The 57,671-nt window shown below is 73.8% G+C and carries 40 protein-coding genes (1 of these 40 running past the window's edge); 30 read left to right on the top strand and 10 right to left on the bottom strand.

Annotated features, from left to right (window positions below; genetic code table 11):
* Window positions 1–2,550 carry the 3' portion of an AAA family ATPase gene (locus ACZ7L0_RS41890; RefSeq protein WP_471247852.1) on the top strand. Its footprint begins 150 nt before the window's first position, so the window shows 2,550 of its 2,700 coding nt (coding positions 151–2,700); its start codon lies beyond the left edge, outside the window; the stop codon is at window positions 2,548–2,550.
* Between the two features lie 77 nt (window positions 2,551–2,627).
* On the opposite strand, the gene ACZ7L0_RS41885 is transcribed toward ACZ7L0_RS41890, so the two are convergent.
* Complete coding sequence (locus ACZ7L0_RS41885) at window positions 2,628–5,357, bottom strand: AfsR/SARP family transcriptional regulator (protein ID WP_471247851.1); 2,730 nt, start codon at window positions 5,355–5,357, stop codon at window positions 2,628–2,630.
* 291 nt (window positions 5,358–5,648) lie between these two features.
* Between ACZ7L0_RS41885 and ACZ7L0_RS41880 the strand changes: the two genes are divergently transcribed.
* The 7 genes from ACZ7L0_RS41880 to ACZ7L0_RS41850 all read left to right on the top strand — a co-directional run bounded on the left by ACZ7L0_RS41880 (window position 5,649) and on the right by ACZ7L0_RS41850 (window position 16,488).
* A complete protein-coding gene (locus ACZ7L0_RS41880) occupies window positions 5,649–7,472 on the top strand; it encodes a fatty acyl-AMP ligase (RefSeq protein ID WP_471247850.1) in 1,824 nt (607 codons plus the stop codon).
* Window positions 7,469–9,253, top strand: a complete 1,785-nt coding sequence (locus ACZ7L0_RS41875; RefSeq protein ID WP_471247849.1) for an acyl-CoA dehydrogenase family protein — start codon at window positions 7,469–7,471, stop codon at window positions 9,251–9,253. Before ACZ7L0_RS41880 ends, ACZ7L0_RS41875 begins: the two co-directional genes overlap by 4 nt.
* Before the next feature lie 159 nt (window positions 9,254–9,412).
* Entirely contained in the window at window positions 9,413–12,331 is a 2,919-nt protein-coding gene (locus tag ACZ7L0_RS41870; protein ID WP_471247848.1) for a type I polyketide synthase, read from the top strand.
* A complete protein-coding gene (locus ACZ7L0_RS41865; protein ID WP_471247847.1) occupies window positions 12,328–13,395 on the top strand; it encodes a 3-oxoacyl-ACP synthase III family protein in 1,068 nt (355 codons plus the stop codon). Before ACZ7L0_RS41870 ends, ACZ7L0_RS41865 begins: the two co-directional genes overlap by 4 nt.
* A complete protein-coding gene (locus ACZ7L0_RS41860; protein ID WP_471247846.1) occupies window positions 13,392–15,374 on the top strand; it encodes an HAD-IIIC family phosphatase in 1,983 nt (660 codons plus the stop codon). The genes ACZ7L0_RS41865 and ACZ7L0_RS41860 overlap by 4 nt, the downstream gene beginning before the upstream one ends.
* Window positions 15,371–15,634, top strand: coding sequence for a phosphopantetheine-binding protein (locus tag ACZ7L0_RS41855; protein WP_471247845.1), 264 nt, complete (start codon window positions 15,371–15,373; stop codon window positions 15,632–15,634). Before ACZ7L0_RS41860 ends, ACZ7L0_RS41855 begins: the two co-directional genes overlap by 4 nt.
* Complete coding sequence (locus ACZ7L0_RS41850) at window positions 15,631–16,488, top strand: 4'-phosphopantetheinyl transferase family protein (protein ID WP_471247862.1); 858 nt, start codon at window positions 15,631–15,633, stop codon at window positions 16,486–16,488. The genes ACZ7L0_RS41855 and ACZ7L0_RS41850 overlap by 4 nt, the downstream gene beginning before the upstream one ends.
* A 38-nt stretch (window positions 16,489–16,526) precedes the next feature.
* Here ACZ7L0_RS41850 and ACZ7L0_RS41845 read toward each other — a convergent pair whose 3' ends face one another.
* The 3 genes from ACZ7L0_RS41845 to ACZ7L0_RS41835 form a co-directional block, all read right to left on the bottom strand.
* A complete protein-coding gene (locus tag ACZ7L0_RS41845) occupies window positions 16,527–17,516 on the bottom strand; it encodes an AfsA-related hotdog domain-containing protein (protein ID WP_471247844.1) in 990 nt (329 codons plus the stop codon).
* Window positions 17,517–17,691: 175 nt separating this feature from the next.
* The gene (locus ACZ7L0_RS41840) at window positions 17,692–18,693 is read right to left on the bottom strand and encodes a hypothetical protein (protein ID WP_471247843.1); all 1,002 of its coding nucleotides are present in this window, start codon (window positions 18,691–18,693) and stop codon (window positions 17,692–17,694) included.
* 664 nt (window positions 18,694–19,357) lie between these two features.
* On the bottom strand, window positions 19,358–21,598 hold the full coding sequence (locus ACZ7L0_RS41835) for a helix-turn-helix transcriptional regulator (RefSeq protein ID WP_471247842.1): 2,241 nt from the start codon (window positions 21,596–21,598) through the stop codon (window positions 19,358–19,360).
* 367 nt (window positions 21,599–21,965) lie between these two features.
* Between ACZ7L0_RS41835 and ACZ7L0_RS41830 the strand changes: the two genes are divergently transcribed.
* Complete coding sequence (locus ACZ7L0_RS41830) at window positions 21,966–23,417, top strand: MFS transporter (RefSeq protein ID WP_471247841.1); 1,452 nt, start codon at window positions 21,966–21,968, stop codon at window positions 23,415–23,417.
* Between the two features lie 117 nt (window positions 23,418–23,534).
* Here ACZ7L0_RS41830 and ACZ7L0_RS41825 read toward each other — a convergent pair whose 3' ends face one another.
* Window positions 23,535–24,542: an AIR synthase-related protein gene (locus ACZ7L0_RS41825; protein ID WP_471247840.1), complete on the bottom strand. Its 1,008-nt coding sequence runs from the start codon at window positions 24,540–24,542 to the stop codon at window positions 23,535–23,537.
* Window positions 24,543–24,675: 133 nt separating this feature from the next.
* Between ACZ7L0_RS41825 and ACZ7L0_RS41820 the strand changes: the two genes are divergently transcribed.
* Window positions 24,676–24,882, top strand: coding sequence for a hypothetical protein (locus ACZ7L0_RS41820; RefSeq protein WP_471247839.1), 207 nt, complete (start codon window positions 24,676–24,678; stop codon window positions 24,880–24,882).
* 48 nt (window positions 24,883–24,930) lie between these two features.
* On the opposite strand, the gene ACZ7L0_RS41815 is transcribed toward ACZ7L0_RS41820, so the two are convergent.
* On the bottom strand, window positions 24,931–25,893 hold the full coding sequence (locus tag ACZ7L0_RS41815) for an AfsA-related hotdog domain-containing protein (protein WP_471247838.1): 963 nt from the start codon (window positions 25,891–25,893) through the stop codon (window positions 24,931–24,933).
* Between the two features lie 330 nt (window positions 25,894–26,223).
* On the opposite strand from ACZ7L0_RS41815, the gene ACZ7L0_RS41810 reads away from it, so the two are divergent.
* The 15 genes from ACZ7L0_RS41810 to ACZ7L0_RS41740 all read left to right on the top strand — a co-directional run bounded on the left by ACZ7L0_RS41810 (window position 26,224) and on the right by ACZ7L0_RS41740 (window position 45,763).
* The gene (locus ACZ7L0_RS41810; protein WP_471247837.1) at window positions 26,224–27,180 is read left to right on the top strand and encodes a 4-(cytidine 5'-diphospho)-2-C-methyl-D-erythritol kinase; all 957 of its coding nucleotides are present in this window, start codon (window positions 26,224–26,226) and stop codon (window positions 27,178–27,180) included.
* Window positions 27,177–28,373, top strand: a complete 1,197-nt coding sequence (locus ACZ7L0_RS41805; protein ID WP_471247836.1) for a DegT/DnrJ/EryC1/StrS family aminotransferase — start codon at window positions 27,177–27,179, stop codon at window positions 28,371–28,373. Before ACZ7L0_RS41810 ends, ACZ7L0_RS41805 begins: the two co-directional genes overlap by 4 nt.
* A complete protein-coding gene (locus ACZ7L0_RS41800) occupies window positions 28,370–29,488 on the top strand; it encodes a DegT/DnrJ/EryC1/StrS family aminotransferase (protein ID WP_471247835.1) in 1,119 nt (372 codons plus the stop codon). The genes ACZ7L0_RS41805 and ACZ7L0_RS41800 overlap by 4 nt, the downstream gene beginning before the upstream one ends.
* A 21-nt stretch (window positions 29,489–29,509) precedes the next feature.
* On the top strand, window positions 29,510–30,328 hold the full coding sequence (locus ACZ7L0_RS41795; protein WP_471247834.1) for a class I SAM-dependent methyltransferase: 819 nt from the start codon (window positions 29,510–29,512) through the stop codon (window positions 30,326–30,328).
* Window positions 30,329–30,409: 81 nt separating this feature from the next.
* Entirely contained in the window at window positions 30,410–31,348 is a 939-nt protein-coding gene (locus ACZ7L0_RS41790; protein ID WP_471247833.1) for a UbiA family prenyltransferase, read from the top strand.
* Window positions 31,349–31,375: 27 nt separating this feature from the next.
* Complete coding sequence (locus ACZ7L0_RS41785) at window positions 31,376–32,992, top strand: class I adenylate-forming enzyme family protein (RefSeq protein ID WP_471247832.1); 1,617 nt, start codon at window positions 31,376–31,378, stop codon at window positions 32,990–32,992.
* 48 nt (window positions 32,993–33,040) lie between these two features.
* A complete protein-coding gene (locus ACZ7L0_RS41780) occupies window positions 33,041–34,309 on the top strand; it encodes a nucleotide sugar dehydrogenase (RefSeq protein WP_471247831.1) in 1,269 nt (422 codons plus the stop codon).
* Entirely contained in the window at window positions 34,306–35,265 is a 960-nt protein-coding gene (locus ACZ7L0_RS41775) for an NAD-dependent epimerase/dehydratase family protein (RefSeq protein WP_471247830.1), read from the top strand. The genes ACZ7L0_RS41780 and ACZ7L0_RS41775 overlap by 4 nt, the downstream gene beginning before the upstream one ends.
* Window positions 35,266–35,441: 176 nt before the next feature.
* Window positions 35,442–37,040, top strand: coding sequence for an FAD-dependent oxidoreductase (locus ACZ7L0_RS41770; RefSeq protein ID WP_471247829.1), 1,599 nt, complete (start codon window positions 35,442–35,444; stop codon window positions 37,038–37,040).
* Window positions 37,037–38,038, top strand: coding sequence for an alpha/beta hydrolase (locus tag ACZ7L0_RS41765; RefSeq protein ID WP_471247828.1), 1,002 nt, complete (start codon window positions 37,037–37,039; stop codon window positions 38,036–38,038). Before ACZ7L0_RS41770 ends, ACZ7L0_RS41765 begins: the two co-directional genes overlap by 4 nt.
* Before the next feature lie 36 nt (window positions 38,039–38,074).
* Window positions 38,075–40,315 (top strand): MMPL family transporter, encoded by a 2,241-nt coding sequence (locus tag ACZ7L0_RS41760; RefSeq protein WP_471247827.1) that lies wholly within the window; start codon window positions 38,075–38,077, stop codon window positions 40,313–40,315.
* A 144-nt stretch (window positions 40,316–40,459) separates the two neighbouring features.
* Window positions 40,460–42,067, top strand: coding sequence for a class I adenylate-forming enzyme family protein (locus ACZ7L0_RS41755; RefSeq protein ID WP_471247826.1), 1,608 nt, complete (start codon window positions 40,460–40,462; stop codon window positions 42,065–42,067).
* Between the two features lie 43 nt (window positions 42,068–42,110).
* A complete protein-coding gene (locus tag ACZ7L0_RS41750; RefSeq protein ID WP_471247825.1) occupies window positions 42,111–42,992 on the top strand; it encodes a bifunctional transcriptional activator/DNA repair enzyme AdaA in 882 nt (293 codons plus the stop codon).
* 193 nt (window positions 42,993–43,185) lie between these two features.
* Window positions 43,186–44,877 carry an FAD-binding oxidoreductase gene (locus tag ACZ7L0_RS41745; protein WP_471247824.1) on the top strand — a complete coding sequence of 564 codons (1,692 nt, stop codon included), beginning with the start codon at window positions 43,186–43,188 and terminating at the stop codon, window positions 44,875–44,877.
* A gap of 85 nt (window positions 44,878–44,962) precedes the next feature.
* Window positions 44,963–45,763 (top strand): nuclear transport factor 2 family protein, encoded by an 801-nt coding sequence (locus tag ACZ7L0_RS41740; RefSeq protein WP_471247823.1) that lies wholly within the window; start codon window positions 44,963–44,965, stop codon window positions 45,761–45,763.
* A gap of 85 nt (window positions 45,764–45,848) precedes the next feature.
* Here ACZ7L0_RS41740 and ACZ7L0_RS41735 read toward each other — a convergent pair whose 3' ends face one another.
* Together ACZ7L0_RS41735 and ACZ7L0_RS41730 are read right to left on the bottom strand one after the other, a co-directional pair.
* Window positions 45,849–46,592: a nuclear transport factor 2 family protein gene (locus tag ACZ7L0_RS41735; RefSeq protein WP_471247822.1), complete on the bottom strand. Its 744-nt coding sequence runs from the start codon at window positions 46,590–46,592 to the stop codon at window positions 45,849–45,851.
* A gap of 48 nt (window positions 46,593–46,640) precedes the next feature.
* Window positions 46,641–47,888 (bottom strand): cytochrome P450, encoded by a 1,248-nt coding sequence (locus tag ACZ7L0_RS41730; RefSeq protein ID WP_471247821.1) that lies wholly within the window; start codon window positions 47,886–47,888, stop codon window positions 46,641–46,643.
* 282 nt (window positions 47,889–48,170) lie between these two features.
* Between ACZ7L0_RS41730 and ACZ7L0_RS41725 the strand changes: the two genes are divergently transcribed.
* Window positions 48,171–48,800 (top strand): TetR-like C-terminal domain-containing protein, encoded by a 630-nt coding sequence (locus ACZ7L0_RS41725; RefSeq protein ID WP_471247820.1) that lies wholly within the window; start codon window positions 48,171–48,173, stop codon window positions 48,798–48,800.
* A complete protein-coding gene (gene qcrB, locus ACZ7L0_RS41720) occupies window positions 48,797–50,518 on the top strand; it encodes a cytochrome bc1 complex cytochrome b subunit (protein WP_471247819.1) in 1,722 nt (573 codons plus the stop codon). Before ACZ7L0_RS41725 ends, qcrB begins: the two co-directional genes overlap by 4 nt.
* 62 nt (window positions 50,519–50,580) lie before the next feature.
* Here the strand turns inward: qcrB and ACZ7L0_RS41715 are convergent, their stop codons facing one another.
* Window positions 50,581–52,035 carry a nitrosuccinate lyase gene (locus tag ACZ7L0_RS41715; protein WP_471247818.1) on the bottom strand — a complete coding sequence of 485 codons (1,455 nt, stop codon included), beginning with the start codon at window positions 52,033–52,035 and terminating at the stop codon, window positions 50,581–50,583.
* Entirely contained in the window at window positions 52,035–54,002 is a 1,968-nt protein-coding gene (locus tag ACZ7L0_RS41710) for an FAD/NAD(P)-binding protein (RefSeq protein WP_471247817.1), read from the bottom strand. The genes ACZ7L0_RS41715 and ACZ7L0_RS41710 overlap by 1 nt, the downstream gene beginning before the upstream one ends.
* 498 nt (window positions 54,003–54,500) lie before the next feature.
* Between ACZ7L0_RS41710 and metK the strand changes: the two genes are divergently transcribed.
* The 3 genes from metK to ACZ7L0_RS41695 form a co-directional block, all read left to right on the top strand.
* Complete coding sequence (gene metK / locus ACZ7L0_RS41705) at window positions 54,501–55,709, top strand: methionine adenosyltransferase (RefSeq protein WP_471247816.1); 1,209 nt, start codon at window positions 54,501–54,503, stop codon at window positions 55,707–55,709.
* Window positions 55,710–55,744: 35 nt separating this feature from the next.
* Window positions 55,745–56,740, top strand: coding sequence for a carbohydrate kinase family protein (locus ACZ7L0_RS41700; protein WP_471247815.1), 996 nt, complete (start codon window positions 55,745–55,747; stop codon window positions 56,738–56,740).
* A partial coding sequence (locus ACZ7L0_RS41695) for a homocysteine S-methyltransferase family protein (protein WP_471247814.1) occupies window positions 56,737–57,671 on the top strand: 935 nt, incomplete at its 3' end. The genes ACZ7L0_RS41700 and ACZ7L0_RS41695, both read left to right, overlap by 4 nt.

Raw genomic sequence — 57,671 nt, 5'->3', positions numbered from 1 at the left:
GAGCGCGGGGCGCTGGTGCTGCGCACCACGGCCGGGACGTACACACCGGCCGAGGCGCCCCACGGTGTGCTGCGCCGGCTGCTCGGCTCGCTGCCGCGGCCGGAGAGGCCCGAGGGACTGTCCGCGGCCACCGACCCGGCCGGGTTCACCGCCGGGTTCACCGACACCCTGCGGCTGCTGGCCGGGCGGGCACCCGTGGTGGTGTGCGTGGACGGCCTGGAGGACACCGACGCCGCCTCCCTCGGTCTGCTGCTGCACCTGTGCCGGGAGACGCGGCACCTGCCGGTACTGCTGGCGCTCACCCACACCCTCGGCGCCCCGCTGCCCGGCGGCCAGGAGACGAGCACCGAACTGCTGCGCCACGAGGGCTTCACCCGGGTCCGGGTGCGCCGCCTCGACCCGCGCGGCACCGCCGCCCTCCTGGCCCGCCGCACCGGCGCCCCGCCCGACGCGGCGCGCGCGACCGCCCTCCACCGGGCCGGCGGAGGCAACCCGCTGCTGCTCAAGGCCCTCTTGACGGAACAGGCGGGGCAGACGGGGCAGACGGACCAGACAGAACAGCCAGGGCAGGGGCCGTTCGCGCAGGCCGTCGTCGCCTGCCTGCTGCGCAGCGGGCTGCCCGCCCGCCAGCTGGCCGCGGCCCTGGCGGTGCTCGGCGACGACGCCACCGTGGAGCGCGCCGCCGGGGTCACCGGCGCCACCGTGGCCGAGACCGGCCACGCCTTCGACGTACTGGACGCCATGGGCCTGCTGGACGGGCGACGGATACGGCACCCCGCGATCGCCGACGCAGCGCTGGAGTCGGCCGGCGCCGCCGAGCGCGCCGCCCTGCGGGTCCGGGCCGCCCGCGTGCTGTACGACGGCGGGGCGCGGGCCGGTGCCGCGGCCCGACACCTGCTGCTCGCCCGCGCGGACCATGCGCCGGCCCCCGAGGCACTGGCCGCGGTGGCGGCGGGTGAGCGGACCTGGGCGGTGCCGCTGCTGCGGGAGGCGGCCCGGCAGGCGCTGTGCGACGACGACACCGGATACGCCGTCGACTGCCTGGCGCTCGCCCACGACTGGTGCCCGGAGGGGCCGCAGCGGTGGGAGGTGGCGCTGCGGCTCGCCGCCGTGGTCCGCCGCACCGATCTCGCGGCGGCCGAGCGGTACCTGGCGGGCCCGCTGCGCGGCCTGCGCCGCGGAGCGCTCGGCTACGGGGAATGCGGGCTGCTCGCCCGGCTGCTGATCTTCCACGGCCGGGTGGCGGAGGCCGCGGAGGCACTGGACGCGGCCGAGCGGCAGCGGGCCACCGGCGCCGTGGGCGAGGACCCGCTGCGCGGGCTGCTGCAGCCGGCGCCGGACGAGGCACCGCCCGACGCGCTGCCGCGGGCCGCGGCCGTCCTGTGGCCGTGCCTCGCCGACGAGGCCGCCCTCGACCGGCTGCTCAAAGGCACCCCGCTGACCCATGGCACCTTCGACACCGTCGTACAGGCGGTGCGCGCGCTGGTGCACGCCGACCGCCTGGAGCGGGCCGTGACGTGGTGCCAGAAACTCCAGGCCGAGGCCGACGCCGACCACTCGCCCGGCTGGTACGCCACCTTCGGGCTGCTGCACGCCCAAGCGCTGCTGCGGCTCGGGGACCTGCCCGGGGCGCGGCGTGCGGCGGCCTCGGCGATCTCGGCGGTGGAGGGCCGCGGCGGGCTGCTGCTGTTCGCGCTCGTCGCCGCCGAGGTCACCGCGCTCGCCGCGATGGGCCGGTGCACGCAGGCCGCGCGGCGCCTGGAACTGCCGGTGCCGCAGGAGCTGTTCCACAGCGCCCACGTCCTGGACCACCTGCGGGCCCGCGGCCGGTACTACCTGGCCACCGAGCAGGGCGAGGCCGCGCTCGCGGAGTTCCTGGACGCGGGGCGGCTGGCCGCGGGCTGGGCCCTGGACCGGCCCGGGGTGCTGCCGTGGCGCACCGACGCGGCGGAGGCACTGGTCCGGCTGGGCCGGCACCGGCCCGCCGAGCGCCTCGTCGCCGAGCAACTGGCGCTGCCCCAGGCGCGCGGCCCCCGGGTACGCGGTGTCGCCCTGCGGCTGCGCGCGGCCATCGCGCCGCCCGCCGAGCGCCCCGGCCTGCTCTCCCGCGCCGCCGCCGAACTCCGGCGCAGCGGCGACCGGTTGGAGCACGCCCTCGCGCTCGCCGACCTCGGGCGGGCGCTGCAGCTGGCCGGGCAGGGCGCCAGGGCCGGGACCCACATACGCAGGGCCTGGGAGCTGGCGGCCGACTGCGGGGCCAGGGCGCTGTGCGAGCGGATCCTGCCGGGCCGCGCCGACCGGCCCGGCGGCAGGCGCCCCACGGCCCCGGCCGCCGGACACGAGGACCTGCTCACGGAGGCGGAACGGAAGGTCGCCGCGCTCGCCGCGCTGGGGCACACCAACCGCGAGATCGCGGCCCGGCTCAACGTCACGATGAGCACCGTCGAACAGCACCTGACCCGGGCCTACCGCAGACTCGGCATCACCCGCCGCCACGAACTCCCCCTGAGCCTGACCCACGACACACCGTCCCCCGCCGCCACGGCGTAAGGGCGCGGCCACACCGGACGCCGGGGCGGGCTTCCGCCTGCTGGGGGTGCCGTTCCGTCGCGACACACCGCCCCCCGCTACGGCGTGAGGGCGCGGACGCGCCAGACGCCGGGGCGGACTTCCGCCCACCGGGGAGCCGTTGTGTCGCCGCCCAGGCGGTCCAGCCAGCGTCGCGCGTACGCTTCCAGGCGTCGGTCGCCCAGTGCCCCGGCGAGTGTCAGGCACTGCTGGAAGTGGGCGCGGGCCGCGTCGCCGCCCTCGGACTCCAGCGCGTGCAGGCCGAGCACCCGGCGGGCCTCGAAGCAGCCGCGGGTGTCGTTGTCCGCCTCGGTGAGCGTGGGGGTCACCAACCGGGCCGCGGTCGCGCCCGCGCCGCGCTCCAGATGCACGTCGGCGAGGCAGGCGAGGACCCGGCCCCGCTCGGCGGCGGCGGTGTCCGCGGCATCCAGGGCCCGCCGGTACCACTGCCAGGCCTCCTCGGTGCGGTGGCGCTGCCAGGCCAGGTCGCCCAGCGACCGCAGCAGCCGTGCCCGGGCCGCCCGGTCGCCGAGGTGCCCGGCCGCGTCGAGGGCGAGGGTGTGCGTGTGCTCCCAGTCCGCCCAGGCGGCCAGCGCCTCAAGGAAGCCGGTCATGGCCTCGGCCAGGCGCACGGTCTGCGCCCACAGGCCCATGTCGTGGGCCCGGCCGACCAGGGCGGTCAGGTCCCGCTGCCGCCGGGCGAACCAGTCCAGCGGGTGCAGTCCGTCCATGCGGGCGGCGTGCCGCGCGGTCTCGGCGCGGTCGGCGGCGGCGGCAGTGAGCCGGGCCAGCGCCGCGCGTACCCACACCGGGTCCTCCTCCTCCAGCGCCTCGGCGACCGTCAGCCGCAGCAGCGGCGGGAAGAGGTGGCCGCCTCCGGCCGGGTCCGGGGTCAGCAGACCCGCCTCGACCAGCGAGCGCACGGTGCGCTCGGCGGCCTCGGGACGCACGCCGAGCGCGGCTGCCGCGGCCCCGGTGCCGAACGGCCCGGCGGGCAGCAGGCTCAGCAGCCGGGCGGCGCGGCGCTCCGCCTCGGGCATCGCGTCGTACACCGCGCGCAGCCGCCCCGCGTACTCGTGGTCGAGGGCGCGCAGCGCGGCCAGCCTGCCGTCCTCCCCGCGCAGCCGGGCCACGAGCGCGGCGGGGGAGCGGTGCGGATGGGCCGCCAGATGGCCGGCGACCGCGCGCAGCGCCCCGGGCGTCCGCCCGCACAGGACGGCCAGCCGGTCCCAGGCGTCCACGGCCCGGCCGTCGCCCTCCTCGCCGTCCGGGCCGTCCATGGCGTCCCAAGTCCCCGCCGCGGACGTGCCGCCCGCGTCGTACTCGTCGTCGCCCGTGTCACCGTACGGCTCGCCCCCGTGGGCCGGATCCTCGTCACCGGAGCCGAGCGGGCGGCCGGACGCCGTCCTGAGCAGGTCCCGCGCGTCGGGCGCGGACAGGTCCTCCAGGGGCAGGATCCGGCCGCCGAGCCCGGGCAGCGGGGGACGGCTCGTGACCAGGGCGCCGCAGCCGGGGGCCAGCGGCAGCAACGGGCGCAGCTGGGCCGCGGCCACGGCGTCGTCGAGGACGAGCAGCAGCCGGCGGCCCTCGGTCAGCCGCTGCACCGCCGTGCGCAGCGCCCCACCGGTGGGCGGCACCGGGTCGGCGCCGCCGAGGCCGCCCAGTACCGCCCGCAGGGCCCCGGTCGGGGACAGGGGGCGGCCCGCCTCGTCGCGCATGCGCACCAGGACGCGCCCGTCGGGAAACGCCTCGCCGACCCCTCGGGCGGCGGCCACCGCGAGTGCCGTCTTGCCCTGGCCGGCCGGGCCGGTCACCTGCACGCAGTCACCGCCGGGCAGGTCGCGCAGCCAGCCGGTGAGCCGCTCCAGCTCCCGGTGACGGCCCGTGAACAGCGGATCCGGGGCGGGCAGGTCGTCCAGGATCCGGGGCGTACGGACCACGGGCGCGGCGACGGCCAGCGCGCGCGGCCGTTCGCCGTCGCCCTCGCCGGAGCCGGCGCGTGGCCGCCGCCGGGCGGCGGGGCGCAGCAGCGCCGGGTCGCCGGTGAGGATACGGCTGTGCAGCTCCTGCAGACGGCGGCCGGGTTCGATGGCCAGCTCGTCGACGAGGGTGCGGCGCAGCTTGCCGAAGGTGCGCAGCGCGTCGGCCTGCCGGCCGGCGCGGTACAGCGCCACCATGAGATGGGCGTGGAACTCCTCGTTCAGCGGCAGTTCGGTGGTGAGCGCCGTGAGTTCGCCGAGCAGCTCCCGGTGCCGCCCCAGGTGGAGTTCGGCCCGTACGCGCTGTTCCAGTGCGGCGAGACGCACCTCGCCGAGGCGGACGGCCATGCTGTGCAACAGGCCGCCGTGCGGGATGTCCGACAGCAGCGGGCCGCGCCACAGCGCCAGTGCCCGGCGCTGGAGGTCGGCGGCGGCCTTGTGGTCGCCCCGCTCCAGCGCCTCGCGGCCCTGGCGGTGCAGGTCCTCGAAGACGGCCAGGTCCAGCTGGGCGGGGACCACCCGCAGCAGATAGCCGGGGGAGCGGGTGTGCAGCGCCTCCCGGCCCGACTCCGGGTGCGCCTCACCCAGCAGCTTGCGCAGCTGCGATATGTAGACCTGCAGCGTGGTCATCGCGGTGCGCGGCGGTTCCTCGCCCCACAGCTCGTCGATGAGCCCGTCGACGGAGACCACCTCGTTGGCGCGGACCAGCAGGGTCGCCAGCACCACCCGCACCTTGGCGGCCCGTGGTGTCACCGACCGGGCGTCACCCGCCGTCGTCACCTCCAGCGGTCCCAGCACCCTGAATCGCATACGGCCCCCCGCCTCTCGCCTCGGCGCAGCACACCCCGCTGCCCGGAGCGCACACGCCCCCGGCCGGCGGGCGTACAGCGGACCCACCGTAGCTCCGGCGCACACCCCAGCTGCGGACACCCGCACCCCTGTTCCGGGCCGGCCACCGCACAGGGGTGGAGCCACCGGGAGGGTGGCATTGGTCCCGCAAGGTTCTCTTTAGGCAGCCCGGAAACGATGCGGCAGCGCGGGTGCGGGTGCGCCGTCGGGTGCGGCCCGCCCGCCGTCCCGAGTACGGCAGAGGGGGCCGATGTGAAGTCGTATTCCACGTTCACCCAGTGCGTCGTCGAGCGGGCCGAGTCGCTCGCCGACCAGGACGCGCACCTCTTCCTGCCCGACGGCCCCTCCGAGGAGGCCCCGGCCGAGCGCCTGACGTACGGCGAGCTGGACCGCGCGGCCCGGACGCTGGCGGTGCGGCTCACCGAACTGGGCGCGCGGGGACGGCCGGTGCTGCTGCTGTACCCGCCCGGCCAGGAGTTCCTGAAGGCGTTCACCGGCTGCCTCTACGCCGGTGCGGTGGCCGTGCCCGCACCGCTGCCCCGGGACCGGCGGGAGCGGCTGCGCCGGGCCACCGGGATCATCCGCGACACCGGGGCGGTCGCGGTGCTCACCGACTCCGCCGACGCGCCGGAGGTGTCGCGGTGGCTCGCCATGGCCGGTCGCAGCGACACGGCGTGCCTGGCCACCGACTCCGACGAGGGCGCGGACCCCGGCGAGTGGACCATGCCGCCGCTCGGCCCCGACGACCTGGCCTTCCTCCAGTACACCTCGGGCTCGACCACGCAGCCGCGCGGCGCGATGGTCTCCCACGGGAACCTGCTCGCCAACCAGGAGGCGTTCCGCCGCGTCCTGCGCTCCACCTCCCGGGACCGCTTCGTCAGCTGGCTGCCGCACTACCACGACCTGGGCCTGATCGGGCATCTGCTGCACCCGCTGTGGCTGGGCGCGGTGGCCGTGCAGATGCCGGCCAGGACCTTCATCAAACGGCCCGTGCGCTGGCTGCGGGCCATCGACGCCCACGGCGGAACCGTCGCCTGCGGCCCCGACTTCAGCTACGACCTGTGCGTGCGCCGCGTCACGGACGAGCAGATCGCCTCGCTGGACCTGTCGCGCTGGCGCGTCGCCCTCAACGGGGCCGAACCGGTGCGGGCGCAGACGCTGGACGCGTTCGCCGCGCGGTTCGCCCCGGCCGGGCTGCGCGCGGAAGCGGTCTTCCCGGCGTACGGGCTGGCCGAGGCCACCTTGTGCGTCAGCGGCGGCGAACCCGGCCGCCCGTACCTGCGGCGGACCGTGGACGCGGCCGGCCTGGAACAGGACGAGCTGCGCGACCCGCGCCCGGGCAGTGCGACGCGCACCCTGGTCGGCTGCGGCACCGCCGACGAGTACGAGGTGCGCATCGTCGGCCAGGACCTGCGCGAGCGGCCCGAGGGCGGGGTCGGTGAGATCTGGTTGCGCGGCGCGAGCGTCGCGCGGGGCTACTGGCGCCGGCCGGGGGAGAGCGCGGACGTCTTCCAGGCCCGCCTGCCCGACGGCGACGGCCCCTACCTGCGCACCGGCGACCTGGGCGCCGTCCAGGACGGCCAGCTGTTCGTCACCGGACGGCTGAAGGAGGCCATCATCCTCAACGGCCGCAACCTCTACCCGCAGGACGTGGAGTGGGCCGTCCGGGAGCTGTCCAGCACACTCGGCTCGGTGCACGGCGCCGTGTTCACCGTGCACGCCCAGCGGGAACAGCTGGTCGTCGTGCACGAGGTGCGCGCCCCGCACGCCGACGGGGAGCGGCTGCGCGCCCTGGCCCGCCGCATCCAGACCCTCATCGGGCAGGAGTTCGAGGTCCCGGCGGGCAACGTGGTGCTGGTACGGCCCGGCACGCTGCGCCGCACCACCAGCGGCAAGGTGCAGCGCACCCTGATGCGCCGGCTGTTCCTCAGCGGCGAACTGACCGGCCTGTACGAGGTGCTCGACCCGGCGGTGCGTACCCTGATCCGCCCCCACCAGGCACGCCTGGGTGACGAACTGCTCGGCGGCCGGGGCCGCCCGGCGGCGGCCGACGCCCGGGAGGAGGCGTTGCGGTGAACGCCCCCGGTGCCTCCGCCCCGCCCCGGCCCGCGGACCCGTACGACGGTGCCGGGGCGCCGAAGGCCCCCGTGCCCGAGCGCGTCCGGCGGATCGAGACACTGCTGGGGGACCCGGCGCTGGAGGACAACCCGGCCGGCTACCGCTCGCTGCTCACCGCGGACCGGGCCGCCACCGTGTGCGCCGAGGCCGAGGCGGTGCTCGACTCCTTCGGGCTGAACGCGGAGTTCGTACCGACCGCGCTCGGAGGCCGCTTCGACTCGCCCGAGACACTGCTGCGCGTGATGCGCGCGGTCTTCCGCCGCGACGTCGGCCTCGGCATGGGCTACGGCATGACGACCTTCATGGCCGCCAACTACCTCTGGATGCGCGGCGACCCGGCCCAGCAGCACCGGCTGGCCCGCCAACTGCTGGGCGGCTCCAAGGCGTCCATCGCCCAGCACGAGACCGCGCACACCAACGACTTCGTCCGCAGCCAGGTGCGTGCCGTGCCCCGGCCCGGCGGAGGCCTTTCCGTCACCGGCGCCAAGCCCGTCATCAACAACCTCCAGCGGGCCGACGCCCTGGTACTGGTGCTGCGTACCGCCGAGGGCCGGGGCAGCGACTGCCTGTCGGTGCTAGCCATGGACCCGCGCGAGCTGCCCTCCGGCCGGTTCGAGATCACCCGCCGCCCGAGCGCCGACTCCGTCGGCCTGCGCGGCTACTTCTGCGCCGGGGCCCGCTTCACCGACTGCCCCGTGCCCGAGTCGGCGCTGCTCGGCCCGCCGGGCAGCGGGGTGAGCACCTCGCTGCTCTCCTTCCAGATGAGCCGCACCCTGATGGCGGGGCTGGTGGTCGCGGCCGTCGACACCGGTCTGCGTACCGCCCTCCTGGCCGGCCAGGGCCGGCGGCCCGGCACCGGCGGCGCCAGCCCCGTGGAGCCGCACAACGCCGCCGCCACCCTCACCGGCGCGTTCGTCAACCTGCTGCTGTACGACAGCCTGGCGGTGGTGGCGACCCGGGCCCTGCACCTGCGGCCCGCCGAGACCAGCCTGTACTCGGCGGCGATCAAGTCGCTGCTGCCGAAGGTGCTGCGCGACACGCTGTACGACCTGGCCACCGTGCTCGGCTCCCAGATCTACACCCGGCACGGGACCGTCGGCGTCTTCCAGAAGCACCTGCGGGACGTACCGATCATCAGCCTCGGGCACGCCGGCACCGTCGCCTGCCAGGCCACCATCATCCCCCAGCTTCAGCGGCTGGCCCGTACCTCGTGGCTGCGCACCCAGGAGGCGCCCGCGGCCCTCTTCAGGCCGGGCGACCCGCTGCCCCCGTTCGCCTACGACCGGCTCGCGCTCGCCGGCGGCCACGACAGCCTGAGCGCCTCGCTGCCGGCCACCGCCGCCTCGCTGCCCGGCCGGGGACCGGTGGAACGCACCCTGCGGACGCTCGCCGAGCGGATGGTCGACGAACTGCGCGACCTGCGCGAGCGGGTGCTCGCCCTGGATCCGCTCGACCGGCACAGCGTCAACCCCGCGTGGTTCGCGCTCACCGACCGCTATGTGCTGGTGCTGGCCGCCGCGGCGGTGCTCGGGGTGTGGCGGCACAGCGACCGGCTGCGCGACCCCTTCCTCGCCGACCCGGCGTGGGCGGCGGCGGCCCTGCACCGCATCGCCGGCCGGCTGGGCGTGCGCGACGTCGAACTGCCCCCCGAATGCCTGGCCCGGGTCCACCAGGAAGTGCTCGCCCGCTTCGGCGACCGGCGCGGCTTCGACCTGTACGACATGCCGCTGCCCGGCTGAGCGGCCGGGCAGCCGCCACGAGACACCGACGCACCACGGAGCAAGGAGTTCACGGATGGACCGGGCAACGCCGCCGCGCACCACGGCACCCACCGCCCCGCCACCCGGCCCGGGCAGCACCCCGGCCGACGAGCGGACGCACGGCGCGCGGCGGCGGCCGTGACCGGCGTGGCGGTGGTGGGGCTCGACTGCGCCTTCCCCGCGGCCGACGGAGTCGACGCCTACTGGGAGCTGCTGATGCGCGGGGGCGACGCGATCGGGCCGCTGCCCCGGCAGCGCTGGCTGGGCCCCGGCTTCGACGGCTCGGTGCAGGGCGGATTCCTCACCGACATCGACGTCTTCGACCACGCCTTCTTCTCCGTGTCGCCCAGCGAGGCGGGGTCCATGGACCCCCAGCAGCGGCTGCTGCTGCACAGCGCGTGGCGCGCCCTGGAGGACTCCGGACGCGCCCCCGGCTCACTGGCCGGCAGCGACACCGGTGTGTTCGTCGGCACGATGAGCAGCGAGTGGGCACAGCTCCACCTCGGCGCCCACGCCCGGCCGACGCCCCAGGTGGGATCGGGCAGCGCCACCGGGATGACCGCGAACCGGATCTCGTACCACCTCGATCTGCGCGGCCCGAGCATGGTGGTGGACACCGCCTGCTCCTCCTCCCTGGTCGCCGTCCACCTGGCCGTCAACTCCCTGCTGTCCGGTGAGTGCGACACCGCGTTGGCCGCCGGCGTGAACATCGTGCTCACCCCGGCGCTCGGCACGGTCTACCGGCAGATGGGCCTCGCCTCGCCGGACAGCCGGTGCAAGCCGTTCAGCGCGGACGCCGACGGCATCGTGCGCAGCGACGGCGTCGGCGTCACCGTGCTGCGGCGCCTGGAGGACGCCCTCGCCGACGGGCAGCGCGTCTACGCCGTCATCCGGGGCACCGCCGTCAACCAGGACGGCCGCTCCAACGGGGTGACGGCACCGAGCCGCTGGTCGCAGCGGGCGGTGGTGAGCGCCGCCTGCCGCCGGGCCGGGGTCACCCCCGACCAGGTGCGCTTCATCGAGGCGCACGGCACCGGCACCGTACTGGGCGACATCATCGAGTGCGCCGCACTCGGCGAGGTGCACTCCGTACCGCGGGCACAGCCGTGCGCCATCGGCTCGGTCAAGGGCAACCTCGGCCACACCGAGGGCGCTTCGGGCATCGCCGGCCTGATCAAGGCGGTGCTCGCGCTGCACCACCGGATCGTGCCCGCCAGCCGCTTCGCCCACCGCGAGAATCCGACCCTGCGCCTGGCCGAGCGCGGACTGCGGCTGCTGAAGGCGCCCCTGCGGCTGCCCGCCGGGCCGACCGTGGCCGCGGTCAGCAGTTTCGGCATGGGCGGCACCAACGCGCACGCCGTCCTCAGCGACGCCCCGCGCCCGCGCCGCACCGCCCGCCGCGCCCGCGACGACTGGGGCGGCGGAGTGTTCACCGTCTCCGCCGACACCCCGCAGGCGCTGCGCCGCAACCTCGCCGTCCAGGCCGAAGCCGTCGCCCGGCGCCCGCGCGGGAACGCCGCCGCGCTGTGCTTCAGCAGCAACCGGGTCAAGACCGGGCTGCCGTACCGGGCCGCGTTCACCGTGCGCGACACCGCCGAACTCGCCGACGCGCTGCGCACGGCGGCGGGTGACGAGGGCCTCGAGGCGCAGAGCGCCGAGCGCACCTGGCGCCCGTCGACGGTCGGCTTCCTGTTCTGCGGGCAGGGCGCGCAGGAACCGGGCATGACCGCGCAGCTGTACCGGACCTCACCGGCCTACCGCCGTCATCTGGACGCCGCCGACGAAGCCCTCGCGCCGCACCTGGACGGCTCGGTGGTACGGCTGCTGCTGACCGCCGACGAGCGGGTGCACCGCACCGGCTGGACCCAGCCCGCCCTGTTCGCCGTCCAGTACGCGCTGCTGCGCACCCTCGAGGAACTCGGCGTACGGCCCGACGCGGTACTCGGGCACAGCGTCGGCGAGTTCGCCGCCGCCGTCGCCGCCGGCGCCCTGGACCTCCCGGACGCCGCCCGCCTGGTCGCGCTGCGCGCCCGCCGGATGGACGCACTGCCCGACGGCGGCGGGATGCTGGCCGTGCGCGCCGCCGCGCCCGAGGTCGCCGCCCTGCTGGAGCGGGTGCCCGAAGCGGTGGTCGCCGCGGTCAACGGGCCCGCCGACACCGTGGTGGCCGGACCCGCCGCGGCGCTGGACGAGATCACCGCCCTGCTGCGCGAACGGCGCCTGGACGGCCGGCGCCTGAACGTCTCGCACGCCTTCCACTCCCCGCTGATCACGCCGGCGCTCGCCGGCTTCGCCGAGGCCGCCGCAGGCCTGCCCGGCCGCGCGCCGCGCATCCCCTTCGCCTCCACCCGCTACGGCAGGCTGATGGGCGAGGAACCGCTGGACGCCGCGTACTTCGCCGGACAGGCCGCCGAACCGGTGCGGTTCACCGACGCGCTGGCCGCGCTCGTCACCGACCTGGCGCCCACCGCCCTGGTCGAACTCGGGCCCCGGCCGCAGCTTCTGCCGCTCGCGGCCCGGTCGGGGGCGGCCGAGGGCGTCGCGCTGGTCCATCCGGCACCGGGTCCCGCCGCCACCGTACGGGACCTGGCCGAGGCCCTCGCCGAGCTGTACCGGTCGGGAGCCGACCCCCACTGGGAGGCGCTGTACCCGCCCGCGCACCGGGGGCACGAGCGGCTGGCCCCGTACGCCTTCTCCACCGAAACCCGCTGCCGGCGACAGCCGCCGGTGGCGCACCCCGCCGCCCCGCACGGCCTCGACGGGGACGGCGGCCCGGCACCCGGCGCGGGCGCAGCCGGCGACCCGGTGCTCGCCGCCGTCATCGACGCGGTCGTCGAGGTGGGGGAGTACTCGGCGGAACGCGTGCACAGCGCCACCCGCTTCCACGAGGACCTCGGTTTCGACTCGGTGATGATCATGATGCTGAAGGACCGGATCGAGCGCCGGCTGCCGCAGGCCCGCGGCACCACGGTGCGGCAACTCCTGCCCGAACTGCGCTCGGTGGGCACCCTGGCCGCGTTCCTGGGCGAGTGGATCAGCACGGGGGCGCCGGCATGAGCGGCACGCTGTACATCGCGGGCACCGGCGCCGCCCTGCCCGGGCCCCCGGTCGGCAACGACCGGCTCGGTTCGGTCTTCGGCATCAGCGAGGAGTGGATCGACCTGTTCGTCGGCACCCGCAGCCGGCACTTCGCCTGGGACACCGCCACCGGCGAGAGCACCCACACGCTCGCCGACCTGTGCGCCGAGGCCGCCGCGCAGGCCCTGGCCGCGGTCGGCCTCGACCCCCAGGACCTGGACTTCCTGGTGCTCGCCACCGCCACCCCGGACACCCTCCTGCCGGCCACGGTCAACGAGGTCGCCGACCGGCTCGGCGTCGACCACCTGCCGACCTACCAGCTCCAGTCCGGCTGCGCGGGCTCCGTACAGGCCCTCGACGTGGCCCGTGCCCTGCTCGACGACACCCGCCGCACCGGACTGGTGCTCGCCGGGGACGTCACCGCCCGGTTCCTCGACCCCAGGCGCCGCGCCGCCGCCCTGCCCACCGAGGAGCTCGTCAACTACGTGCTGTTCGGCGACGGGGCCGCCGCGGCCGTGGTGGCGGACGAACCGCTCGGCGAAGCCGTCGCGGTGCGCGGCCTGATCCACCGCTTCACCGGGCTGGGCCGTCCGCCGGGCCAGCTCGTCGACTGGGACGGCACCGCCCGCCGCGGTGGCAACCGGCGGATGCTGAGCGAGGACTACAAGGCGATCGAGGATCACGTACCGGCCATGGCCGCGGAGATCCTGTGGGAGCTGTTCGACAGCACCGGCTGGCGGAGCGAGGACGTGCGGTACCTGCTGCCGCCGCAGCTGTCGGGGCGGATGACCGCCCGCATCACCGAACATCTGGGCGTGCCCGACCTGCAGGAGGTCTCCTGCGTCGCCGACACCGGCAACACCGGCAACGCGCTGCCGCTGCTGCAGATCGACCGGCTGCTGCCCCGGTTCGGCCACGGCGAACGGGCCGTGTCCGTGGTCGTGGAATCCAGCAAGTGGATCAAGGCCGGGCTCGCCCTGGAGAAGGCCCCGCCGCCCGACGCGGCGGGCGACACGGCTTCGGAAGGAAGGCACGCAGCATGACAACCCCGCTTCGGCAGCTCGACCGGCCGCCCCTGGAGCGGCTGCGGACCCTGCGCGACGGCGGACGGCTGGCAGCCGAGTGGCCCGCGGTGGCTGCGCTGCTGGCCGAGCTCACCGACACGCCGGACCCGGACCCGGCGCACGCCCTGGCCGACCTGCTGGCCTGCGGACGGGTCCTCGCCGGCGTCGATCCCGCCGAGGTGCACGCCCGCCACCCGGACGCCGAACCGGTCACCGTCGCGGTCACCGGGCATTCCACCACCGGCCAGCTCGCCGACCCGCTCACCGCCGAACTCGCCCGGCACCGCCTGCCGGTGCGCCTGGTCACCGGCGAGCACGGCGCATGGCTGCGCGACCTGACCGACCCCGGCTCCGAACTCGCCCTGGTCCGGCCCGAGGTGGTGCTGTGTCTGCTGGACGCGGGCGCCGTCTTCGACGAACTGGCCGTGCCCTGGGGGGTGCCGGACGCCGAGGCGGCGCTGGCCCGGCTCGGCGACCGGCTCACCGCCGTCGCCGACGCGCACACCCGGCACGGGAACGGCACCCTCGTCCTGAACACGCTGCCGCTGCTGCGCACGCACACCCACCAGCTCGTCGCCGAGGAGCACCGCATGCTGCTGTCGGCGGCGTGGCGGGAGTTCAACGCGCGGCTGCTGCGGCTCGCCGCGGACCGTCCCGCCGTCACCGTCGTCGACCTCGACCCGCTGATCGCCGAGACCGGCCCGGCCGGTGACGCCCGGCTGACCCACTACGCCCGCGCCCCCTTCGGCGACGCCCTGCTCGCCGCGTACGCCCGCGAGGTGGGCCACCTCGTGCGCACCCGCCGCGGCCTGACGCGCAAATGCCTGGTCCTCGACCTGGACGGCACGCTGTGGGCGGGAGTGCTCGGCGACGACGGTCCCGAGGGCCTCGACGTGACCGGCTCCCCGTACGCCGCGCTGCAGACGCTGGCGCGGCAGCTGGCCGCCCAGGGCGTACTGCTCGCCGTCAGCAGCGCCAACGAGCTCGCGCCCGTGGTGAAGGTGCTGCGCGACCACCCCGGCCTGCGGCTGCGCCGCGAGGACTTCGCCGGCCTGAAGGCGGACTGGCGGCCCAAGGACACCCATCTGACGGAGCTGGCCGAGGAGATCGGCATCGGCGTCGACGCTCTCGTCTTCGCCGACGACAGCCCCGCCCAGCGGGCCCTGGTGCGCACCCGCCTGCCCGGCGTGGCCGTGGTGCCACTGGACGGCGAGGCCGCGCTGCACGTCGAACGGCTGCTGCGGGACGGCTGGTTCACCACACCCCGGCTGACCGCCGCCGACCTGGAGCGCAGCGAGCAGTACCGGCGCGCCACCGCCCGGCACACCCTGCGGCGCACCAGCGGCTCGTACGAGGAGTATCTGCGCGACCTGGGCCTGGAGGTGACCGTCGCCCCGCCGGGGCCGGGCGACGCCGCCCGCATCGCCCAGCTCACCTGCCGCACCAACCAGTTCAACCTGGGGGGACTGCGGCTGACCGAGCAGCAGGTCTCCCGGTGGGCCGCCGACGCCGACGGGCTCGTGCTCGCGGTGCGCGTCGCCGACCGGTTCGGCGACAGCGGGCTGGTGGGTGCGCTGCTGGGCCGGTGCCGTGCCGACGGGCTGCACCTGGACACCTTCGTCCTGAGCTGCCGGGTGGTGGCCCGGGGCGTCGAACAGGGCGTCGTCGCCGCGGTGCTCGCGCGGGCGGCGCGCGCCGGGCTGCCCGCCGTGCACGCCCGCTACCGGGCCACCGCCAAGAACGCCCGCGCCCGCGCCTTCTACCCGGCACTCGGGTTCGGCTACGCGGACGCGGACGTCGACGCGGGCGCGGACGGGGACGCCGGGCCGGAGACGGAGCGGTACACACGCGAGCTGACCGGCCTGCCCGCCGTCCCCGGCCACCTCGCGCTGCGGCTGTCCCTCCCGGAATCGGCCCTGCGCGTGCCCTCGGCGTCGGACTCCAGGAGCGGACGATGAGCCCCGTCGGCACCCGGCCGGCCCTCGCGGACCTGGTCCGGCTGCTGTCGGAGGACCTCGGCGTGGCGCTGACCGAGCGGGACGTGGACACCGACCTGGACACCCTGCCGGGCTGGGACTCGGTGCTGCTGCTGCGGCTGGTCCTGCTGCTGGAGGAGGGCACCGGGCGCCGACTGCCGGTGCCCGCGCTCCTTCAGGCACGCACCGTGCGCGAGGTGCACGCGCTGGTCGCCGGCGACGGGACCGGCGGGCCGTGGTGACCGCGCCCCCGGCCGCCGGCTGCGGCCAGCTCGGCGAGCCGGTCCCGGTCACCGCGACGACCGGCGCCGGCTGGGCGCGGGTCCGCGCCGACGTGCGCCGGCACGGCAGCGCCCTGGTCCACGGCCGCCTGGCCGACTGGCGCCCGCAGGCCGATGACGGGCCGGCGCTGCGGGCCGTGCTGGGCCGTGACTGGCCGCGCTACCTCTCCCTCGCCCGCACCGACGTGCGCGCCCGCTACGCCGCCTCCCGGCGCCTGCTCAAGCACACGGCCGCCGCCGTGCTGCGGGTGGACGCCGCCGACCTGGAACTGGCCTACGGGCCCACCGGGCGCCCCTCGCTGCGCGGCTGCGACCAGATCGACATCAGCCTCAGCCACACCGACGACCTGCTGCTGGTCGGGCTGACCACCCGCGGGCTGATCGGCGTGGACGCCGAACGCGCGGCCCGGCAGCTGTACCGCCACGGTCTTGACCGGCACATCTGCACCCCGCAGGAGCGCCGGGACCTCGCACGACTGCCGGAGGAGGAACGCAACCCGAGTCTGGTGCGGCTGTGGACGCTGAAGGAGGCCTACAGCAAGGCGATCGGGCAGGGCATGGCGTTCCGGTTCACCGAGTTCGGCTTCGGGCCCGACGGCAGACCGGTGCGGGTCAACCGGCCGGACGGCACGCCGGGCGCGGGCGCCGAGTGGTTCTTCCGCACCTACACCGTCGAGGTGGCCGGCGTCGCGTTCGTCATGAGCGCCGCCGTCCACGACGCCGGCCTCGGCCGCACCGTGGACACCGAGATCACCACGATGCTGGACGAGGAGACCGCCACGGCCATCGCGGAGGCACTCGCGGCGCAACCCTGACGGGGCATCGCCGTGCGTACGATCCGTCGGGTGGCCGGTCACAGGTCCTCGACCACGGTGACCACCGCCTCCAGCACGGCCCGGCCCGCCTGGGACAGGGTCAGGGTGACCGGTGTGACGCGGCGGCCCGCGGCGTCGCGGCCGCACAGTCCGGCCACCGCCGCGCACCGCAGCGCCACGTCCGGCTCCGCGTAGCCGCGGAAGTGCACCTTGAGCGAACCGAGCGTGCAGCGGTCGACGGCCAGCCGGTGCAGCCGTCCGGCGGCGAGCAGCGCCGTCTGGCGCAGCGCCTCCAGCTGGACGAGGGCCGAGAGGTGGCCCCCCGCCGCCGGGCCGGGCAGCGGCCAGGCCTCCGGGACGCGCACGCCGGCCGACAGCCGGCCGTGGGCGATGTCCACGGGGCCGTGCAGCAGGACGGTGTCCGCCCGGCCGCGGCCCACCTCGGCGGGGTCGACCGGCTGATGCCCGGTGGGCTGCGCACCGGCCGCCGCGGCCAGCGTCGTGGCGCGGCTGTGCTCGCGGTGGCCGCGGTGCACCACCGGGGGCAGGAACACCACGTCGGCGCTGCCCGCCCCGCACGGCTCGTCACCGAAGCACAGCCGGGTACGGAACCGCAGCAGGCGCGGCACCCCCTCGATGACCCTGTCGGGCCGCACCCGCAGATGCGTCGTCAGCAGCGCGGGACGCCCGTCGGTGCGCCAGGCGGCCACGTCCCGGGCGGCGACGGCGAAGCGGTAGAAGACGGCGGTGCGGTGGCCGGGCACCCCGAAGTGGCTCTGCCCGACGAACTCGCTGGTCTCGCGCACCATCTCGGCGGCCGCCTGAAGGTCGTGGAAGCGGTGCGGGCCGTCGCTCAGCAACGGGTGGGTGGCCGGCAGCTCCCCGGTCAGGACGAACTCCTGAGCCTGGTCCGAAGCCGCGTCGGCGAGCCCGAACGGCTCCCAGGAACGCTGCCGGTGGACCAGCCTGCGCGTGCCGCCGCCCACCGTCCAGGCGTCGGCCGGCGCGGCCTCAGCCCTGCCGCCCACGCGGTCACCACCCTCCCGTCACCGGCCGCCGCGGCCCGGCGAAAGCGCCGTCCGTGCCGGGCCGCGGCATATGCCGCTCTCCCAGGGTGGCGACGCCCCCGCTCCACCGCCAGCGCCCCACGACGACAGCAAGCTGTCTGGCAACAACTCCCGCCGGCCCCCCGCCCGGCAGGAGTCAGTTCTGGGTGAGGCGTTGTGGCGGCGGGAGGGAGACGACCCCGTCGAGCATCCCGGACAGGGCGACGTTCACACCGGCCTGGAAACGGCTGCTGGAGTCCAGCTCCTCCATGATCTCGGAGATGTGGCGGCGGCAGGTGCGCACCGACATGCCCAGGCGGCGGGCCACCATCTCGTCCTTGTAGCCCTGGGCCATCAGTCCGATGATCGACCGCTTCACGTCGTTGACGACGTCGGTGGTCTCCTCGGCGTCCGGCTCGAACCGGGCGCCCTGGGCCCACAGATGGTCGTAGAGCTTGCACAGGAACGCCACCAGGGTGGGTTCGCGCACCACGATGGCGCCGGGCTGGCGCCCCACCACGCCCTGCTCGGGCAGGAAGACTATCTCCCGGTCGTAGATGATCATGCGATCGATCAACTGGCCGGTGGTGCGCACCTCGGCGCCGGCCGTGCACACGTCGCGCACATAGGCGGCGGTCGCGAGATCGCCGCGGACGGTGTGCTGGTACAGGTGCTGGACCCGCACTCCGCGTCCGAGCCGCTCCAGGGTGCGGCTGCGGGCGCCCTCCAGCAGGTAGCCCGGGCGGGGGCCGCCGGGCTGGATGGTGAGCACCTCGCTGCGGCAGCGCTTGCCGTAGTCGTCCAGGAGCGCCTCGACGACACCGAGGTCGCTGATGACGTCGAAGGCCTCCATACGGTTGCGGCGCCGGCGGCTCTCGAAATAGGAGGGCAGCAGCGCGAGCAGGCCGTTGCGGGTCCGCGAGACCCGCTGCTGCAGCTCGCGGATCTGCTCCTCCGCGGGACCGACCAGGTCCGCCGCCGCGGCGTCGGGGCTGACCGGCACCAGCACGTCCGGGTCGCCGGGCATGGGGCGCAGCAGGTGCAGGTCCACCAGCTTCTGCCCGATGCGGCCGACCTCCTCGGACGAGATGCCGAGGGCCTCGGCGATCTGCTCCCGGGTGAACCGGCCGGCGTGGACGGCCTCCCGGTACGCAGCCACGTCCCTCTCCTCCAGCTCGTCGAAACTGAGGTCAGAAAGGGATTTATCGGACATCCTGTGGCCACCCCCGGCAGAAAGAGAATTAGTTGCCATGCAACTTTACGTCACCGGTTTGCCCTTGGGGCCGGGTTCCATGGCTCGGCAGACTGTGGGCGCGGCGAAAGCCCGCACACACATCATCTGGGGGATTGGGATGCGAATTTCAGGCATGCGAAAGGCGGTTGTTGCGGTGGCCCTCGTCTCAGGCATTTTCGGAGCCGTGGCACAGACGACGACGCACTCCCACACCGGCACCGTTGCAACGTCGGCCGCGGCGGACGGGGCCGTGCCCGCCCCGACTCCCGACGACGAGAGGTGGGGCTGACCCACCAGACCGATTTGAGCCATGCCAGGCAGGCCACCGCCCCCTCGCGGTGGCCTGCCCACTGGTATCAGCGCTTCCGGTTTAGTGCGGTCCAAGCGGACGGCGGCACGCTCGCCGGTGCCTCGGCCCTCCGGATCCCCCGCCGGCCGGGCCGAACCCGCCCCGCTCCCGGTCACCTCCCGGGAGCGGGGCTTTGCAGTGTTTCGCTGCCGCATACACCGTCCTATACGAAGAGTAATCACGCGGTTGCGGCTTGAACGGGAAATTCCTCAGATATTTCTGACGGTCTGCAAGGCGGAGTCAGTCGGCGGTATTCCGGCCGATAGTGTGCGCCACCTGAGCCCGGGAATTAGCGCCCAATTTCTTGAATATCCGGCTCATATACGTCTCCACCGTCTTGGCGCTGATGTCGAGCCGCGCGGCGATGGAGCGGTTGGTGCAGCCGGCGCCGACCAGTTCGGCGATTTCCAGTTCGCGGGCGCTGAGCAGTCCGACGCGGCCTTCCGCGGTGCCGTGCGCGGACACCGCCTCGATCCGGGCCGACAGCTCCCGGGCGGCCGCGGCCAGCGGCGGCCCGCCGTGGCGGTGCCCGGCCTCGGCGGCGAGCCCGGCCCGGTCCGCCGCCCGCTCCAGGTCGCCGGACGCGAAGTGCACCCGGGCGAGCTCCAGCGCGAGCCGGCCGAGCAGCAGTCCCTGCCCGTACTCCAGCGCCGCGGCCAGCGCGCGCCCCAGGTGGCGGGCGGCCGACTCCTCGTCCCCCAGGGCCACTTCGGCCGCCCCCAGCCAGCGCAGCGCCTCCAGATGGGCGGCGAGCACCTCCGGCCGCACCGCGCCGAGCAGCCGTACGGCCTCGTCGGCGGCCTTGCGGGCACCGGGTACGTTCCCGGTGGCGGCCAGGGCCGCGGCGAGCAGCGCGCGGGAGTGGCCGCGCACCGCGCCCGGTGCCTCCGGCTCGGCGGTCTCGGCGAACTCCACCGCGCGCCGCGCCGCCGCCGCGCGGTCCTGGGCCGTCGCCGACTCCAGGGCCGCGGCGGCCCGTTCGGCCGCGACCTCCGCCGCCGGGTGCGGGCCGTCCGCGAGTGAGTCCAGCAGCGCCTGCGCCTGCGCCGGACGGCCGGTCAGACGCAGCATCCTGGCCTGCCAGAGCACCGCGTCGGCCCGCGCCGCCGCCGTGCCGGCCTCGTGCAGGCGGCGTCTGAGCTCCTTGTACTCCTGCGCGGCCTCCTCGGGGAGGCCCGCGATCACCAGAGCCTTGTGCAGCAGCAGCCGTGCCTCGACCGGCGCGTGCACCTCAGCGGTGACCCGGCGCAGCGCCCGTAACGCGTGCCAGGGCCGGGTGAACAGCCCGTCGCGGGCGGTCAGTGCCAGGGTGCGCACGTCCTGCGCGTCCAGCGCGGGGGCGTCCTGGAGCAGCGCGGCCAGCGCGACGGCCGAGCCGGGCTCCTGCCGCAGAGCCGCCACGGCCCGCTCCCTGGCGGCCGTGCGCCAGCCGACGCCGGAGGCGTGGTGCACCAGCGCGCGCACCGCGGGCCGGGCGAAGGCGAAACGCGCCGGGCCGCGGGGCACCACCAGGGCCTCGCCGTGCAGTTCGTCCAGGCCGCCCAGTACGTCCTCGACGGACATCAAGGCGACGGCGGCCACCGCTTCGGCGGTGAAGGGGTCGCCGGCGACGGCCGCGGCGCAGGCGGTGCGCCAGCCCAGCGAGGAGAGGGTGTGCAGGCTCACCGCGTCCTCGGCGTAGTCCGGGGGCACGCCGGTGACCAGCTCCTGCACCCCGTACAGGCCGTGCTCGCAGCCCGGCGGCGGGGCCGCGCCCGAGCCGACCTCGCGCAGCAGCCCGGGGACCCCGGCGCCGTCGCGCAGCGCCAGCGCGCGCTGGAGCGGGGTGAGCCCATCGGACAGCAGATGCGGTGCCTCGGTGTCGTCGAGCGGCGTCAGCGCCAGGTGGCGTACGGCGTCGGCCTGGTCGTCGACGGCCGACAGGTGGCGTGTGGTGGCCGAGTCGCGGTGGGCGAACACGGTGAGCACGGGCGTGTCCGGGGGATGCCGGACGAGGTGTTCGAGGAAGTCGAGGACCTCCGCGCTGGCCCGGTGCGCGTCGTCGAGGATCAGCAGCAGTCCGCCGTCCTGCGCCAGCAGTCCGAGCAGCTCGCGCAGGGCGCAGATCGCGTCCTGCGCGCCGCCGTACGCCGCTTCCCCGGCGGTGCTCGTCAGTGCGGGGAAGTACGGGGCGAGCGCGCGTACCCGGGCGGTGCCCAGCTGTTCGAACAACGATCCGTCGGCGCGCACCAGGTGCTCGTCCAGGGCGTCGACGAGCACGTCGAAGGGGCGCGAGCGGCCGACCCGCGGCGCGCGGCCCCAGGCGACGCGGCGGCCGGACTCGGCGGCGTGCGCGGCCAGGTGGCGCAGCAGCCAGGTCTTGCCGCTCCAGGGCTCGCCCGTGATCCGTACGAACCGCGCCGAGGCGGCGGACAGTTCCAACTGCCGCAGCAGAACCGCGAGTTCGCCTTGGCGTGTGGCCGTCAGCGCTTCCCGCTGCATGGAGACCTCCTCTGGATCAGGGGCCGCCTCGGCCGAGCCTTGAGTTGAAAGCTGCAGGGCATGCCATCTTCCCCGTCCTGTGCCCACGCGTCGGACGGTTCCCCGGCAGCCGCATTCCCGACCGGGTCCTGTCCGGGAAATACCCGACGCGCGCTCCGATCCCCCCGTGCCGGACGGGGGGCGAGAATTTTCGCGCCACCCACGAATTGAGGCTCCGTCAAAGCGCCGCCAGAGCGGGGATGGGGAGAAACCCCGACTGGCCGGACTGCCGTAGCCCTTCGACGATTTGATCCATTACGGCCCGTGATGCCTTGCCCCACGCTGTCCGGGTCGCCCGAGGCCTTCCCGACCCCCGAGGAGTACGGCCATGACGATCGTCGAACACCGCCCATCGGCCGGGCCGGCGACCTCGCGCGGTGCGGGGCAGGCGACCCGTTCGCGGGTCGGCTACGGCGCCGGGGCACTGGTCACCGGCACGTTCAACACCCTGCCGGGGCTGCTCCTGCTGCCCTACCTGACCGACACGCTCGGCGTCGGCGCGGGCCTGGCCGGGCTCGCGGTGCTGCTGCCCAAGGCGCTGGACGTGCTGCTCATTCCGGTCGCCGGCCGGCTCGGTGACCGCTCCCACCGAGGTCGGGGCACCCGTCGGCCGTTCCTGCTGGCCGGCGGGCTGGGGGTCGCGGTGGCCGTCGCGCTCATGTTCGCGGGGTGGGACACGGGTCTTCGGGGTCTGATGGCGACGATGGCCGGATATCTCGCTGCGGCAAGCGCCTTCGCGTTCTTCCAGTCCGCCCACGCCGCACTGCCCGCCGAGATCGCCGACCGGCCCGAGGACCGGATGCGGCTGGTGGCCGCACGCGTGGCGGGCCTCGCGGTGGCCGCCGTCGTCGCCGGCACCGTGGCCCCCGCGCTGGTGGAGGCGGGCGGCACGGGACTGCCCGGGCACCGCTGGGCCGGGCTGTTCGGCGCGACCCTGATCACCACCGGCGCACTGGCCACGGCACTCACGACCGCCCGCCCCAGGGCGACCCCCCGCCCCAGAACGAAGACCCCCCGCACCACCCGTTCCGCCGACCAGTCCGGCACGACGCCGATCGCCGCCGAACGCGAGGGCGCCCGGGAACCCGGCGCCGCCTCCCGCCCGGGCGGCTGGGTGAGGGCGCTGCGCGCCGCCGACCGTACCTTCGCGGCGCTGGTGGGATGCGCGGCGATCAACGCCGTCGCCACCGGATGCCTGCTGGCGGGCGTGCCGTACCTGGCCGGACACGTCCTGCACGACCGGGACCTGACGGGCGCCCTGGTCCTCGCCTTCGTCCTGCCCAACCTGGTCGCCACCCCCCTGTGGCGCCGCTTCGGGCTGCGCCGGGGACAGCGCCGCGGGCTCGCCGTGGCCTCGCTGCTGTGCGCGACGGGGTGCCTGCTGCTGCTCACCGTCCCGGCCCTGCCCGCCGCCGCGGCCCTGCCGCTGATGCTGCTCGCCGGCACCGGGCACGCGGGCCAACTGCTGTTCCTGTACTCCCTGTTGGCCGAGTCCGCCGCCGCCGACGCCGCACGCGCCGGGCACAGCCGGGCCGGCGCCCTCTCCGGGCTGCTGAGCGCGGGCGAGACCGCGGGCCTCGCGACCGGCCCCTTCCTGTTCGCCCTCACCCTGCAGCTGACCGGCTACACCTCCTCCGACACCGGCCAGGCCGCCCACCAGAGCGGCACCGCCGTCGCGGGCGTCCTCCTCGGCGTCGCCCTGCTGCCCGCGCTCGCCGCCCTCCTCGGCCTGTTGCTCATCCGCCCCCGGCCCGCGCGAACCCCCCACCCCCGCCACTGACCGCCCCCCACCCACCGCACACCCGCCCGCCCCGGGGCGGCCCTCCCGCTCCGGGCTGTCGTCGCTTGCCTCGGACCCCGCGGGACGCTGCTGGTACGTCGTCATCGCACGTTCCTGTCAGGCCAGTCGGGCAGGTGGGTCGGTGGCGGGGACGAGGGGGAGCGGGTGGCCGTCGGGGCGTACCAGTTCCACGGGGGCGGTGTCGCGGGGGGCCACCTCGCCGATCACCGCGGCGTCACGCCCGTCCGGGTGGGCGCGCAGTGCCGTGAGCACGTCGTCGGCGGCCTCGGCGGCGACGACGAGGCACGCGCAGCTCGCGCTGGCCGCGTGCACCGGCTCCACGCCGAGGTCGTCGAGGGCGACCCGGACTTCGTAGCGCACGGGCAGTGCCTCCTCGTCCACGCGGAACCCGAGCCCGGTCGCCGCCGCGTGGGCGTGCAGCGCGGCGGCCAGCCCGCCCCGGCCCACGGTGCGCACCGCCCGGAGGGCCCCCGCGCCCGCCGCGCCGCGCGCCAGCTCCAGCAGCCCGGTCAGCGGCCGGCATCCGGCCGGAACCACGCTCTCGTGGCCCAGCCGGGCGCGCACCGACAGCAGATGGGCGCCGAAACCGCCGAGCGGGCCGGTGACCAGGATCCGGTCACCGGCGCGGGGCGGCACCTCGGCCGGCGTACCGGGCCGCAGCACGCCCAGCCCCGTGGTGTGCAGGTAGATCTGGTCGGCCTCGCCGGCCCGCACCACGCGCGCGTCCACGTCCAGGACGACCACCCCGGCCGCGCTCGCCGCCTCCCGCACCGAGTCGGCCACGCGCCGCACCTGACGCAGCGGCAGGCCCGCCTCGACCACCGCGGACAGCGACAGGCCCAGCGGGACCGCGCCGGTGGCCGCCAGCTCGTTGACCGTGCCGTACACGGCGACCTGGCCGATGTCGCCGTCGCCGTAGAAGGGTGGATCGGCCACGTACGTCCCCGAAAGCAGCACGGCCCGGCCCGCGCCCAGCGGGGGGCATGTCGCGCGGACGGCGAGGGCGCCCGCGAGGAACGCCCGCAGTCCGCCGCCGTGGTCGTCGGGCAGCGCGACGTGTTCCGCGAGCAGCGAGGCCGGCGAGGCGGCAGCGGCGGCAGTCATCAGGTCACAGCACCTTTTTTCCGAACGCGTGAAGGAGTCGCACAGCTGGGGGTCAAGGCAGGCTTCAGTCCGCTCGTGGACCATCGGCCGGGCGGCACCGACCGTCCGGCCGCCGTATGCCGAAGGAGTCCCCATGGCCCTGGACAGCTCCGAGCGTCACGCCCCCGGCGGCAGCGGTACGCCCGGCCCCGCCGCCCTGGCCCGGCTGGCCGCGGCGGCCGAACGGGTCACCCGGGGCCGGCCCACCCTGGAGGAGGCCGCCGCCCTCGGCCGCCACCTGGCGGCCCGGCTGCGGCAGCCCGGCGAGGAGCCGGTGGCGGCGCGGCCCCGCTCCCACTGACGCCCCGACGCCGCTGACCGTCCGCCCTCTCCGCCGCGGCGCCACCGCTCAGCCGGTCTCCGCCGCCAGCGCCTGCGCCTGGGCGGTGATCCGGCCCGCCTGGTGCAGGCGCATCGACACCCGGACCAGGCGACGGCCGGCGGAGTCGACCCCACCGGGCGCGGCGCGGACGGTGCAGAGCAGGGGCAGATCCAGTTCGGCGTGGCCGCGGATGTGCACCGACAGGCTGGTCAGCGCGGTCGCGGCCGGCGCGAAACCGTGGGCGTCGGCCGCGGCCAGCAGCGCGCTCTGCCGCAGGGACTCCACCAGCAGCAGCCCCGGCACCGCGTCGGCGGCCTCCGCGAAGAACACCGGGTGGCCCCGGTCCACCAGCACCGCCGTGTCGAACGTCCCCGGCTCCTGCCCGTGCACCGGGGCGGAGACCACCACGTTCTCCGCGGCGCACCGGCCGACCAGTGCCGGGTCGGCGGGCCGCGGCGCGGGAGAGGCGCCCGGCGCGGCACCGGCGCCGAGTGCCGCCAGGCGGCTCGCGGCGCGGTGGTTGCGGGCCACCGTCGGGGTGACGAAGACGAGTTCGGCGGAGCCCGTGCAGGCGTCGGTGCCGTCGATCAGCATGCCGCCGCGCAGCCGCAGCCCACGCGGCACCCCCGCCACCGTCGTGGTCGGCTCGGCCCGCAGCTCCAGGGCCATCCGGACGCCGGACACCGCGTCGCGCCAGGCGGCCGGATCGGCCAGCCGCAGCCCGAACCGGTAGAACAGCCCGGGCCGTTCGGCCGGCACGCCGAAGTGGCGGTGGCCGATCCGTGCCCCGGCCTGCCGGACCAACTCCACGAAGAGCAGGGCGTCGTGCAGACCGGGGTCGTCGTTGAACAACGAATGTCCGCGCGGCATCTCGCCATGCAGCACGAACCGCTCTTCGTCCGCCGGAGTGCCGCGCGGTCGCTGACGGTGCTCCAGCCGGCCGGCGAGCGCGGTGACATCGGCACCGCCGAGGGCTGCGTTGCGTGACATGGGTGGCTCCTCGCTCCGGGCTTCTCGGGTACGGGCGGACGCCGCACGCCCGGGCATGTCACCAGCCTCATCACCGCCCCGGCCTGGGCCAAGGCCGGGCCGATGGCAGCAAGCTGCGCCGCAGGCATTCCCCGCCGGGGCGTCTTGGCACGGCCCGGCCCGGGCGGCTTTAGTCACGCGCAGGGGCGGCTGCGCAGACTCACCGCGCAAGGCCCGCTCCCCTCCCCCTTCCAGCGGTCCTTGCCGCCCGCGCCCCGCGGCCGGCGCCCCGTCGACCCCCGCCATCGCCAGGAAGGTCAAGTCCATGATCGAACCACTGGGCCCGAGCCGGTGAGCGTCACGGTCCGGGTGCCGGCCAAGGTCAACCTGCACCTCGCGGTGGGCCCGGCCAGGGAGGACGGCTTCCACGAGCTGGTCAACGTCTTCCAGGCGGTCTCCCTGTACGACACGGTGACGGCCGAGCACGCCGGCACGCTGACGGTGACCGTGGCCGGCCCCGACACCGGGGGCGTGCCCACCGACGGAGCCAACCTCGCCGCCCGCGCCGCCGTACTGCTCGGGGAGCGGCTCGGGTTCGCCCCCCGGGTGCGCCTGGGCATCGACAAGCGGATCCCGGTGGCCGGCGGCATGGCCGGGGGCAGCGCGGACGCCGCCGCGGCCCTGGTGGCCTGCGCCCGGCTGTGGGGCGTGGACGCTGACCACCCGGCCCTCGACGAGGTCGCCGCACGGCTCGGCAGCGACGTGCCGTTCGCCCTGCTCGGCGGCAACGCCGTGGGCACCGGCAGGGGCGAGCGGCTCACCCCGCTGCCGCAGGGCCGCCCCTTCCACTGGGTGTTCGCCCAGGCGGCCCAGGGGCTGAGCACCGCGGCCGTCTTCACCGAGTTCGACCGCCTGACGGCTCAGCCGGCGCCCGGTGCGGCGCCGCGCGCGATGGCCGTGCCCGACTCTCTCGCCGAGGCGCTGGCCGGCGGCGACGCCTCCCGGCTCGCCCCCCTGCTGCGCAACGACCTCCAGGCGGCGGCGCTGAGCCTGCGCCCGGGCCTCGGACCCACGCTGCGCCAGGGCGTGCTGGCCGGGGCACTGCGCGGCGTGCTCAGCGGGTCCGGCCCGACCTGCGCGTTCCTGGTCCGCGACGCCGACCAGGCCGAGCGGCTCGCCACGTTCCTGGCCGCCTCCGAGCGGTGCCGGGCCGTGCACACCGCGCACGGCCCGGTCCCCGGCGCGACCGTCCTCGAGGACGCCGCGCAGCACCGAAATGGTCCCTACATCCGCGAAGGAGCAGCGTGAACAGCTTGGCGACGCCGGCCCCGGCCGGTGAACGGGCCGCCGGGGTGCCCTTCTTCTCCCAGGCGGCCACGTTCGAGCGGCTGTGGCCGCAGATCGCGGCGCACACCTCGGACGTACTGGAGCGCGGCAAGTACTCGCACGGCCGCAAGGTGCTGGAGCTGGAGCGGGCGATCGCCGACTACACCGGCGCGCGGCACGCGATCGCGGTGAACAACGGCACCGACGCGCTGGTGCTGCTGCTGCGCGCGGCCGGCGTCGGACGCGGCGACGAGGTGGTGGTGCCCGCGTTCACCTTCGCGGCGACCGCGACCTCGGTGGCGCTGGCCGGAGCGCGGCCGGTGTTCGCCGACATCGACCCGGTGACGTACGCCCTGGACCCGGACTCCTTCGCGCGGGCCGTCACCGAGCGGACCAAGGCGGTGCTGCCGGCCCACCTGTTCACCCAGCTCGCCGACATGGACGCGATCACACAGGTCGCCGAGGCGCACGGGCTGACCGTGCTGGAGGACAGCGCCGAGTCGATCGGCATGCGCTGGAACGGCCGGCACGCGGGCCTGCTCGGCCGGGGCGGCGTGCTGTCCTTCTTCCCGACCAAGACGCTCGGCGCCATCGGGGACGCGGGGATGGTGCTCACCGACGACGACGAGGTGGCCGAGCGGGCCGGGATCCTGCGCCACCACGGGCGCATGGGCAAGACGATCGACCACATCGCCGGCATCTCCAACCTCTCCGGCGCCTCCGGCACCAACTCGAAGATGGACGACATCCAGGCGGCGGTGCTGCTGGCCAAGCTGGAGGGGCTGGACGAGGACATCGCCCGCCGCGCCCGCCTCGCCGAGGCCTACACCGAACGCCTGCGGGACGTCCCCGGCGTGCTGCGGCTGCCCACGGTGGTGGAGCGCGCGGTGCCCACCGACCCGGTCTTCTACGTGTACGAGATCGAGACCGAGCGGCGCGACGAACTGGTCGCGCACCTCACCGCGCACGGCATCGGCACCGAGACGTACTACCCCATACCGCTGCACCTGCAGCCCTGCTTCGCCGAACTCGGCCACCGCAAGGGCGACTTCCCCATCGCGGAAGCCGCCTGCGAACGCGCCGTGGCGCTGCCCTTCTACCCGGATCTGACCGAGGCGCAGCTCGACCACGTCGCCGACACCATCCGGGACTTCTTCCAGGGGAGCCAGCCGTGAAGACCCTGCCCTTCTTCCCGCCCGACCTGTTCGAAGAGGACCGGGACGCGCTGCTGAAGGCGCTGTTCGAGGTGGGCACCGATCCCGAACAGCGCTTCATCCTGGGCCGCCGCACCGCGGAGCTCGAGCAGCGGCTGAAGCAGGCCACCGGGGCCGGTGACGTGATCGGCTGCGGCAGCGGCACCGGCGGCCTGGAACTGGCCGTCGGCGCGCTGGACATCGGGCCCGGCGACGAGGTGATCGTCCCGGCGTTCTGCTGCCAGCCGGTGGCCTCCAGCGTGGCCAACGCGGGTGCCACCCCGGTCTTCGCCGACGTCGACCCCTGGACCATGGTGATCGACCCGGACTCGGTGGAGTCGCTGATCACCGAGCGCACCAAGGCGGTGCTGCCCGCACACCTGTTCTCGATCATGGCGGACATGCCGCGGATCAACGAGATCGCCCGGCGGAACGGCCTCGCCGTCATCGAGGACGCGGCCGTCGTCCAGGGCGCGGTGCTCGACGGTGTGCCGGCCGGCCGCTGGGGCACCCTCGGGGTCTTCTCCTTCTTCCAGGTCAAGGCGTTCGGCACGGCCGGCGAGGGCGGCATGGTGCTGACCGACGACGAGGAACTCGCCCGTGGCGTGCGGATGCTGCGCAACCACGGGCAGGACGGCGTACACCGCTTCCTGCACCACCGCATCGGCCGCAACAGCCGCTTCGACGAGGTGATCGCCGCCTTCCAGCTGCACCGGCTGTCCACCCTCGCCGACCGGCTGGAGCGCCGGGCCCGTATCGCGGAGTACTACCACGAGCGGTTCGCGCCCCTGGCCGAGCGCGGTGTCAAGGCGCCCCCGCCCGGCCGCAACGGCCGCTGCTACTACGTGTACGCGCTCCAGGTCTCCCGCCGGGAGGACCTGCGGGCCTACCTGACCGAGCACGGCATCGGCTCGCACGTGTACTACCCGACCCCGCTGCCGCTGCAGCCCGCCTTCGCGACCTGGGCGCCCGAGGGCGCCGACTGGCCGAACGCGCGCTGGGCCAGCCGGTCCAACCTCGCCATCCCCATCTGGCCGCATCTGACCGACGCCGCCGTCGAGCGCATCGCCGACACCGTCTGCGACTTCTTCGCCTAGGCCCCGGAGGACCCACCAGCCATGAGCACTTCCACCCAACCCGCCGAGTCCCGGCAGGAGTACGTCTTCGACTCGCTGTGGGACAAGGAGACCGAACGGCTGCGCACCAACGAGGCGATCTGGGACCCGGGCACCTTCGAGCGGTTCGACCGGATCGGCGTCACCGCGGGCTGGCACTGCCTGGAGGTCGGCGCGGGCTCCGGCTCCGCGGCCCGCAGGCTCGCCGAACTCGTCGGCCCCACCGGCCGCGTGGTCGCCGCCGACCTGCAGACCGAGCGCCTGACCGCCGACCAGGAGAACGGCACGTTCGAGGTGTCGCAGGTCGACGTGCGCGAGGACGAACTGCCCGAGAGCGCCTTCGACCTGGTGCACGCCCGGATGCTGGTGCAGCACCTGCCCGACCGCGAGGCCGTGATCGCCAGGTTCGTGCGCGCGCTGCGCCCCGGCGGAGTGCTGTTCCTGGAGGACACCGACTCCTCCACGCTCTTCCGCAGCGCCTCCGGCGAGGACTTCCTGCAGGACGTGCGCGCCGCCGGATACGGGCTGATGCACCAGGGCGGGCACGATCCGCGCGGCGGCTACGTCGACCACCGGCTGGTACAGGCCTCGGGCCTGGCGGACGTCAGCGCGGAGGGCCGCGCGGTGATGGTCCGCGGCGGCTCCCGGCAGGCCCGTCACTACCAGCTCTGGCTGGAGTTCATGGCCCCGCAGATCGTCGCCGAGGGCCTGGTGAGCCAGGAGCGCATCGACGAGGCGATCACCCAGATGGGCGACCCCGCCCACTCCTGGCTGAGCCAGGTGCTGATCTCCACCGTCGGCCGCAAACCGCACCCGGCCTGACCGGCGCGCACCACCGGGAGTCGGACCGCGGGCCGGCGGCAGAACGGACGAGCGAGAACCGAGAACTAGGAAGGAGCGGGCATGAGCCAGGCCATCGCGGCCAAGCCGGCCGGGCGGCTGCTCGCCTACGCACGGCTGGCGAAGCTGACGTTCTACGACTACTACCTGGCCGCGCCGGTGGTGTGGACCCTGCTGCCCGGCGACCGGCGCGACGACCCGCGTGTGCTGGTGACGCTGCTCGTGGCGACTCTCGGCTGGGTGGCGATGACCGCCGCGACGGTCACCTTCGACGACGTGCACGGCTTCCGTGACGGCAGCGACCACGCCAACTACGACCCCGCGGCGCGGCTGCGCAACCGTTCACGCAAACCGCTGCTCAACGGCGACCTGACCGAGCGGCAGGCGGTGCGCTTCGGCTATCTCACCCTGCTGGCCTGCCTGGTGCTGCTGGCCGGCGCGGTGCTGACCGCCCCGCACCGGCCCGCCTGGGCCCTCGCCCTGATCCCCTTCCAGGTGGCGATCAGCGTCCAGTACTCCTACGGGATGCGGCTGAGCTACCGCGGCGCGCAGGAGCTGGTGCTGCTGCTCAGCCCGGGGCTGATGGCGCTGATCCCGTACGGCCTGGTCGACGGCCACGCGACCGGCGTGATCGTGCTGGAGTCGTACCTCATCGGCATCTGGTCGCTGCTGGTGTCGGTGTACTCCAACACCAACGACCGCGAGGGAGACCGCGCGGCCGGCCGCCGGAACCTGGCCACCCTGCTCTCCCCGGCCGCCTACCGCGCCGCCATCGCCCTGCTCTCCCTGACCGAGACCGCGGCGCTGCTGCTGGCCTGGGCAGCCGACGCCGTACCCGGCGCCTTCCTGCTCTGCCTCGTCCCGGTCCTGGCACTGCGCGCCCGTCAGCTGGGCGCCGGCCTGGTGCGCGGCGACGCGCTGCTCGCCCGGAAGCTCGGCCTCGACACCCACCGTCTCGGCGTGGCCGCGCTGCTCGTCGCCAACCTGCTCGTCATCAGCTGATCCGACCCCAGGAAGAGAAGACCGAGCATGAAGAAGACCCCACGACCCAAGAACCTGGGCGCGCTGTTCGAGTCGTACGCCGGGGCGGCCACACCCGGATGGCACCTGGACCGGCCCTACGACATCGCCCCCGACGGCGGACGCAAGTACGACGTCTCCGCGCTGGCGTGGCTGACCGCCGACATGTCCGGGCGGCTCCACCTGGCCGGTCTGCGCCGCGGCGACCGGCTGGCCATCGTCAAGGACAACCACCACGACGTGGTGCTGCTCGCCGCAGCCGCCGCCCGCATCGGCGCGCTGCCCGCGATGATCTCCGCCACCATCGCCCCGTCGGTGCTGGCCACCATGCTGGAGCGGTTCCGGCCCAAGGTGCTGGTCGCCTCCGGCTCGGTGCTGGCCGCAGCCGCCGCCGAGGGCGTGACCCTCACCGGCCCCGGCACCCAGGTCGTCGCCGTCGACGGCGACCCCTCGCTCGCCGACGGCGCCGTCACCCTCGCCTCGCTCAGCGGCGCCGACATCCCGCCGATGGACCTGCGCGGCGACGACGAGCCGATGATCTGCACCCACACCTCGGGCACGACCGGTGTGCCCAAGCTGGTGGTGCACTCGCCCAACACCCTCATCGGCGTGCTCACCAAGCTGGAGACGATGCCGATCCCGGGCCTGTCCATCCGGCCCGACGACGTCTTCGCCTCCTGCATCGCCTTCGTCCACGGCCGCGCCATCACCTGGACGTTCGCCCAGCTGGCCCGCCCGCCGAAGAAGGTCGTGGTGCTCGGCGGCAGCGAACCGGCCCTCGCCGCCGAGGTGCTCGGCGAGCACCGGCCGACCGTGCTGGAGGCCTGCCCGAACATCTACCAGCGCTGGGAGCCGCTGACCCAGTCGCACCGCGCCGCGTTCGGCCGGGTGCGCACCTACCTCAACACCTTCGACGCCATCCACCCGCCCACCGTGCGCAAGTTCATGGACGCCAGCGAGCGGCGCCGCCCGGTGTGGGGGCAGGTGTGGGGGCAGAGCGAGACCGGGCCCGTCGCCATGGCCGTCTACTCCCGCAACGCCATCCGCAAGAACGCGGGCGCGCTCGACCCGGTCACCAACAACGTCGGCCGCCCCATCCCCTTCATCACCCGGGTCAGGGTCGTCGACCCCGACACCCGCAAGCCGGTGCCCGCCGGACAGCCGGGCCTGGTCCTGGTGAAGACCAAGGGCCGCTGCCTGACCTACCTCGGCGAGGACGACAGGCACCGCGAGAAGAACTGGGACGGCTGGTGGAACAGCGGCGACCTCGGCGTCCGCTCCCGCACCGGGGCCCTGCGCCTGCTGGACCGGGAGGTCGACCTGATCCCCGGCGTCAGCGGCATAGCCCTGGAGTCGATCCTGCTGGAGCGGATCGACCGGGCCACCGAGGTGGTCGTCCTCGGTGATCCGGAGGGCGTGCCGGTCCCCGTGATCAGCCTCTCCCACGGCGAACTGTCCGAAGCCGAGTGGCAGGAGGCCACCCGCGGCCTGCCAGAGCTGGCCGCACCGCACGTCATCGCCTGGGAGGACTTCCCGCGCACCGGCACCTGGAAGGTACGCCGCTTCGACCTGCGGCAGAAAGTGCTCAGCTCCCAGGCCACCTTCGGCACCGGCCGCTGGACCTGACCGGGCCCACGACCGCCACCACACCCAACCACAGGAGACGGACGGGCGATGCCAAAGATCGTCATCATGGGCCAGGGCTATGTCGGCCTGCCGCTCGCGGTACGCGCCACCGAGGCCGACGAGCACTACACGGTCGTCGGCTTCGACGTCGACGAGGAACGCGTCAAGAGACTCTCGGCCGGCGAGTCCTTCGTCGAGGACGTGAGCCCCGAACGGCTGACGGCCGCCCTGGCCACCGGCCGGTATGTGCCGACCACCGAGGAGCGCCGCATCGGCGGCTTCGACGTGGCCGTCATCAGCGTGCCGACCCCGCTGCGCGAAGGCGTGCCCGACCTGCGGCACATCGAGTCGGCGGCCCGCATCCTGGGCCGGTTCCTGCGCCAGGGCGCCACAGTGATCCTGGAATCCACCACATACCCCGGCACCACCGAGGAACTGGTCGCCCCCATCCTGGAGGAGTACTCGGGGCTGACCGCCGGCGCCGACTTCCACCTGGGCTACAGCCCCGAGCGGATCGACCCCGGCAACCGCACCTGGACCCTGGAGACCACCCCGAAGGTGGTGTCCGGCGTCGACGAGGCCTCCCTGGCCGCCGTCGACACGTTCTACCGCTCGGTCATCGACACCACCGTGCCGGTCGGCTCGCCGAAGGTGGCCGAGCTGACCAAACTCGTCGAGAACACCTTCCGGCACGTCAACGTCGCCCTCGTCAACGAACTCGCCGTCTACGCCCGCGACCTGGGCATCGACGTGTGGGAAGCGGTGGACGCCGCCTCCTCCAAGCCGTTCGGCTTCATGCGGTTCACCCCCGGCCCGGGCGTCGGCGGCCACTGCCTGCCCGTCGACCCCGTCTACCTCTCCTGGCGGGTGAACCGGGCCCTCGGCCACCGCTTCCGGTTCGTGGAGCTCGCCAACGACGTCAACGACCACATGCCCGGCTACGTGGTGCAGCGGCTGCTGACCGCGTTCAACGAGCGCGGCCGGGCCCTGAGCGGCGCCCGCGTCCTGGTGCTGGGCCTGGCCTACAAGCCGGACACCGGTGACGCCCGAGAGTCGCCCGCGGTCCGCGTGGTCGAGGGGCTGCTGCGCCTGGGCGCCCAGGTACGCGCGGTCGACCCGCACGTGGTCGAGGACTCCTCCGTCGACGAGCGGGTGGTCCGCGTCGACCTGGACGAGCAGGAACTCGCCGCCGCCGACGCGGTGGTGCTGCTGACCGACCACTCCGCCTTCGACTACGACCTGATCGCCCGGCACGCCTCGTTCGCCCTCGACTGCCGCCACCGGCTGCCGGCCGCACCGAGCGTGGAGTACCTGTGACCGGCCCCGCCCGCCACGTCCTGGTCACCGGCGCCGGCGGCTACATCGGCGGCGCGGTGGCCCGTGCCCTGCTCGCCGCCGGGCACCGGGTCACCGGCCTGGTGCGCGAGGAGTCCCGGGCGCGGGAACTGGCCGCCGCCGGGGCCCGGCTGCGTACCGGCGACATGCTGCGCCCCGAGACGTACGAACCGCTGGCCCGCGAGGCCGACGCGGTGGTGCACGCCGCCCAGCTGCGGGTCACCGGGCGGCTGACCCGCTCGCGGATCCGGCGGATGCACGCCGCGGACGCCACGATGACCGGCGCGCTCACCCAGGCCTGCCGGGCGGCCGGCACCCGGCTGCTGTACACCAGCGGGGCCTGGGTGTACGGCGACCACGGAGCGAGGTGGATCGACGAGTCGGTGCCGCACCGCCCGGCGCCCCTCGCCCTGGGGCACGCGGCGGGCGTGGCACGGCTGCGCGCCCTCGCGGGCCACGGCCTGGACGCGGTCGTGCTGCACTGCGGGTTCGTCTACGGGCCGGGCGGCAACTTCAAGGCGGCCTTCGCCGATCCGGCGCGGGCCACCGGGCGGATCCGCTTCCCGGGCGACGGCGCCAACCACTGGAGCTGCGTCCACCTCGACGACCTGGCCGCGGCCTTCGTCGCCGCCCTGGAGCGGGCGCCGTCCGGCGCGGAGTACAACATCGCCGACGACGAGCCGCTGCCGCTGGCGGAGTTCGCCCGCCGGGCCGCCCGCGCGCTGGGCGCGACGGGAGCCGGCGGAGTGCCGCGGGCGGCGGCGGCGCTCGCCCTCGGGCGGCCGGTGACCGACTCGCTGACCGTCTCCTACCGACTGAGCAACGCCAAGGCCCGCGAGGAGCTCGCCTGGCGTCCCGCCCATCCCACCGTCGCCGACGGACTTCCCTCGGCGGTCGCAGCCCTGCGCCGAGCCGGCCCGCTGACGGCGGCGGCCTGACCCACGACACACCCCCCGACACCTTCCGACACCAGCTGAACGGACGACCCACAACCGGCAGAGCGCACCTCGGCGGTGTCCACCCGACTCCCCACGGCCCCGGCGGACCCACCGCGACGCCCGGGACACCACACATCCGCACCACGCACAACCCACGCACGAGAGAGGGCGGACAGATGAGCCTCACCCCAGCTGCCCGGCACGGGCACGGCGGTCACGGTCACGCCGTCGTGATCGGATCGAGCCTCACCGGGCTCACCGCCGCGCGCGCTCTGGCCCACTACATGAACAAGGTCACCGTGATCGAACGCGACCGGCTGCCGCGCGGGCCGCGCTGGCGGCGCGGCGTGGCCCAGGCACGGCACGCGCACAACCTGATGGCCGCCGGCCACCAGGGCCTGGAGCGGCTGTTCCCCGGCATCACCCGGGAACTGCTGGCGGCCGGCATGGTCCGCGTGCGCATGCCCGAGGACATGCTGCTGCTGGCGCCCGGCGGATGGCTGCCCCGGTTCGAGACCGACCTGTCGATGATGACCGGGACCCGCGACGTGGTCGACGCGGTGGTACGCGACCGTCTGCGCGGCGACCCGAAGGTGACGTTCGTCGAGGAACACGAGGCCGTCGGACTCCAGGCCGGCCGCGACGACGCCGTCGTCGGGGTGTGGGTGCGCGGCCGGGACGCCGACTCGGCCGGCGGCTGGGGCGAGAAGTACCTCATCGACGCGGACTTCGTGGTGGACGCCACCGGTCGCACCTCCCGCGCCCCGCAGTGGCTGGCAGAACTCGGCTACGAGACGCCGAAGGAGTCCGTGGTCGACGCCAAGACGGCGTACGCCACCTGCGTGTACGCGCCGCCGGTCGGCCATGTCGCCGACTGGAACTGCATGCTGCTGATGGCCTCGGCCGACAACCCCCGCCAGGGCATCCTCAACCCGATCGAGGGCGGCCGCTGGATGGTGTCGGTGTCCGCCTCCGGAGGCCACCGCCCGCCCACCGACCACCTCGGCCTGCTCAACGCCGCCGGCCGGCTGCGCGACCCGGTGCTGCGCGACGTCGTCGCCTCCGCCACCCCGCTCGGCCCGGTCTACGGCTCGGGCCGCACCGAGAACCGCTGGCGGCACTACGAGAAACTGCGCCGCTGGCCCGACCGGTTCCTGGTCATGGGCGACGCGTTCGGCGCGTTCAACCCCTCCTACGGGCAGGGCATGTCGGTCGCCGTGCAGTGCGCGCTGGTGCTCAGCGAGACCCTCGCCGCCCACGGTACGCACGTCGGCCTGACCTACCGGCTGCGCAAGGCGATGGCCCGCACCCTCGCCCCCGCCTGGCAGCTGGCCACCGGCATGGACTTCTCCTACCCCTGGGTGCACGAGGTCTGCCCGCCGGATTTGAGGACCCGGCTCGGCAAGCGTTACGTGGACCGCGTCAGCGCGGCGGCGGTCACCGACCGGCACGCCGCGCTGCTGATGCTCCAGCTCACCCAGCTCGTCGCCACGCCGAACGCGGCGTTCCGGCCGAGGGTGATGGCAGCCGCCCTGCGCGGCCCGCGCGGCCCGGTGCGGACCGCGCCGCCCAGCACCACGCACGGACCGGGCGCCCGCCGCACCCGCCCCGCCGTCACCGCCCCGCCGTCCGTGGGGGTGGCCCTCGGCGGGCCCCGTCCGAGCCCGGCCGGCTCCTCGGCGCACTGGCCCGAGCCCGGCCCGGCCACCGCCGGCGAGGTGCCGTCCGCCGCCCAGTCCGTCGCGCCGCCACGCAACTCGAGGAGCAACCCATGACCGCCTCCCCGGCGTCGCCCGCGGCGCCCGCGCCCCAGACCGGCGCACCGCCGTGCGTGCGGGAGGAGATCGTCGTCCGCGGGACCGCCGCGGACGGCGGCGACTGGCACATCGCCGGCGAACTGCTCGTCCCCGAGCGGGGCGCCGACACCGTACAGGTCCTCCTGCCCGGCCTCACCTACGACCGGCGGTACTGGACCGTGCCCGGCGCGTACGACTACAGCGCCCACATGCTGCGCGCCGGCTACGCCGTGCTGCTCCTGGACCGGCTCGGCACCGGCGCCTCCAGCCGGCCGCACGGCGACGACGTCAACCTCGACCTCCACGTCACGACCGTCCACCACGTCATCCGGGAACTGCGCACCGGTACCCCCGCGGGCCACCGGTTCACCCGGGTGGTCACCGTCGGCCACTCCTACGGCTCGGGCATCGCCATCGTCGAGGCGGCCCGGCACCAGGACGTGGACGGCCTGGTGATCACCGGGATGCTGCACGCACAGACGTCCTTCTACAAGAAGGTCGACAAGGTTCACGAGTTCTTCCACCCGGTGGGCGACGATCCGTTGCTCGCCGGGAACGGCGCACCCGCCGAGTACCTGACGCAGCGTCCCGGACGCCGCGCCAAGATGCTCGAGTACGCGGGTGGCATCGACCCGGAGCTGTCCGCGTACAACGAAGAGATCAAGTCGACGGCCACCTGGGGCGAGGGCAACTCACTGCCCGAGACCTACAAGGCCGAGTACTCACGGGCGATCGACGTACCCGTGCTGCTCGTGGTGGGGGAGCACGACGCGCTGTTCGCCGGCGCGGACGTGGGATTCGCCCCCGAATCCGCCGCCGTACACGCCTTCGAGAAGGACTACTACGGCACGGCCGACCTGACCGCCCATGTGGTTCCGGGCTGCGGCCACTCCCTCACACTCCACCGCGGCGCGCCGCACTTCTACGCCCTGACGCGCGACTGGCTCGAACGCGCATTCACCTCCGGGTCTGCGTGATGCCGGATTCCTTACCCAACCATCGAAGGAGCATTGATGTTTGACAGGCTGTCACGCCTGGTGTTGCGCTCACCGCGCAAGGTGGTCCTGCTGACCCTCCTGTTCGTGTTCCTCGCCGGCGCAGCCGGCGGCGGCCTGCAGGACAGGCTCACCATGGGAGGCTACGAGGCTTCCGGCACCGAATCGCGCCATGCCGCCGATCAGATGGAAAAGGTCTTCAAGCAGGGCGAACCAAACCTGCTCCTGCTGATCAAGGACAAGCGCGGAGCCGACGACCCGGCCGTCTCCCGGACCGGCCGCGAGCTCACCGCCAAGCTGTCCAAGGAGGCGGACCTCACCGGCGTCGTCTCGTACTGGACGTCGAAGAGCCCGGCCCTGCGCAGCAAGGACGGGAACCAGGCGATCATCCTCGGCCGCATCACCGGTGACTTCGACAACCAGATCGACCGGGCCGAGGCCCTGGACAAGAAGTACTCGGGCAGCGTCGACGGTCTTGAGATCAAGACCGGCGGCATGGCGATGATGTGGTTCGAGAACACCAAGCAGGCCGCCGAGGACGCCACCAAGGCCGACGGAGCGGTCTTCCCGCTCGTCCTGGTCGTCCTGGTGATCATCTTCGGCAGCGCCGTCGTCGCGCTGGTGCCGCTCTCGGTGGCCTTCGCCGCGATGCTGCTGTCGATGGGCGCGCTGTTCATCGTCACCTTCTTCAGCGACACCTCCAACGTGGTGGTGAACACCACGACGTTCCTCGGCATCGGTCTGGGCATCGACTACTGCCTGTTGTTCGTGACCCGGTACCGCGAGGAGCTGCGGCTGGGCAACGACACCGACGCGGCGATCGCGACGACCCTGCGCACCGCGGGCCGGACGGTCCTGTTCTCCGCGCTCACCGTGACCGTGTCCTTCCTCGCACTGTTCGCGCTGCCGTTCACCGTGCTCCACTCGCTGGCGATCGGTTGCATCACCACCTCGCTGGTGGCCGCCTTCGCCACCGTGCTCCTGGCCCCGGCGCTGCTCAAGTGGATCGGCCCGCGGCTCAACAAGTGGCGTCTGATCCGCCGCAAGCAGGACCCGGCCAAGGACGGCGGCGGCTTCTGGCACGGCCTGTCGGTCGCCGTGATGCGCCGCCCGGTCCGGGTGGCCGTCCTGGTCCTGGCGATCGCCATCACCCTCGGCCTGCCCGCCGCCAACATGAAGCTGCGGCTGCCCGACGAGAGCGTGCTGCCGTCCGACGCGAAGTCCGCCCAGGTCGCGCAGGTGCTGAAGAAGGACTTCAACACCCGCGAGCAGCAGGCCCTCAACGTGGTCGCCACGGACTCCGGCAGCCCCGAGACGAACTCCGGCAAGATCGACGACTACGCGGCGAAGCTGTCGGCCCTCGACGGGGTCAGCCGCGTGGACGCGCTCACCGGTTCGTACGCGAAGGGCAAGAAGGTCGCCGAGGCCGGCGCGGCGAACGCACGCTTCGGCGCGGCGAACGCCACGTACCTCGCGGTGGTGCCGAGCATCGACCCGTATGCGCCGGCCGGCCGGGACCTCGTCAAGGAGGTGCGCGGCACCAAGGCGCCCTTCGACGTCGAGGTCGGCGGGCCCGCGGCGGTCAGCAAGGACACCTTCGACTCCCTCGAGGACAACCTGCCGCTGGCCGCGGCGATCCTGCTCATCGGCATGTTCGTCCTGCTGTTCCTGCTCACCGGCAGCGTCCTGCTGCCGCTGCAGTCGATGGTGCTCACCGGGATCAGCCTGACCGCGACCTTCGGCGCGCTCGTCTTCATCTTCCAGGAAGGCCATATGACGGCCCCGTTCGGCGACTTCATCGTCACCGGCGGCATCACCTGGACCGTGCCGATCATGCTCTTCGGCCTGGCCTTCGCCCTGGCGATGGACTACCAGGTGTTCATGCTGTCGCGGATCAAGGAGGAGTACGACCGCACCGGTGACAACGAACTGGCCGTCGCCAGCGGTCTGGAGCGGGTCGGCAAGGTCGTCACCTACGCGGCCGTGCTGCTCTCGCTGGTCTTCCTGGTGCTCGTCACCTCCGGCATCAGCTACATGAAGGCGATCGGCCTCGGCATGGCACTGGCGATCCTCATGGACGCCACGCTGATCCGCGGCGGACTGCTGCCGGCCCTGATGAAGCTGCTCGGCAGCGCCAACTGGTGGGCGCCGGCACCACTGCGCCGTCTGCACGCCCGCTTCGGCATCAGCGAAGCGGAGCCCGTGGCCACCACCCCCGGCGCGGACAGCGACACCCCGGTGGCCTCGCCCACCCACTGAACACCGCCCCGCACCACGGGGCACAGCGCACGCACGGCCCCCGCGCGGGTCCGGCACGGACCGAGTGCCCGGACCCGCACGGGGGCCGCACACCACCTCGCCACCTCCCCGTTCAGCGGTTCTTTCACGGAATCAGGACAGCCCATGCCCAAGACCGATCGCCCCAAGAACATCGGAGCGCACTTCGATCATTTCGCCGACAAGCCGGGCCCCGTATGGCACCTGGACCGGCCTTTCGACATCGCTCCCGATACGGGCCGGGCCCATGACGCGACCGCCCTGGCCCGGCTCGTCGCCGACATGTCGGGGCGTCTGTACGCGGCGGGCCTGCGCCGCGGCGACCGGCTCGCGATCATCAAGCACAACCACATGGACGTCATCCTGCTCGCCGCCGCGGCGGCCCGGATCGGCGCCCTGCCCGCCATGATCACCTCGACGTTCGCCGCCGACACGCTCGGCAAGATGATGGCGCGCCTGGAGCCGAAGGTGATCGTCGCCGCGGACTCCGTGCTCGCCGCCGCGGCGGAGTCGGGCGTCACCCTCGCCGGACCCGGCACCACCGTCCTCGCCGTCGAGGGCGAGCGGCGGATCGACGGGTCCGTGCCCCTCGCCGACCTCGCGGGCTCGGACGTCCCGGCGCCCGACCTGCGCCCCGACGCCGAGCCGATGCTGCTCACGCACACCTCCGGCACCACCGGCGTACCCAAGTTCGTCATGCACTCGGCGGACACCATCGGCGTGTACGGGGTGATGGAGACCATCCGGATCCCGTTCCTGTCGACCCGGCCCGACGACACCATCGCCTCCTGCATCGCCTTCGTGCACTCGCGCGCGGTGACCTGGGTGCAGGCCCAGTCGGTGCTCGTACCGACGAAGGTCGTGGTGATGGGCGGCTCCGAGCCCGACACGGTCGTGGAGACCCTCAGCCGCAACCGCCCCACCACCCTGGAGGCGTGCCCGAACATCTTCCAGCGCTGGGAGCACCTGCCCAAGGCCCACCCCGAACTGTTCACCGACGTACGCGCCTTCATCTCCACCTTCGACGCGATACACCCCTCGACGATACGCACCTTCCTGGCCGCGTCCCGGCGCCGCCGGCCGGTGTGGGCGCAGAGCTGGGGGCAGAGCGAGATCGGCCCGGCCACCCTGGCGTCGTACTCCAGGCGCAAGGCCATGCGCCCCTCCGAGGGCGAGCCGTTCACCAACAACGTCGGCCGCCCCATCCCCTTCGTCACCCAGATCAAGGTCGTCGACCCGCAGACCCGCAAGCCGGTCAAGCGGGGGGAGCGCGGCATCGTCCTCGTCAAGACCAAGGGCCGCTGCCTCGGCTACCTCGGGGAGCCCGAACGGCACCGCGAGAAGCTGTGGGACGGCTGGTGGAACACCGGCGACATAGGCATCCACCGCCGTACCGGAACCCTTGAGATCCTCGACCGCGAGGTCGACGTCATCCCCGGCACCAGCGGCATCGAGCTGGAGAGCATCCTGCTCGAACGCCTCGACGAGGTCACCGAGGCGATCGTGCTCGGCGACCCGGACGGCCTGCCGGTGCCGGTCCTGTCCACGCACACCGGCACCCTCGACCGTGACGCCTGGCAGCGCGCCACGGCGGACCTGCCCGCGCTCGCCGAGCCCCGCGTCATCGACTGGGACGACTTCCCGCGCACCGGCACCTGGAAGGTCCGCCGTTTCGACCTGCGCCGGAAGATGCTGCAGAACCAGGCCACCTATGGCACGGGACGGTGGACATGAGTCCCGCCCGCCTTCCGGGCGCCCCCGCCTTGGGGGTGCGGTGATGGTGGCGACGGCACAACTGCCGACAGCCGCCGATGCCGAGGTGTGCGCCTACGAGAGCGACGAGGAACGCTGGCGTGCGGTCCGGGAGCGCGACGACGCCGCGGACGGACGGTTCTACTACGCGGTGACGACGACCGGCATCTACAGCCGGCCCTCGTGCGCGGCGCGACCGGCCCGCCGGGAGAACGTGGAGTTCCACGCCTCCCTGGAGGAACTGCACACGCGGGGCTACCGGCCCTGCCGCCGCTGCCATCCGGGCGAACGGGAGCCGAACGGGCGCCACGCCGCCGTGGTGGCTCGCGCCTGTCTGCTGATGAACGCGGCGGTGGCGCCGCCGAACCTGGACGACCTGGCGCAGAGCACCGGCTACAGCCGCTTCCACTTCCACCGCGTGTTCAAGTCGCTGACCGGACTGACGCCGCACGCCTACTGGACGGCGGTGCGGGCGCAGCGGGTACGGGAGGAGCTCATCCGGGCGCGGACCGTCGCCGACGCGATCTACCAGGCCGGCTTCACCACCAACGGCCAGTTCTACGCCGTCTCCTCGACGATCCTGGGCATGACCCCGCAGGCGTTTCGCGCGGGCGGGGCGGGCGTGGAGATCCGCTCGGCCATGGGCGTCACGGACGCGGGGCCGGTGCTGGTGGCCGTGACGGGGAAAGGCGTGTGCGCGGTCGTCGAGGGCCCGGAGCGGGCAGCGCGTGCGCGGCTGGCGGAGCTCTTCCCGTACGCGCAGCACCGCACCGACGACCGGTGGTTCGAAGCACAGGTCGCCCAGGTACTGGCTCGCTGCGCGGCCTCGCATCCGGACGCGCTGCTGCCGTCGGCGGTCCGCGGAGTCTGCCGCCACGAACGTATCCGCCAGGCGCTCCGCTCATAACCGGTCGCGCTCCTGCACCCGCCCCCACTGCGAGCCCCCGCCTGGTGCGGAACCAGCCTCGACTTTGTGGCGCGATCTCTACTACACGAGTAACCAGATCGCCGAATACAAGCGCAATTTCCTGAGTGCCGGTGGCCTGAACCCGTCTATAGCGTGGCCGCATTGATTCGTCAGGACAAGGGGGGATGGAGCAATGGCGCGCCACACTCAAGGCATCCACAGACGGAATTTCCTGACAGGGGGTGCGGCCGTCGGGGGAGCCGCGATCCTGACCGGAACGGGCCTGGCCACACCGGCCGCGGCGGACGACGGGACCGTGCCGGCGGCGGAGCCGATCACCACGGTGACCCCCGGCGACAAGCGGTACCCGGACCTGGTGCGCGGCTACAACCAGCGCTGGGTCGCCACGCCCGAGAAGGTCTGCCTCGCCGAGACGACCGCGCAGGTCCGTTCGGTCGTCCAGAGCGCGGTGACCGCGGGCAAGCGCCTGACCGTGCGCAGCGGCGGACACTGCTTCGAGGACTGGGTCTTCAACCCGGAGGTCCAGGTCGTCCTCGACATGACCCGGATGAACCGGGTCTATTTCGACTCCGAGAAGAACGCCATCTGCCTGGAGGCCGGCTCGCAGCTGCTGAACGCCTACGAGCGCATGTACCGCACCTGGGGAGTCGTCATCCCCGCCGGTACGTGCTTCCAGGTCGGCGCCGGCGGCCATGTCAGCGGCGGCTCCTGGGGCCTGCTCTGCCGCCAACAGGGCCTGGTCGTCGACCACCTGTACGCCGTCGAGGTCGTGTCCGTCACGGCCGACGGTACGGCGAAGGTCTACGTGGCGACCCGCGAGCCGAACGACCCGAACCGCGACCTGTGGTGGGCCCACACGGGCGGCGGCGGAGGCAACTTCGGCGTCATCACCCGCTTCTGGTTCCGGTCCCCCGGGGCGACCGGCACCGACCCCGCGAAGCTGCTTCCGCAGCCGCCGGCGGAGGTGTTCCTGCACGCCATGGCCCTGCCATGGGCGGATATGACCAAGGACCGCTTCACGCGCCTGATCAAGAACTTCGGCGACTGGCACGCCAAGTACCTCAAGCCCGGCACCGTCAACGACAACCTGTGCAGTGTGCTCTGGCTGAACCACAAGTCGAGCGGGTACATCGGCCTGGTCACCCAGGTCGACGCGACCGTCCCGGGCGCGCGGAAGATCCTGGACGACTACCTGGCCGCCGTGACCGCCGGCCTGGGCGTGGCACCGGAGCCGATGACCACCCACATGGGTGAGATGGCGGCCATGCCCGATCTCGCCGAGCCGCGCCGGATGCCGTGGCTGCAGGCCACCCGCTACATCGGCACCACCAACCCGACGCTGAACGACCCCAGCCTCAAGTGCGACCTGAAGTCCGCGTACTACCGCACGACCATGCCGACGGCGCACATCGACCGGTTCTACGAGCACCTGACGCGGGACGACCTGGTCAATCCCACCGCCGCGGTGCAGATGAGCTCCTTCGGCGGCCGGGTCAACGCCGTCGCCCCGGACGCCACCGCCGCGGTGCACCGCGAGGCCGCGTACAAGGCGGCATGGGGGATCTGGTGGTCCGACCCGGCGGACGAGGCCGCCTCGCTGCGCTGGATCCGCGAGTTCTACCACGGCGTCTACGCCGACACGGGCGGCGTCCCGGTCATCAACGACGTGACCGACGGCTGCTACATCAACTACCCGGACATCGACCTGCACGACCCGAAGTACAACACCTCCGGCGTGCCCTGGCACGAGCTGTACTACAAGGGCAACTACGCCAAGCTGCAGCAGGTCAAGCAGAAGTACGACCCGCGCGACTTCTTCCGCCACAGCCAGTCCATCAGGCTTCCGGCCAAAGTGAGCCGGTAGCGCGCCGCGGGCCGGTCGTCGACCGGCTGTCAGGGCTTCAGACCAACATCCCCCGCAAGACACGAGACTCTGTGAGGTGCCCGAAATGTCGGTCGAGACCACATCCGAGACCACAGCCACGATCACGTCCGCGACCACACCCAAGACCCTGGTCGTCAAAGCCATCGACGAACTCTTCGTCAACCTCGAACTCGACGCGGTGTACCGCCACTGGGCGGAGGGGTTCGTCCAGCACAGCCCGCTGGTGTCCGACGGCCGGGAGGGGCTGCGGACCACGATCGTGCAGCTGGCGACCCTCGGGTTCCGGTACAAGATGATCCGGGCCCTGGCCGAGGGGCCGTGGGTCGTGCTGCACGCGCACGGCGGTGGCGTCTCGCAGCCGTTCGCCGTCTTCAACCTGCTGCGGGTCGAGTCAGACCGGATCGCCGAGCACTGGGAGGTCGTGCAGCCGCAGATCACCGACACCGTCAGCGGCCACGGGATGCTGGACGGGCCGACCGGGATCACCGACCTGGACCGCACGGACGACAACCGGGAGTCGGTCCGCGGGCTGATCGACAGGGTCCTCGTCGGCGGCGACCTGACGGCCCTCGACGGGTACTTCGGCGGTGATTCCCTGATCCAGCACAGCCCGGGCGTCGCCGACGGGGTGAGCGCGCTGCGCGACTGGCTCGACCGGGGCCCACGCCGCTACGAAAGGCTCGACCTGCTGATCGCCGACGGAAACTTCGTCTGGGCCCAGTGCGCGGGTACGGTCGACGGCCGCCCGCACGTCCTCAACGACCTCTTCCGTCTCGCGGACGGGAAGATCGTCGAACACTGGGACGCCATCGCCGAGGTGCCCGCCCAACTCCCGCACAGCAACTCGCTGTTCGTCACCTTCTGAGCGGTCGCGGAGGTCGGCGACAGCAGCAGACCCCGAGGAGCCGGGCGCTGGTCGAAGCGCCCGGCTCCTCGGGGTCCGCTGCCGCTCAGAACATGCCGTTGCCGTGCGGCATCTGCTCGGGAATCTGGGTCCGGACGTCCCAGAGTTCGACGATCTTCCCGTCCGCGACGCGGAACAGGTCGGCGAACAGATGGGGCCGGGCGTCCACGGTGCCTTCGCACTGGGTGAAGACGAAGTTCCCCTCGGCGACGATCCGGTGGAGCTTGAGGTACTCGGTCCCGGCGAGCGTCTCCCGCAGGCCCGCCACGCCGTCGGCGGCCGAAGGGGCGTGCCGGATCAGCTCGCCGTCGGCGAAGTACCCGTCGAGGGCCGCCTGTTCGCCGCCGACGAGGACCTCCTCGACCAGCCGGCGGACCAGTTCCTTGTTCGAGGCCGTGCGGTCGAGGTCGGCGACCTCGGCGGGGCCGTCGCCCATGTCGCGCCCGGACGCGGTGGGCCCGGTCTCCGGGGCCACCGCCTCCCAGTGCTCGGCGATACGGCCGTCGGCGGCGCGGTAGAAGTTGAACAGGATGAGCGGCACCTCGGCGAGGCCGGTGACGCGGGCGTGCAGCAGCACCATCTCGCCCTCACCGATCGCGCGGAGCAGTTCGTAGCGGGCGCCCGCGCTCTTGGCCCGCTCGGTGAGCTGCCGCAAGCCGTCCTTGCCGTCCGCGCACAGCGGGCTGTGCTGGATGAACGTGGGCGCGTAGTACGTGTCCAGGGCGGCCTCGGTGTCGGCCTCCCCGGTCAGCGCCTGTACGCCCGCCACGATGAGACTCTTGGTTTCCATCCGATCTCCAAGGTTTGGTTTCGTCGCCGGGGAAACGCAGGGGGGAACTCACGCGCCGGTGGTGACCGGCAGCGCCTCCAGCGCGCGGGAGAGCAGGCTGGGCTTGTACTCGAGGTGTTCGGCGGCCAGGGTCAGCTCCGGCGCCCGGCGGAAGATCGCGCCCAGCGCGGTCCTGCCCTGGGTACGGGCCAGGGGCGCGCCGAAGCACACGTGCATGCCCGAGGCGAAGCTGAGATGCCGGTTGTCGGTGCGGCCGAGGTCGAGAGTGTCCGGATCCGCGAAGGCCTCGGGGTCACGATTGGCGGCGCCCCGGACCACGATGACCTGCTCGCCCGCGCGGACCACGTGCCCCTCGCCCAGGTCCACGTCCTCGAACGCGACCCGTATCGACAGATGCGAGGGCGAGTCGTAGCGCAGCAGCTCCTCGACGGCGCCGGCCGCCAGATCCGGTTCGGCGCGGAACCGGGCGAGCTGCTCCGGGTGCCGCAGCAGGGCGAGGGCGCCGTTGCCGATGAGGTTGGTGGTCGTGCCGTGCCCGGCGATGAACAGCAGGATGCAGGTGCCGAGGAGCTCCTGCTCGCTGATCTCCCCCGCGTCGGCCGCGGCCGCCAGCCGGCTCAGCACGTCCTCGCCCGGCGCCCGGCGCCGCTCCTTCGCCAGCGCGAGGAAGTAGTCGTTGAGCCCGGCCAGTGCCTCGTCCCTGCCCCGGTGGTCCGCCTGCGAGACGGTGAACGAGGGGCTCACCCCGGCCAGGTACTCCTGCGCCCATTTCTCGATCATCGGGTGGTCCGGCTCCGGCACCCCGAGCAGGTGGCAGATCACACCGAACGGCAGCGGATGGGCGACGGAGGAGATCAGGTCGAACCGCGGACCGGCCTCCAGTGCCTGGTCGAGGAGCCGCTCGGTGCGTTCCTCGATGTAGCCGGTGGCGCTGCGCATCACGCGCGGCCCGAAGGTGTCGCGCAGCACGCGGCGCATCCGGGTGTGGTCCGGCGGGTTCATGAAGATGAGCATGTGGCGCTGGTCGGCGAAACCGCCGGGCAGGGCCGAACCGCCCGGCGCGCTGTCCTTCGACGCCGCGGCGGGCGAGGGATAGCCGAACCGCTCGTCCCGCATGACCGCATCGCATTCCCGGTGCCGGGTGAGCACCCAGAAGCCCGCCGGGCTGCGGAAGACGGGGTTGTTCTCCCGCAGCCGCCGATAGTGCTGATAGGGATCCTGCCGGAATCCTGGGGTGTTGGGGTCGAAGCCGAGCATGTTCTCGGCACCACCCCGCATCGTCGTCGTGCCGCTCACATGCCCTCCGCTGGGGAAATGGGATTCTGCGCCGTGGCCTGTTCTTTTCGGCGGTGCACATCAAGGAAGCACGGCGAGTCGGCGGGCGTGAAGGGACAATTTTCTGTCACCCGACGCGCCGAGGCGGATGCCGACGCCGCCCGCACCTGCGACCCGGCCACGGACACTCTTACCGGCCGCCCTCGGCCCCGTACGACCGTGAGGGCCGGGAATTCCTGCATGACAAGTTGTTGCCATGGCGGTGTGGTCGGGCCATGGCAAGCAGGGAAATACGCTTCGGGTATGACAAGTGTGGCGCAATCTGCGGCGGTGGAAGGCGAGTTGAGCCTCCGGGAGAGGGTGTTCGACGCGGTGCTCGGGCTGTGCCGGGAACGCGCCTACGAGGAATTCGACATCGGGGACATCGCGTCCCGCGCCGGTGTCGGCGAGGAGCCGGTCCGTGCGCTCTGGCCGGCGAAGAACCTCCTCGTGATGGAGGCGCTGCTGCACGTCGTCGCTCCGCACATGCGTTTTCCGCGCACCGGGGACCTCCGCGCGGACCTTCAGGACCAGCTCACGGCGACGGCCCGGTTGTTCGCCGACCCGGCGATCGGCCCGCACCTGGTGGCGGTGATCGCCGACGTGCACCGCGACGAGCGGCTGGCCGCCGCGTTCCTGGAGAAGGTCTACACGCCCAACCGGACCATGGCCCGGGCGCGCTTCGTGCTGGCCCGGGAAGAGGGCCAGTTGCGTCCCGACACCGACGTGGACACCGCCATCGACATGGTGTTCGGCCCGCTCTGGTTCCGCCTGCTGCTCGGCACCGGCCCGCTCACGCCACAGCTGGCCGAGTCCATAGCCGACAACGCGCTGCGCGGACTGGGTGTCGGCGCCACCACGGCACAGCGGTACGGAGGGGGCGAGCCGGAATGAGCACCACCGAGCAGACCACGCGGGGCGAGCCGCCGCGCGGTGAGAAGGTCGCCGACTACGTGGACGGCAGGTTCGCCATCTACAAGGCGCGCGCCCTGGTCCGCAAGGCGTTCCCCGAACACTGGTCGTTCATGTTCGGCGAGATGGCGCTGTACAGCTTCCTGATCCTCGTCGTCACCGGCATCTGGCTCACGCTGTTCTTCAAGCCGAGCATGGGCGAGACCGTCTACAACGGGTCGTACGTCCCGCTCAAGGGCATCGGCATGTCGGAGGCGTACGCCTCCACCCTGCGCATCAGCTTCGACGTGCGGGGCGGCCTGTTCATCCGGCAGCTGCACCACTGGGCGGCACTGACCATGATCGCCGCGGTCAGCGTGCACCTGCTGCGGCACTTCTTCACCGGCTCGTTCCGCAAGCCGCGCGAGGTGAACTGGCTGATCGGCTTCGTGCTGCTGGTCCTGGTGGTGGTGGAGGGCTTCGCCGGCTACTCGCTCCCCGACGACCTGCTCTCGGGTACGGGCCTGCGCATCGCCGAGGGCATCGTCCTGGCGATCCCCGTGGCCGGCACCTATCTGCAGACCTTCCTGTTCGGCGGCGAGTTCCCGGGCCACGATCTGGTGCCGCGGCTGTACAGCGTGCACATCCTGCTGATCCCCGGGATCATGCTGGCCCTGATCGTGGTGCACATCCTCTTCGTCGGCGTGCACAAGCACACCCAGTTCCGCGGCCCGGGCCGCACCCAGGAGAAGGTCATCGGCCAGCCGCTGCTGCCGCACTACGTGGCCAAGGCCGGCGGCTTCTTCTTCGCGGTGTTCGGCATCCTGGCGCTGATGGCGGGCGTCGCGCAGATCAACCCGGTCTGGACGTACGGCCCCTACCGGGCCGACCAGATCTCCCAGGGCTCTCAGCCGGACTGGTACATGGGCTTCCTGGAGGGCGCGCTGCGGGCGTTCCCGGCCTGGGAGGTCACCCTCGCCGGATACACGGTCAACCTGGGTGTGCTGCTGCCCGCCGTCGTCCTGCCCGGCCTGATGGCCACGGTCATCGCGGGCTGGCCGTTCCTGGAGGCGTGGGTGAGCGGCGACCGGCGCGAGCACCACCTGCTGGACCGGCCGCGCGAGCACCCGACCCGCACCGCGTTCGGCTGCGCCTTCATCGCCTTCTACCTGGTGCTGTTCTTCGGCGGTGCCAACGACGTCCTGGCGCAGTACTTCAACCTCTCGCTCAACTCCATCACCTGGGCGGTGCGGATCGGCATCTTCGTCATACCGGTCGCGGTGTACCAGGTCACCAAGCGGATCTGCCTCGGACTGCAGGCACGGGACCGGGAGAAGCTGCTGCACGGCCGGGAGACCGGCCGGATCCAGCGCCTGCCGCACGGCGAGTTCGTCGAGGTGCACGAGCGGCTGGAGCGCGGGCAGGAGTACGCCCTCCTCTCCCGCGAGGTGTTCGAGCCCCTGCCGGAGCCGGCCGCCGAGACCGACGGGGTACCCAACCCGCGCCTCGGCCGCGACCGGCTGCGCTTCCGGCTCAGCCGCTGGCTGTACGGCCAGCAGGTGCCCACGCCGACCCCGCAGGAGTACCGGCAGGCCCTGGCGCACCACCGGCACGCCCTCGCCGCCCACGAGCAGGTCGCGGTGAACGGAAAGGTGGTCCCCGGCCCCAGGGCTCTGACCGGCGGACGCGAACAGGCGGACGAGGACGCCCCGGCGCACTGACCCGGAGCACGGCCGAGGGGGCGGCCCGCCACGACGCGGCGGGCCGCCCCTCGCGCCGTCCGTCAGCCGCCCGGCACCAGGGAGCGGAAGCGGCCGAGGACCCGGTCCACCAGGGCGCCGGCCGCCCCGGTGTAGGCGGCGGGGTCGGTCAGGGCCGCCAGGTCGGCGGGGGAGAAGCGGGCGGCGATCTCGGGGACGTCGTGGAGCAGTTCGGCCAGCGGCTGCCCGCTCGCCGCCGCCCGCAGCGCGGTCCGCGCCACCACCGCCTTCGCCGCCGCCTTGCCCAGCACGGGCGTCAGCCGCGCCGCGAGCCGCTCGGCGACGATCAGCGCCCCGGTACGGCCGAGATTGGCCCGCATCCGGTCGGCGTGCACGGTCAGCCCCGCGGTCAGCTCGGCCGCGGTGTGCGCCGCCCCGCCGACCAGCCGCAGCGCCTCGCGCAGCGGCTGCCACTCGGCGTGCCAGGCCCCGGCGGGCCGCTCGTCCTCGGCCACCATGCCCTGCGCCACCGACGCGGCCAGCAGCGGCACCTGGGCGGCGGCGGAGCGGATCAGCGTGGACAGCACCGGGTTGACCTTCTGCGGCATCGCCGAGGACACCCCGCGCCCGGGCGCCGCCGGCTCGGAGACCTCACCGACCTCGGTACGGGAGAGCGACTGCACGTCGGCGGCGAGCTTGCCCAGTGCGCCCGCCGTGTGGGTGAGCGCCGCCGCCAGGTCGGCGAGCGGGGTGCGCACCGTGTGCCAGGGCGCGGTGGGCACCGCCAGCTGGAGTTCCTCGGCGTAGGCGTGGAACAACTCGTCGACGTACTCGGCGGGTTCGGCGGCGCTGCCGCCGGGGGCGTCGATCCGCGCGTACTCCAGGTAGCCGGCGAGCGTCCCGGCCGCACCGCCCAGTTCCACCGGCAGCCCGCCCAGCACCAGCGAGGACAGCCGCTGCTGGGCGTCTAGCACCCCCTGCAGCCAGGTGGCCGCCTTCAGCCCGAACGTGGTGGGCACCGCGTGCTGGGTCAGCGTGCGGCCCGCCACCGGGGTGTCGCGGTGCTCCTCGGCCAGGCCGGCCAGCGCGCGGGCGGTGCGCCCCAGCGCCTCCAGGACGAAACCGAGGGCACGGCGGGCCACCAGCATGGTCGCGGTGTCCAGGACGTCCTGGCTGGTGGAGCCGCGGTGCACATAGTGCGCGGCCTCCGTGTCCCGCTCGGCGACGGCGGAGGTCAGCGCCTGCACCACGGCGACCACCGGGTTGGCGGCGCCGCGCGCGGCCTCGGCCAGGGCGCGCAGGTCGAAGTTCTCCGCCCGCCCCACCTCGGTGATCAGCTCGGCCGCCGCCTCGGGCACCAGTCCCATCCGGGCCTGCGCGCGGGCCAGGGCGGTCTCCGCGTCCAGCATCGCCTGGAGCCAGGCCCGGTCCGACACCAGCGCCTCGACCGGGGTGCCGGCACGGACCGGGGAGAGCAGACCGGCGTCCTCCTCGACGACCGCGGTCACGGCGGCGCCGACGGCTATGGCCGTGGCCATCACGCGGCCTCCGTTCCGGCGGTGGCGCCCGGCAGCGGGAACGCCGGGGAGTCGGCGAGGGCGAGCACCGCGCGGGCGATCGCGTCCGAGTCACCGAGGGTCACCGAGTTGACGCCGGGCCGTATACCGGCCGCGGTCACCCAGTGCACGGACTCCGTCGGCACGCCGTAGGCGAACCGCCGCGGGTGCGGGGTGCCGTCCGCCTTCACCAGACGGTACGGCCGCTCGGTGACGGCGAGCCCACCGGTCTCGTACACCGCCGTCCCGGGGCCGTTGATCAGGTACTGGGCACAGTTTCCCGAGGCCCTCAGGTGGCGCAGCAGCGGATCGGCGGCCCGGCGCAGGTCGATGTCGGGCAGCCGGGCCTCGACCAGCACCCGGGCGTGCACCTCGGACCCCGGCACCCGCGGCGAGACGGCCGTGAACCGCCGCCGCCGCGCGTCCAGCGTCACCTGGACGTCCGGGCCGACCACCTCCAGCACACCGGCCTCGATCAGCGCGATCATCTCCTCGATGCGGGAGGCGGGCGGCCCGATGGACAGGAACGCGTTGAGCGGGGTGTACCAGCGGTCGAGGTGGTCGCGGTGCGAGCCGGCGGTCAGCCCGTTGTGGTCGACCAGGATCCGTATCTCGTTGCGCAGGTCGCGCAGCGCGTCCAGGGCGGACTTCAGCGGCCCGGAGACATTGCCCTCCAGCGCGTCGTCGACGTCCTGCCGCAGCCGCCGCAGCAGCCAGTCGCGCCACGCCTCGCGGCCGACGAAGGGGGCGTCGTGGTCGGGGCGGGTGATCCGCCGCCAGTCCCAGCGGTCGGCGGCCTCGATACCGTACGACCCCAGCAGTTCCCGCTCCTCGTCACCGCCCCACGCGGCCCCGAGCAGCCGCCCGCGGAACCGGTCGACGGCGAACCGGGACGCGCCCCGGCGGGCCAGCAGCGTCGTGTAGTAGACCGTCTCGACCTCCTTGGCGACCAGCGGCCAGATGTCCTCGCGGAAGTCCAGGCCCCCGCCGCGGTCGGCCCGCGCCCGCAGCTCCCGCACCTTCTCCTCGGTGAGCAGCAGCGGCATGTGCCGGCCGTGGGCACCCTTCTCGTTCTCGCCGCGCGCGTGATAGGGCACCCCGCGCCGCGATCCCGCGTACAGGCGGGGCTCCCGGCCGGAGGGCCGGTACACGAGCCGCCCGTCGACCCGCTCGTAGGCGCCGCCGCGGCCCTGCGTGAACAGCGCCATGTAGTCGAAGAAGTTCAGGCCCAGCCCGCGCAGCAGCACCGGCTCGCCGGCCGCGATGAAGCCGAGGTTGACATCGGCCGGGTTGGCGGGCCGCACATGCGTCAGCCCCAGCCGCTCGGCCTCCCGGTGCAGCCGGGCGAGCGGCTCGGGGTCCTCGGCGTCGACATGGCCCACGCTGAGCACCACGGCGTCCAGCCCGGTCAGCTCCCGTCCGTTCGCCAGCCGCACCGTCTGCCGGGCCACGTGATCGCCGGGGACGTCGTCCAGGGCCGTCGCGCGGGTGCGGTGGACGACGACGCCGACGTGGTCGGGAGCGAGCGCCACCACCCGCTGGAACACCCACTCCAGGTAGCGGCCGTAGAAGGCGCGGGTGGGATAGGAGTCGGGACCCAGCCTGCGGGCCTCGGCGAGGGACTCCTCGTCCAGGTCCGACTCCCCGGGTTCCAGCGGCGCCATCAGCCGCGCCCACTCGTACAGGCTCGGGCCGGTCGCGAGCGGCCCCTCCATGTCCACCGTCTCGTCGGTGAAGAGGGTGACCTGGGAGGCGACGGTGTTCATGAGCAGATGGCGGGACTGGGTGCCGCGCCAGACCCGGCCCGATCCTGGCCGTTCTGCTTCGACCACATGCACGGTGAGGGCTACGTCGGGGGCGAGCGCGGCGTTGGCGCAGACGCGTTCGAGCACCGACAGCCCCCGGGGCCCGGTGCCGATGATGCACATGGTCAGTCGCTGATTGCCCATCTGCTGCTCCTGATTGGCGTGAAAGGTCTGACTCGAAGGGAAAGAAGGGAAACGAGGTAACGCGGGAACGGGAACGCGGGAACACGCCGGGATCGGCGCCCCGCCGCGACGGCGCACTCACCCGACTGAGCGGAAGGAAATCCGCTACCTCGAAACAGGGTCAACGCGGCACCGGAAAAGGCGCGCCGATCGCGCCCCGGAGCCGGAAAAAGCACCGGTATCCTGCTGCGTCCGCGCCGCGCCGGCGCCCGATTGCCGTGCCGGAGCCACGGGCTTTCGCACGGATTGCCATACGACTGCCATCCCTGCCCGGGGAATCGGCGGAATCAGTGGAATGCGCCACAGGCCCCGGCGAAACACCGGCGGAAATACCGGTGATTGCCTGGTGGCCCGCCGGAATCGGCCCAAGCCGCCCTTAAGCGCCGTGCGGAGGATGAATACACACCCGCGTTCTGCGGGCCCCGCCCCCGCCGACTCCGACCCGCCCCAGGGAGTGCCGTGCATCGTCGTCTCTTCACCTCGGAGTCCGTCACCGAGGGCCACCCCGACAAGATCGCCGACCAGATCAGCGACGCCGTTCTCGACGCCCTGCTGCGTGAGGACCCGGCCTCCCGGGTGGCGGTCGAGACCCTGATCACCACCGGCCAGGTGCACATCGCCGGAGAGGTCACCACCTCCGCGTACGCCGACATCCCCGGACTCGTCCGCGAAACGATCCTCGGCATCGGCTACGACTCCTCGGCCAAGGGCTTCGACGGCGCATCCTGCGGTGTGTCCGTCTCCATAGGCGCGCAGTCCCCCGACATCGCGCAGGGCGTCGACGCCGCCTACGAGCAGCGCGTCGAGGGCACCACCGACGAACTGGGCCGGCAGGGCGCCGGGGACCAGGGCCTGATGTTCGGGTTCGCCTGCGACGAGACGCCGACGCTGATGCCGCTGCCGATCTCCGTGGCGCACCACCTGTCCGAGCGCCTGTCGGCCGTGCGCAAGGACGGCACCGTCCCCTACCTGCGTCCCGACGGCAAGACGCAGGTCACCATCGAGTACGACGGCGACAAGCCGGTCCGCCTGGACACCGTCGTCGTCTCCTCGCAGCACGCCGCCGACATCGACCTGGACGCGCTGCTCACCCCGGACGTCCGCCGGCACGTCGTGGAACCGGTCCTCGCGGCGCTCGCCGCCGACGGCGTCAAGCTGGACACCGACGGCTACCGCCTGCTGGTCAACCCCACCGGCCGGTTCGAGATCGGCGGCCCGATGGGTGACGCCGGCCTCACCGGCCGCAAGATCATAATCGACACCTACGGCGGGTACGCGCGCCACGGCGGCGGCGCCTTCTCCGGCAAGGACCCCTCCAAGGTGGACCGTTCGGCGGCGTACGCGATGCGCTGGGTCGCCAAGAACGTGGTCGCCTCCGGCCTCGCCACCCGCTGCGAGGTACAGGTCGCCTACGCCATCGGCAAGGCGGAGCCGGTCGGCCTGTTCGTCGAGACCTTCGGCACCCACACCGTGGACCCGGCCCGGATCGGCAAGGCCGTCGGCGAGGTCTTCGACCTGCGCCCGGCCGCCATCGTCCGGGACCTGGACCTGCTGCGCCCCGTCTACGCCGCGACCGCGGCCTACGGCCACTTCGGCCGGGAACTGCCCGACTTCACCTGGGAGCGCACGGACCGCGCGACCGCCCTGCGCGCCGCGGCCACGGGCTGAACCGGGCGGGCAGCGGCCGAGGACAGGGGCAGCACATGAGGATCGCCGTCACGGGTTCCATCGCCACCGACCATCTGATGGTCTTCCAGGGCCGGTTCGTACAGCAGCTGATCGCCGAGCGCCTGGACAAGGTCTCGCTCTCCTTCGCCGTCGACGACCTGGAGATCCGGCACGGAGGAGCGGCGGCGAACATCTCCTTCGGGCTCGGCCTGCTCGGGCTGCGCCCGGTGCTGGTCGGCGCGGTCGGCACGGACTTCGAGCCGTACCGGACGTGGCTGAAGCAGCACGGCGTCGACACCGACTCCGTGCTGGTCAGCGCGGACCGGCACACGGCCCGCTTCGTCTGCACCACCGACGCCGACCACAACCAGATCGGCACCTTCTACACCGGAGCCATGACCGAGGCCCGCCGGATCGAACTGGCGGCGGTCGCCGACCGCGCCGGCGGCCTCGATCTGGTGGTCGTCGCACCCAACGACCCGGTGGCGATGGTCCGCCACACCCGCCAGTGCCACGAACTGGGCATCGCCTTCGCGGCGGACCCCTCGCAGCAGCTGGCGCGCATGGACCGCGAGGAGGTCCGCTCCCTGCTGACCGGCGCCCGCTACCTGTTCACCAACGAGTACGAGAGCGCGCTCATCCAGGAACGCACCGGCTGGACGAAGGAGCAGATCCTGAACCGGACCGGCATCTGGATCACCACCCGCGGTGCCGACGGGATCCTGCTGCGCACCACCGGCGACCCGGACCGGACCATCGGTGCCGTACCGGCGCACGGCCCCGTCGAACCCACCGGCGCCGGTGACGCCTTCCGCGCAGGATTCCTCGCCGCCACCGCCCGCGGCCTGCCCCTGGAGCGGGCCGCGCAGCTCGGCAGCGCGGTCGCCACCTGTGCCCTGGAGACGGTCGGAACCCAGGAGTACACCCTCACCCCGCAGCGGCTCACGGCGCGGATCCGCGACGCCTACGGCGCGACCGCGGCCGCGGAGCTCGCCCCGCACCTGAGCACCATGCCAAGGAGCCTGACATGAGCGGCCCGGAGCGCGTACGGGCGCTGCGCGAAGCGCTGGCCACCCGGGTGGTGGTCGCCGACGGGGCCATGGGCACGATGCTCCAGGCCCAGGAGCCGACGCTGGAGGACTTCGAGAACCTCGAGGGCTGCAACGAGATCCTCAACGTCACCCGTCCGGACATCGTCCGCTCGGTCCACGAGGCCTACTTCGCGGCGGGCGTGGACTGCGTGGAGACCAACACCTTCGGCGCCAACCACGCGGCCATGGCGGAGTACGACATCGCCGACCGCGTGTACGAGCTCTCCGAGTCCGGCGCCCGGATCGCACGGGAGGCGGCGGACGGGTTCGCCGCAGGGGACGGCCGGCAGCGGTGGGTGCTGGGCTCGATCGGCCCCGGTACGAAGCTGCCGACGCTCGGCCACGTCTCGTACACCACGCTCCGCGACGGCTTCCAGGCGAACGCCGAGGGCCTGCTCGCGGGCGGCGCCGACGCCCTGATCGTGGAGACCACACAGGACCTGCTGCAGACCAAGGCCTCCGTAGTCGCCGCCCGCCGCGCCATGGAGGCCACCGGCACCGAGGTCCCCCTGCTGTGCTCGATGGCGTTCGAGACCACCGGCACCATGCTGCTGGGCTCGGAGATCGGCGCGGCGCTGACCGTGCTGGAGCCGCTGGGCATCGACATGATCGGCCTGAACTGCTCCACCGGTCCCGCCGAGATGAGCGAGCACCTGCGCTACCTCACCCGGCACTCCCGCATCCCCCTGCTGTGCATGCCGAACGCGGGCCTGCCGGTGCTGACCAAGGACGGTGCGCACTTCCCGCTGGGCCCCGAGGGACTGGCGGAGGCACAGGAGACCTTCGTCCGTGAGTACGGTCTGTCCCTGATCGGTGGTTGTTGCGGTACGACTCCGGAGCACTTGCGGCAGGTGGTCGAGCGGGTCCGGGA

The sequence above is a fragment of the Streptomyces sp. NPDC039424 genome (assembly GCF_055639495.1).
The sequence above is the reverse complement of the archived record's forward strand: the minus strand, read 5'-3'. Positions and strand labels throughout refer to the sequence as shown.

Excerpts from the sequence above, each read along its gene's own strand:
- ACZ7L0_RS41885 (WP_471247851.1), bottom strand. The coding sequence starts at position 5,357 with ATGCGATTCAGGGTGCTGGGACCGCTGGAGGTGACGACGGCGGGTGAC.
- ACZ7L0_RS41865 (WP_471247847.1), top strand. The coding sequence starts at position 12,328 with ATGAGCGGCACGCTGTACATCGCGGGCACCGGCGCCGCCCTGCCCGGG.
- ACZ7L0_RS41860 (WP_471247846.1), top strand. The coding sequence starts at position 13,392 with ATGACAACCCCGCTTCGGCAGCTCGACCGGCCGCCCCTGGAGCGGCTG.
- ACZ7L0_RS41855 (WP_471247845.1), top strand. The coding sequence starts at position 15,371 with ATGAGCCCCGTCGGCACCCGGCCGGCCCTCGCGGACCTGGTCCGGCTG.
- ACZ7L0_RS41835 (WP_471247842.1), bottom strand. The coding sequence starts at position 21,598 with ATGCAGCGGGAAGCGCTGACGGCCACACGCCAAGGCGAACTCGCGGTT.
- ACZ7L0_RS41830 (WP_471247841.1), top strand. The coding sequence starts at position 21,966 with ATGACGATCGTCGAACACCGCCCATCGGCCGGGCCGGCGACCTCGCGC.
- ACZ7L0_RS41825 (WP_471247840.1), bottom strand. The coding sequence starts at position 24,542 with ATGACTGCCGCCGCTGCCGCCTCGCCGGCCTCGCTGCTCGCGGAACAC.
- ACZ7L0_RS41820 (WP_471247839.1), top strand. The coding sequence starts at position 24,676 with ATGGCCCTGGACAGCTCCGAGCGTCACGCCCCCGGCGGCAGCGGTACG.
- ACZ7L0_RS41815 (WP_471247838.1), bottom strand. The coding sequence starts at position 25,893 with ATGTCACGCAACGCAGCCCTCGGCGGTGCCGATGTCACCGCGCTCGCC.
- ACZ7L0_RS41795 (WP_471247834.1), top strand. The coding sequence starts at position 29,510 with ATGAGCACTTCCACCCAACCCGCCGAGTCCCGGCAGGAGTACGTCTTC.
- ACZ7L0_RS41790 (WP_471247833.1), top strand. The coding sequence starts at position 30,410 with ATGAGCCAGGCCATCGCGGCCAAGCCGGCCGGGCGGCTGCTCGCCTAC.
- ACZ7L0_RS41785 (WP_471247832.1), top strand. The coding sequence starts at position 31,376 with ATGAAGAAGACCCCACGACCCAAGAACCTGGGCGCGCTGTTCGAGTCG.
- ACZ7L0_RS41780 (WP_471247831.1), top strand. The coding sequence starts at position 33,041 with ATGCCAAAGATCGTCATCATGGGCCAGGGCTATGTCGGCCTGCCGCTC.
- ACZ7L0_RS41770 (WP_471247829.1), top strand. The coding sequence starts at position 35,442 with ATGAGCCTCACCCCAGCTGCCCGGCACGGGCACGGCGGTCACGGTCAC.
- ACZ7L0_RS41765 (WP_471247828.1), top strand. The coding sequence starts at position 37,037 with ATGACCGCCTCCCCGGCGTCGCCCGCGGCGCCCGCGCCCCAGACCGGC.
- ACZ7L0_RS41760 (WP_471247827.1), top strand. The coding sequence starts at position 38,075 with ATGTTTGACAGGCTGTCACGCCTGGTGTTGCGCTCACCGCGCAAGGTG.
- ACZ7L0_RS41755 (WP_471247826.1), top strand. The coding sequence starts at position 40,460 with ATGCCCAAGACCGATCGCCCCAAGAACATCGGAGCGCACTTCGATCAT.
- ACZ7L0_RS41750 (WP_471247825.1), top strand. The coding sequence starts at position 42,111 with ATGGTGGCGACGGCACAACTGCCGACAGCCGCCGATGCCGAGGTGTGC.
- ACZ7L0_RS41745 (WP_471247824.1), top strand. The coding sequence starts at position 43,186 with ATGGCGCGCCACACTCAAGGCATCCACAGACGGAATTTCCTGACAGGG.
- ACZ7L0_RS41740 (WP_471247823.1), top strand. The coding sequence starts at position 44,963 with ATGTCGGTCGAGACCACATCCGAGACCACAGCCACGATCACGTCCGCG.
- ACZ7L0_RS41735 (WP_471247822.1), bottom strand. The coding sequence starts at position 46,592 with ATGGAAACCAAGAGTCTCATCGTGGCGGGCGTACAGGCGCTGACCGGG.
- ACZ7L0_RS41725 (WP_471247820.1), top strand. The coding sequence starts at position 48,171 with ATGACAAGTGTGGCGCAATCTGCGGCGGTGGAAGGCGAGTTGAGCCTC.
- qcrB (WP_471247819.1), top strand. The coding sequence starts at position 48,797 with ATGAGCACCACCGAGCAGACCACGCGGGGCGAGCCGCCGCGCGGTGAG.
- ACZ7L0_RS41715 (WP_471247818.1), bottom strand. The coding sequence starts at position 52,035 with ATGGCCACGGCCATAGCCGTCGGCGCCGCCGTGACCGCGGTCGTCGAG.
- ACZ7L0_RS41710 (WP_471247817.1), bottom strand. The coding sequence starts at position 54,002 with ATGGGCAATCAGCGACTGACCATGTGCATCATCGGCACCGGGCCCCGG.
- ACZ7L0_RS41700 (WP_471247815.1), top strand. The coding sequence starts at position 55,745 with ATGAGGATCGCCGTCACGGGTTCCATCGCCACCGACCATCTGATGGTC.